45 protein-coding genes (1 of these 45 running past the window's edge) are annotated in these 45,901 nt (G+C 70.5%); 28 read left to right on the top strand and 17 right to left on the bottom strand.

Annotated features, from left to right (window positions below):
- Positions 1 to 138 precede the first annotated feature (138 nt).
- From ACP4J0_RS13130 to ACP4J0_RS13115, 4 genes are all read right to left on the bottom strand, one after another.
- Positions 139 to 714 (bottom strand): TerD family protein, encoded by a 576-nt coding sequence (locus tag ACP4J0_RS13130; RefSeq protein WP_426519499.1) that lies wholly within the window; start codon positions 712 to 714, stop codon positions 139 to 141.
- A gap of 183 nt (positions 715 to 897) precedes the next feature.
- Positions 898 to 1,473, bottom strand: a complete 576-nt coding sequence (locus ACP4J0_RS13125; protein ID WP_426598823.1) for a calcium homeostasis/redox stress adaptation protein — start codon at positions 1,471 to 1,473, stop codon at positions 898 to 900.
- A 189-nt stretch (positions 1,474 to 1,662) separates the two neighbouring features.
- Positions 1,663 to 2,121 (bottom strand): peroxiredoxin, encoded by a 459-nt coding sequence (locus tag ACP4J0_RS13120; RefSeq protein WP_426598822.1) that lies wholly within the window; start codon positions 2,119 to 2,121, stop codon positions 1,663 to 1,665.
- 127 nt (positions 2,122 to 2,248) lie between these two features.
- Positions 2,249 to 2,686: a DUF3052 domain-containing protein gene (locus ACP4J0_RS13115; RefSeq protein WP_279563571.1), complete on the bottom strand. Its 438-nt coding sequence runs from the start codon at positions 2,684 to 2,686 to the stop codon at positions 2,249 to 2,251.
- Between the two features lie 319 nt (positions 2,687 to 3,005).
- Here ACP4J0_RS13115 and aceE point away from each other — a divergent pair, with 319 nt between their 5' ends.
- Positions 3,006 to 5,837, top strand: a complete 2,832-nt coding sequence (gene aceE, locus ACP4J0_RS13110) for a pyruvate dehydrogenase (acetyl-transferring), homodimeric type (protein ID WP_426598821.1) — start codon at positions 3,006 to 3,008, stop codon at positions 5,835 to 5,837.
- A 337-nt stretch (positions 5,838 to 6,174) separates the two neighbouring features.
- Complete coding sequence (locus ACP4J0_RS13105) at positions 6,175 to 6,642, top strand: MarR family transcriptional regulator (protein WP_426598820.1); 468 nt, start codon at positions 6,175 to 6,177, stop codon at positions 6,640 to 6,642.
- A 15-nt stretch (positions 6,643 to 6,657) separates the two neighbouring features.
- Here the strand turns inward: ACP4J0_RS13105 and ACP4J0_RS13100 are convergent, their stop codons facing one another.
- Entirely contained in the window at positions 6,658 to 6,963 is a 306-nt protein-coding gene (locus ACP4J0_RS13100; RefSeq protein WP_426598819.1) for a small hydrophobic protein, read from the bottom strand.
- Positions 6,964 to 7,233: 270 nt separating this feature from the next.
- Positions 7,234 to 8,856, bottom strand: a complete 1,623-nt coding sequence (locus tag ACP4J0_RS13095) for an MFS transporter (protein ID WP_426598818.1) — start codon at positions 8,854 to 8,856, stop codon at positions 7,234 to 7,236.
- 154 nt (positions 8,857 to 9,010) lie between these two features.
- Here ACP4J0_RS13095 and ACP4J0_RS13090 point away from each other — a divergent pair, with 154 nt between their 5' ends.
- The 3 genes from ACP4J0_RS13090 (at position 9,011) to ACP4J0_RS13080 (ending at position 11,914) form a co-directional block, all read left to right on the top strand.
- The gene (locus ACP4J0_RS13090; RefSeq protein ID WP_426598817.1) at positions 9,011 to 9,688 is read left to right on the top strand and encodes a TetR family transcriptional regulator; all 678 of its coding nucleotides are present in this window, start codon (positions 9,011 to 9,013) and stop codon (positions 9,686 to 9,688) included.
- Positions 9,689 to 9,781: 93 nt separating this feature from the next.
- Positions 9,782 to 10,999: an alpha/beta hydrolase family protein gene (locus ACP4J0_RS13085; RefSeq protein ID WP_426598816.1), complete on the top strand. Its 1,218-nt coding sequence runs from the start codon at positions 9,782 to 9,784 to the stop codon at positions 10,997 to 10,999.
- 66 nt (positions 11,000 to 11,065) lie between these two features.
- Positions 11,066 to 11,914 carry a DUF4429 domain-containing protein gene (locus tag ACP4J0_RS13080; RefSeq protein WP_426598815.1) on the top strand — a complete coding sequence of 283 codons (849 nt, stop codon included), beginning with the start codon at positions 11,066 to 11,068 and terminating at the stop codon, positions 11,912 to 11,914.
- A gap of 66 nt (positions 11,915 to 11,980) precedes the next feature.
- On the opposite strand, the gene ACP4J0_RS13075 is transcribed toward ACP4J0_RS13080, so the two are convergent.
- Both ACP4J0_RS13075 and ACP4J0_RS13070 read right to left on the bottom strand, forming a co-directional pair.
- Positions 11,981 to 12,997, bottom strand: a complete 1,017-nt coding sequence (locus tag ACP4J0_RS13075; protein ID WP_426598814.1) for an aldo/keto reductase — start codon at positions 12,995 to 12,997, stop codon at positions 11,981 to 11,983.
- A complete protein-coding gene (locus tag ACP4J0_RS13070) occupies positions 12,994 to 13,503 on the bottom strand; it encodes a MerR family transcriptional regulator (protein ID WP_426598813.1) in 510 nt (169 codons plus the stop codon). The genes ACP4J0_RS13075 and ACP4J0_RS13070 overlap by 4 nt, the downstream gene beginning before the upstream one ends.
- 97 nt (positions 13,504 to 13,600) lie before the next feature.
- On the opposite strand from ACP4J0_RS13070, the gene ACP4J0_RS13065 reads away from it, so the two are divergent.
- Both ACP4J0_RS13065 and ACP4J0_RS13060 read left to right on the top strand, forming a co-directional pair.
- Entirely contained in the window at positions 13,601 to 14,071 is a 471-nt protein-coding gene (locus tag ACP4J0_RS13065) for a GNAT family N-acetyltransferase (protein WP_426598812.1), read from the top strand.
- Positions 14,072 to 14,089: 18 nt separating this feature from the next.
- The gene (locus ACP4J0_RS13060) at positions 14,090 to 14,911 is read left to right on the top strand and encodes a serine hydrolase domain-containing protein (RefSeq protein WP_426598811.1); all 822 of its coding nucleotides are present in this window, start codon (positions 14,090 to 14,092) and stop codon (positions 14,909 to 14,911) included.
- Here the strand turns inward: ACP4J0_RS13060 and ACP4J0_RS13055 are convergent.
- Complete coding sequence (locus ACP4J0_RS13055; protein ID WP_426598810.1) at positions 14,877 to 15,317, bottom strand: ATP-binding protein; 441 nt, start codon at positions 15,315 to 15,317, stop codon at positions 14,877 to 14,879. The two genes, ACP4J0_RS13060 and ACP4J0_RS13055, sit on opposite strands and share 35 nt — an antisense overlap.
- A gap of 93 nt (positions 15,318 to 15,410) precedes the next feature.
- On the opposite strand from ACP4J0_RS13055, the gene ACP4J0_RS13050 reads away from it, so the two are divergent.
- From ACP4J0_RS13050 to ACP4J0_RS13040, 3 genes are all read left to right on the top strand, one after another.
- Positions 15,411 to 16,259, top strand: coding sequence for a helix-turn-helix domain-containing protein (locus ACP4J0_RS13050; protein WP_426598809.1), 849 nt, complete (start codon positions 15,411 to 15,413; stop codon positions 16,257 to 16,259).
- Positions 16,219 to 16,416 carry a DUF397 domain-containing protein gene (locus ACP4J0_RS13045; protein ID WP_426598808.1) on the top strand — a complete coding sequence of 66 codons (198 nt, stop codon included), beginning with the start codon at positions 16,219 to 16,221 and terminating at the stop codon, positions 16,414 to 16,416. The genes ACP4J0_RS13050 and ACP4J0_RS13045 overlap by 41 nt, the downstream gene beginning before the upstream one ends.
- A 139-nt stretch (positions 16,417 to 16,555) precedes the next feature.
- On the top strand, positions 16,556 to 16,966 hold the full coding sequence (locus tag ACP4J0_RS13040) for a hypothetical protein (RefSeq protein ID WP_426598807.1): 411 nt from the start codon (positions 16,556 to 16,558) through the stop codon (positions 16,964 to 16,966).
- Positions 16,967 to 17,421: 455 nt separating this feature from the next.
- On the opposite strand, the gene ACP4J0_RS13035 is transcribed toward ACP4J0_RS13040, so the two are convergent.
- Together ACP4J0_RS13035 and ACP4J0_RS13030 are read right to left on the bottom strand one after the other, a co-directional pair.
- A complete protein-coding gene (locus tag ACP4J0_RS13035; RefSeq protein ID WP_426598806.1) occupies positions 17,422 to 18,897 on the bottom strand; it encodes a hydrolase in 1,476 nt (491 codons plus the stop codon).
- A 138-nt stretch (positions 18,898 to 19,035) separates the two neighbouring features.
- Entirely contained in the window at positions 19,036 to 19,692 is a 657-nt protein-coding gene (locus ACP4J0_RS13030) for a pirin family protein (RefSeq protein ID WP_426598832.1), read from the bottom strand.
- Positions 19,693 to 19,798: 106 nt separating this feature from the next.
- Between ACP4J0_RS13030 and fasR the strand changes: the two genes are divergently transcribed.
- The 5 genes from fasR to ACP4J0_RS13005 all read left to right on the top strand — a co-directional run bounded on the left by fasR (position 19,799) and on the right by ACP4J0_RS13005 (position 24,867).
- Positions 19,799 to 21,004 carry a fatty acid biosynthesis transcriptional regulator FasR gene (fasR, locus tag ACP4J0_RS13025; protein WP_426598805.1) on the top strand — a complete coding sequence of 402 codons (1,206 nt, stop codon included), beginning with the start codon at positions 19,799 to 19,801 and terminating at the stop codon, positions 21,002 to 21,004.
- Positions 21,005 to 21,093: 89 nt separating this feature from the next.
- Complete coding sequence (locus ACP4J0_RS13020) at positions 21,094 to 22,056, top strand: ACP S-malonyltransferase (RefSeq protein ID WP_426598804.1); 963 nt, start codon at positions 21,094 to 21,096, stop codon at positions 22,054 to 22,056.
- A gap of 17 nt (positions 22,057 to 22,073) precedes the next feature.
- A complete protein-coding gene (locus ACP4J0_RS13015) occupies positions 22,074 to 23,105 on the top strand; it encodes a ketoacyl-ACP synthase III (RefSeq protein WP_426598803.1) in 1,032 nt (343 codons plus the stop codon).
- Positions 23,106 to 23,207: 102 nt separating this feature from the next.
- Entirely contained in the window at positions 23,208 to 23,456 is a 249-nt protein-coding gene (locus ACP4J0_RS13010) for an acyl carrier protein (protein WP_052842858.1), read from the top strand.
- A 100-nt stretch (positions 23,457 to 23,556) separates the two neighbouring features.
- A complete protein-coding gene (locus ACP4J0_RS13005) occupies positions 23,557 to 24,867 on the top strand; it encodes a beta-ketoacyl-[acyl-carrier-protein] synthase family protein (protein WP_426598802.1) in 1,311 nt (436 codons plus the stop codon).
- Positions 24,868 to 25,010: 143 nt separating this feature from the next.
- Here the strand turns inward: ACP4J0_RS13005 and ACP4J0_RS13000 are convergent, their stop codons facing one another.
- Positions 25,011 to 25,505: a DUF3145 domain-containing protein gene (locus ACP4J0_RS13000; RefSeq protein WP_426598801.1), complete on the bottom strand. Its 495-nt coding sequence runs from the start codon at positions 25,503 to 25,505 to the stop codon at positions 25,011 to 25,013.
- A gap of 257 nt (positions 25,506 to 25,762) precedes the next feature.
- Between ACP4J0_RS13000 and ACP4J0_RS12995 the strand changes: the two genes are divergently transcribed.
- The 3 genes from ACP4J0_RS12995 (at position 25,763) to ACP4J0_RS12985 (ending at position 29,448) form a co-directional block, all read left to right on the top strand.
- Positions 25,763 to 26,674, top strand: a complete 912-nt coding sequence (locus tag ACP4J0_RS12995; protein WP_426598800.1) for an SGNH/GDSL hydrolase family protein — start codon at positions 25,763 to 25,765, stop codon at positions 26,672 to 26,674.
- 55 nt (positions 26,675 to 26,729) lie between these two features.
- Entirely contained in the window at positions 26,730 to 27,716 is a 987-nt protein-coding gene (locus ACP4J0_RS12990; protein ID WP_426598799.1) for an aldose epimerase family protein, read from the top strand.
- A gap of 439 nt (positions 27,717 to 28,155) precedes the next feature.
- Positions 28,156 to 29,448, top strand: a complete 1,293-nt coding sequence (locus ACP4J0_RS12985; RefSeq protein ID WP_426598831.1) for a pyroglutamyl peptidase — start codon at positions 28,156 to 28,158, stop codon at positions 29,446 to 29,448.
- Here ACP4J0_RS12985 and ACP4J0_RS12980 read toward each other — a convergent pair.
- The 3 genes from ACP4J0_RS12980 to ACP4J0_RS12970 form a co-directional block, all read right to left on the bottom strand.
- Positions 29,411 to 30,244: an EI24 domain-containing protein gene (locus ACP4J0_RS12980; RefSeq protein WP_426598798.1), complete on the bottom strand. Its 834-nt coding sequence runs from the start codon at positions 30,242 to 30,244 to the stop codon at positions 29,411 to 29,413. The two genes, ACP4J0_RS12985 and ACP4J0_RS12980, sit on opposite strands and share 38 nt — an antisense overlap.
- Positions 30,245 to 30,367: 123 nt before the next feature.
- Positions 30,368 to 30,787, bottom strand: a complete 420-nt coding sequence (locus ACP4J0_RS12975) for an organic hydroperoxide resistance protein (RefSeq protein WP_426598797.1) — start codon at positions 30,785 to 30,787, stop codon at positions 30,368 to 30,370.
- A 113-nt stretch (positions 30,788 to 30,900) separates the two neighbouring features.
- Entirely contained in the window at positions 30,901 to 31,923 is a 1,023-nt protein-coding gene (locus ACP4J0_RS12970) for an NADP-dependent oxidoreductase (protein ID WP_426598796.1), read from the bottom strand.
- A 98-nt stretch (positions 31,924 to 32,021) separates the two neighbouring features.
- Between ACP4J0_RS12970 and ACP4J0_RS12965 the strand changes: the two genes are divergently transcribed.
- Positions 32,022 to 32,462, top strand: a complete 441-nt coding sequence (locus ACP4J0_RS12965) for a MarR family winged helix-turn-helix transcriptional regulator (RefSeq protein ID WP_426598795.1) — start codon at positions 32,022 to 32,024, stop codon at positions 32,460 to 32,462.
- A gap of 280 nt (positions 32,463 to 32,742) precedes the next feature.
- Here the strand turns inward: ACP4J0_RS12965 and ACP4J0_RS12960 are convergent, their stop codons facing one another.
- The gene (locus ACP4J0_RS12960; protein WP_426598794.1) at positions 32,743 to 33,459 is read right to left on the bottom strand and encodes an SCO2400 family protein; all 717 of its coding nucleotides are present in this window, start codon (positions 33,457 to 33,459) and stop codon (positions 32,743 to 32,745) included.
- Between the two features lie 214 nt (positions 33,460 to 33,673).
- Between ACP4J0_RS12960 and ACP4J0_RS12955 the strand changes: the two genes are divergently transcribed.
- From ACP4J0_RS12955 to ACP4J0_RS12920, 8 genes are all read left to right on the top strand, one after another.
- Positions 33,674 to 34,840: a mandelate racemase/muconate lactonizing enzyme family protein gene (locus tag ACP4J0_RS12955; RefSeq protein ID WP_398130430.1), complete on the top strand. Its 1,167-nt coding sequence runs from the start codon at positions 33,674 to 33,676 to the stop codon at positions 34,838 to 34,840.
- Complete coding sequence (locus ACP4J0_RS12950) at positions 34,837 to 35,841, top strand: zinc-dependent alcohol dehydrogenase (protein ID WP_426598793.1); 1,005 nt, start codon at positions 34,837 to 34,839, stop codon at positions 35,839 to 35,841. Before ACP4J0_RS12955 ends, ACP4J0_RS12950 begins: the two co-directional genes overlap by 4 nt.
- A gap of 235 nt (positions 35,842 to 36,076) precedes the next feature.
- A complete protein-coding gene (locus tag ACP4J0_RS12945; protein ID WP_426598792.1) occupies positions 36,077 to 37,048 on the top strand; it encodes a hypothetical protein in 972 nt (323 codons plus the stop codon).
- A 138-nt stretch (positions 37,049 to 37,186) separates the two neighbouring features.
- Entirely contained in the window at positions 37,187 to 38,299 is a 1,113-nt protein-coding gene (gene chvE / locus ACP4J0_RS12940) for a multiple monosaccharide ABC transporter substrate-binding protein (RefSeq protein WP_426598791.1), read from the top strand.
- Between the two features lie 32 nt (positions 38,300 to 38,331).
- Positions 38,332 to 39,882, top strand: a complete 1,551-nt coding sequence (gene mmsA / locus ACP4J0_RS12935) for a multiple monosaccharide ABC transporter ATP-binding protein (protein WP_426598790.1) — start codon at positions 38,332 to 38,334, stop codon at positions 39,880 to 39,882.
- A complete protein-coding gene (gene mmsB, locus ACP4J0_RS12930) occupies positions 39,879 to 41,123 on the top strand; it encodes a multiple monosaccharide ABC transporter permease (protein WP_426598789.1) in 1,245 nt (414 codons plus the stop codon). The genes mmsA and mmsB overlap by 4 nt, the downstream gene beginning before the upstream one ends.
- 66 nt (positions 41,124 to 41,189) lie before the next feature.
- The gene (locus tag ACP4J0_RS12925) at positions 41,190 to 42,338 is read left to right on the top strand and encodes an aldose epimerase family protein (protein WP_426598788.1); all 1,149 of its coding nucleotides are present in this window, start codon (positions 41,190 to 41,192) and stop codon (positions 42,336 to 42,338) included.
- Positions 42,339 to 42,448: 110 nt separating this feature from the next.
- On the top strand, positions 42,449 to 44,137 hold the full coding sequence (locus ACP4J0_RS12920) for a pyridoxal phosphate-dependent aminotransferase (RefSeq protein ID WP_426598787.1): 1,689 nt from the start codon (positions 42,449 to 42,451) through the stop codon (positions 44,135 to 44,137).
- A gap of 10 nt (positions 44,138 to 44,147) precedes the next feature.
- Here ACP4J0_RS12920 and ACP4J0_RS12915 read toward each other — a convergent pair whose 3' ends face one another.
- Positions 44,148 to 45,128, bottom strand: coding sequence for an arabinan endo-1,5-alpha-L-arabinosidase (locus ACP4J0_RS12915; RefSeq protein WP_426598786.1), 981 nt, complete (start codon positions 45,126 to 45,128; stop codon positions 44,148 to 44,150).
- A 253-nt stretch (positions 45,129 to 45,381) separates the two neighbouring features.
- On the opposite strand from ACP4J0_RS12915, the gene ACP4J0_RS12910 reads away from it, so the two are divergent.
- On the top strand, positions 45,382 to 45,901 hold the 5' end (the start) of the coding sequence (locus ACP4J0_RS12910) for a substrate-binding domain-containing protein (RefSeq protein WP_426598785.1). The gene runs 1,046 nt beyond the window's last position; 520 of the gene's 1,566 nt are visible here — the first part of the coding sequence; the start codon lies at positions 45,382 to 45,384; its stop codon lies beyond the right edge, outside the window.

The following is a 45,901-nucleotide window of genomic DNA, read 5'->3' as shown; positions in this document are numbered from 1 at the left end:
CCGAAGGCGGTCCACCCCCCGTAGAAGATCGCGGCCACCAGGCCGAGCGCGGTGACCGCGAACGACCACCCGAAGGTTTTCAGAACCACTGGCTACCCAATCGTATGTGTACGGGGCTCCCCCGCGCCGTACGCGGCTTTACGAAACGTTGACTCCGAAGTCTAGAGCGATGCCCCGGAGCCCCGACGCGTACCCCTGTCCCACGGCACGGAACTTCCACTCTCCCTGATAGCGGTAGAGCTCGCCGAAGATCATCGCGGTCTCCGTGGAGGCGTCCTCGCTGAGGTCGTAACGGGCGAGTTCCTGGCCGTCGGCCTGGTTGACGACCCGGATGAAGGCGTTGCTGACCTGGCCGAAGGTCTGGCCGCGTTCGTCGGCCATGTGGATGGAGACCGGGAAGACGATCTTGTCGCAGTGTGCCGGCACCGCGGAGAGGTCGATCAGCACCGACTCGTCGTCACCGTCGCCCTCGCCGGTGAGGTTGTCGCCGGTGTGCTCGATGGAGCCGTCCGGGCTCTTGAGCTGGTTGTAGAAGACGAACCACTCGTCGCCGAGCACCCGGCCACTGCTGCACGCCAGTGCGCTGGCGTCGAGGTCGAAGGGTGCTCCGGTGGTGGAACGCGCGTCCCAGCCGAGCCCGACCAGTACCTGTGTGAGGTTCGGTGCGGCCTTGGACAGGGAGACGTTGCCGCCCTTGGCCAGCGTGACGCCCATGGTGATCCCTCCCCGGGTGATGGTTCTCGGGTTTCCTGCACGTCCGGCGCCGCACGTAAACCGTGCGGCGCCGGACGGTCGAGGCCGTTCCTCGGGCGTGACGGTCGAGGCCGTCGCCTCGGACGTGACGGTCGAGGCCGCCACCTCGGACGTATGGGTACGTCAGACGTTCACGTGGGTGCGTCAGACGTTCACGCCGAAGTCCTGGGCGATGCCGCGCAGGCCGGACGCGTAGCCCTGGCCGATGGCGCGGAACTTCCACTCCGCACCGTGGCGGTAGAGCTCGCCGAAGACCATGGCGGTCTCCGTGGAGGCGTCCTCGCTCAGGTCGTAACGGGCGATCTCGGCGCCGCCGGCCTGGTTGACGACGCGGATGAACGCGTTGCGCACCTGGCCGAAGGACTGCTGGCGGTTCTCGGCGTCGTAGATCGAGACCGGGAAGACGATCTTCTCGATGTCGGCGGGGACTCCGGCGAGGTCGACCTTGATCTGCTCGTCGTCGCCCTCGCCCTCACCGGTGAGGTTGTCGCCGGTGTGCTCGACCGATCCGTCCGGGCTCTTCAGGTTGTTGAAGAAGATGAAGTGCGCGTCGCTGGCGACCTTGCCGCCGCTGTTCAGCAGCATCGCGCTGGCGTCGAGGTCGAAGTCGGTACCGGTCGTGGTGCGGATGTCCCACCCCAGACCGACGATGACCGCGGTCAGGCCGGGGGCCTCCTTGGTCAGCGATACGTTGCCGCCCTTGCTGAGGCTGACTCCCACGAGTCCTCCATTGGTGTCCAGGGGCGGGAAGCCCCGAAGTGCGTTGAATGTCGAGCGTCGGATGTCGACCGTCGGATGTCTTTGCGGATACCGGATCAACGAGTCGATCCTAGTGACGGGTTCCCGTTCGCCGCAGGCCCTGAAGCCGACAAATCACAGGGTGTCGATCACGCGTCGCTCAGGTGCGGGTCACAGGGCGTCGAGCGCCTTCACGTACTCGGCCAGGTCACGGGCGTCCGGCAGGCCGTTGCGGACGGTCCAGCGCACGATCCCCTCCTGGTCGATGATGAAGGTGCCCCGGACGGCGCAGCCCTTGTCCTCGTCGAAGACGCCGTACGCGCGCGAGACGTTGCCGTGCGGCCAGAAGTCGGACAGCAGCGGGTACTCCAGGCCCTCCTGCTCGGCGAAGACGCGGAGGGTGTGGATGGAGTCGTTGGAGACGGCGAGCACCTGGGTGTCCCGGTCGGAGAACTGCGGCAGGTTGTCGCGCACCTCGCACAGCTCGCCGGTGCACACACCGGTGAAGGCGAACGGGTAGAAGAGCAGCACGACGTTCTTCCGGCCATGGAAGTCGGACAGCCGGACGGTCGCGCCGTGGTTGTCCTTGAGTTCGAAGTCGGGGGCCTTGTCGCCGACCTGGAGCGTCATGTCCTGTTCGTCCCTTCGTAGGGTGGTTCGCTGGGAACCACCCTACGCAGGGATCATCGCGGGTCCGCGGACGGGCCGACGGCGGTCGGCCCGTACGAGGTCCGGGTGTGGTGCGGAGCCTGGCCGGCTACCGCTTGGACTTGGCGGCCTTGGGCGTCGCCAGCCGGCTGCCGCTCCAGTCCTTTCCGACGCTGACGCTCTTGGCGGCCGTCAGTCCGGCCGTCGTCGCGGCTTCCGAAATGTCGCTGGCCTCGACGTACCCCGAACGGCCGGTCTTCGGCGTGAGGAGCAGGATCGCCCCGCCCTCTTCGATGTACGTGGTGGCATCCACCAGCGCATCCGTCAGGTCGCCGTCGTCGTCACGGAACCACAGCACGACGGCATCGGCCACGTCCTCGTAGTCCTCGTCCACCAGCTCGCCCTCGACGGCGCCCTCAATGGCCTCGCGGAGCTCCTGGTCGACGTCGTCGTCGTAGCCGATCTCCTGGACCACCTGCCCGGGCTGGAACCCCAGCCTGACGGCAGGGTTCGTCCGCTCCTCCGCGTGGTCCGCGGTCGCGCTCACGGGTTGCCTCCTGATCATGTCTTGGTGAATATCTCAGCCACGCGCGTGCGCGAAGCATTGGCCGTAGTCCACACGGGCGGGGCGGATCGCGCAAGTACCCGGCGACTGGGACCGCCGAAACGGTGACGATCCCGGCCGTGTCGCCGCAACTCCAGCCATGCCATCCCGACCAAAGGTGACGTACACCACACCTATCTGCCCCGTTTGCGTATTTGGGAACCATGTGTGGGTACGAGACTCGAATGAACGTGCCCCCGACTCCCATGGGGGAATCGGTTACCCCACGGTACAGATGACGTTTGGCCCCGCGAGGTACACGATGGGGAATCGGCGGGGAATCGGCGCGACACCCGGCAAACTGGCCCTCCGACAGCGAAGGAACAGCGTGGCTTCCGCATCCGATCGCAGTGATCGCAGTGATCGCAATCCGATCATCATTGGTGGCCTTCCGAGTCAGGTTCCTGACTTCGACCCCGAGGAGACCCAGGAGTGGCTCGACTCCCTCGACGCCGCCGTCGACGAGCGGGGCCGGGAACGGGCCCGCTATCTGATGCTGCGGCTGATCGAGCGGGCCCGCGAGAAGCGCGTGGCCGTGCCCGAGATGCGCAGCACGGACTACGTGAACACCATCCCGACCAAGAGCGAGCCGTTCTTCCCCGGCAACGAGGAGATCGAACGCAAGATCCTCAACGCCACCCGGTGGAACGCCGCTGTGATGGTCTCACGCGCGCAGCGCCCCGGTATCGGCGTCGGCGGTCACATCGCGACCTTCGCCTCCTCGGCCTCCCTGTACGACGTGGGCTTCAACCACTTCTTCCGCGGCAAGGACGAGGGCGACGGCGGCGACCAGGTCTTCTTCCAGGGGCACGCCTCGCCGGGCATCTACGCGCGCGCGTACCTGCTGGACCGGCTCAGCGAGGAGCACCTCGACGGGTTCCGGCAGGAGAAGTCGAAGGCGCCGCACGCCCTGTCGTCGTATCCGCACCCGCGGTCGATGCCGGACTTCTGGGAGTTCCCGACGGTGTCGATGGGCCTCGGTCCGATCGGCGCGATCTACCAGGCGCGGATGAACCGCTACATGCACGCGCGCGGCATCGCGGACACGTCCCGCTCGCACGTGTGGGCCTACCTCGGTGACGGCGAGATGGACGAGCCGGAGTCGCTGGGCCAGCTGTCCATCGCCGCCCGTGAGGGCCTGGACAACCTGACCTTCGTCGTCAACTGCAACCTGCAGCGGCTCGACGGCCCGGTGCGCGGCAACGGCAAGATCATCCAGGAGCTGGAGTCGGTCTTCCGGGGCGCCGGCTGGAACGTCATCAAGCTGGTGTGGGACCGCACCTGGGACCCGCTGCTCGCGCAGGACCGCGACGGCGTGCTGGTCAACCGTATGAACACCACCCCGGACGGCCAGTTCCAGACGTACGCCACGGAGTCCGGCGCCTACATCCGCGAGCACTTCTTCGGCGACGACCACCGGCTGCGCGCGATGGTCGAGAGCATGACCGACGATCAGATCCTGCACCTGGGGCGCGGCGGTCACGACCACCGGAAGATCTACGCGGCGTACAAGGCGGCCCTGGAGCACAGGGGCCAGCCGACGGTCATCCTCGCCAAGACGATCAAGGGCTGGACGCTCGGCCCGAACTTCGAGGGCCGCAACGCCACGCACCAGATGAAGAAGCTGACGGTCGACGACCTCAAGCGCTTCCGCGACCGGCTGCACCTGCCGATCTCCGACAAGGAGCTGGAGTCCGGCCCGCCGCCGTACTACCACCCGGGCCGGGACACCGAGGAGATGCAGTACATGCACGACCGCCGCCTGGGTCTCGGCGGCTACGTCCCGACCCGCGTCGTGCGCTCGAAGCCCCTGGCACTGCCGGACGGCAAGACGTACGCGACCGTGAAGAAGGGGTCGGGTCAGCAGTCCATCGCGACGACGATGGCCTTTGTGCGGCTGCTGAAAGACCTCATGCGGGACAAGGAGATCGGCAAGCGGTTCGTACTGATCGCGCCGGACGAGTACCGCACCTTCGGCATGGACTCGTTCTTCCCGAGCGCGAAGATCTACAACCCGCTCGGGCAGCAGTACGAGTCCGTGGACCGGGATCTGCTGCTCGCCTACAAGGAGGCGCCGACCGGGCAGATGCTGCACGACGGCATCTCCGAGGCCGGCTGCACGGCCTCGCTGATCGCGGCCGGATCGGCGTACGCCACGCACGGCGAGCCACTCATCCCGGTCTACGTCTTCTACTCGATGTTCGGCTTCCAGCGCACCGGTGACCAGTTCTGGCAGATGGGCGACCAGCTGTCGCGAGGTTTCGTACTGGGTGCGACCGCGGGCCGTACGACTCTGACCGGTGAGGGTCTCCAGCACGCGGACGGCCACTCGCAGCTGCTGGCGTCCACCAACCCGGCCTGTGTCGCCTACGACCCGGCCTTCGGCTTCGAGATCGCGCACATCGTCGAGGACGGTCTGCGCCGGATGTACGGCGGGGACGAACAGCACCCGCACGGCGAGGACGTCTTCTACTACCTCACCGTCTACAACGAGCCGATCCAGCATCCGGCCGAGCCCGAGAACGTGGACGTCGAGGGCATCCTCAAGGGCGTGTACCGCTTCAGCGAGGGAACCTCCGGTTCCATTCCGGCGCAGATCATGGCGTCCGGGGTCGCGGTGCCGTGGGCGGTCGAGGCCCAGCGGGTCCTCGCCGACGAGTGGAACGTGCGCGCCGACGTCTGGTCGGCGACCTCCTGGAACGAGCTGCGGCGGGAGGCGGTGGCGTGCGAGGAGCACAACCTGCTGCATCCCGAGGAGGAGCAGCAGGTGCCGTACGTGACACGGAAGCTGGCCGGTGCGCAGGGACCGTTCGTGGCGGTGTCCGACTGGATGAGGTCGGTTCCGGACCAGATCGCGCGGTGGGTGCCGGGGACGTACCAGTCGCTGGGCGCGGACGGGTTCGGCTTCGCGGACACGCGCGGGGCGGCGCGGCGCTTCTTCCACATCGACGCGCAGTCGATCGTGGTGGGGGTGCTGACGGAGCTGGCGCGGGAGGGGAAGGTCGACCGTTCGGTGCTGAAGCAGGCGATCGACCGGTACCGGCTGCTGGATGTCGCGGCGGCGGATCCGGGGGTCGCGGGTGGTGACGCGTAGCGCGTAGCGCGCAGACGGGTGGTGTGAGGGGCGGTGGGGCTGCGGCTCCGCCGCCCCTCACGTCTGTTCCTCGGGGTCCTTGCGGTGCGGGCCGCGGGTGGGGTGGTCGCGGCGAGGAACATCCGGTCGCCGGGTGACGGAGCGAACCGGGCGTTCACGGCGCCGAGCCGGAACCGGACCCGGCCTTGACCTCGACTTCGCTCGAGGTCTTAGCGTGCTCGCATCATCAGCCATTCCGTCAGTCATTCCGTCAGTCATTCCTTCAGTCATTCCATCAGCCATTCCATCAGTCATTACGTCAGTCATTACGTCAGTCACTCCTGAGGGAGCACCACGCATGACGACACCACCCACGACCGACGCCGAACTCGCCGCGCAGCCCGCCGGGTACTGGACCGGAATGGCCTATGAGGCCATCATTTCGTTCATCCGGGACCGGCAGGCCGAACTGGGCTTCACCCAGCCTCAGTTCTGGCTGCTGCGCAACCTGTCGAAGAACGACATCTCCCCCGACGGCCGCGGCATGACCCTCTCCGAACTCCAGCAGGCCATGAGTTCGTACCTCAGGCCCGAGGACGACCTGGGGAAGGAGGCGGAGGTCCTGCTGGAGCGCGGCCGGCTGACCCGCGACGCCGAGGGGCGGCTATGGATCACCGCGGCGGGCGAGGAGGCTCGTACGGGCCTCCAGCAGCACACGCCGGCCATCCGGGACCACATCCACCAGGGCATCGACGACGCCGATTACGTCACGACGCTGAAAGTGCTCCAGCAGATGATCCGGAACACCGGCGGCTCGCCGGTCTAGGGGCTCGCGGGGGTGTCAGAGCATGCCGTGGCCCGGGGTCGTCGCTCCGAGGAGCCGGACGACCGCCAGGACCGTGTCGACGACACCCAGGGCCAGGGCGACCACGGCCGGTGCCGGGCGGGATCCCGCCCGGCTTCGGCCCATGGCGAGCCGGCCGCAGACGACCGCGACGGGGCCGAGGACGATCCCCAGCACGAAGAACCCGGCGATCGCGCAGATGACTCCGACGACTGCGAGCGTCGCGCGGTCCGGCCCGGTCCGTGACCACGTCCGGCCACGTGAGCGGGGGTGCCCGCGCGCTCCCTGTCCGAAGCTCGCCATCGTCAACTCCCTGAACTCTTCGTGGAGTTCGGGTACCCCTCTGCGGCGCCTCATGCCTGCCGCGAACGCGCTGCCTGCGCGCTGCCCCCCTCCAGCAGCGCGCCGCAGCCTCTCGCCCTCCGTGCCCTCCGGAGGACCTGACCCACTGTGACCTGCGAGGTTCGCCGGAGGGGAGGGTTCGCCGACCCTGTCACCCGGATAGGCGAACAGGGCCGGAAAAGGGCGGAGTGCCGGGCCCGGCGGGCCCGGCACTCCGTCGTGCGCTCTCCGTCAGATGTGGCCCACTCCCGCGCCGGCCTCCGCGTTCTCACCGCGCTTGGTGAGGAACGCGACCAGCACGGCCACGGCGGCGACGCCGGCGGCGACGAGCGACGCCAGGCTCATGCCGGACATGAAGGTGTCGTGGGCGACCTCCGTGACCTTCGCGGCCATCTGTTCCGGCATGCCCTCGGCCACCGGCGGCACACCGACCTGGACCGCCTCGGAGGCCTGGCCCAGCTGCTCGGGCGCCAGCTTCGGAAGGCCGGCGTCCGCCCAGTTGCCCTCCAGGTCGCTGTCGACCTTGGAGGCCATCACGGCGCCGAGCACGGCCGTACCCAGGCTGCCGCCGATCTGCATCGCCGCCTGCTGGAGACCACCGGCGACACCGGACAGCTCCATCGGCGCGTTGCCGACGATGACCTCGGTGGCGCCGACCATGACGGGCGCGAGTCCGAGACCGAGCAGGGCGAACCAGAGCGACATGAGGCCGCTGCCGGTGTCCGTCTCCAGGGTCGACATGCCGTACATGGCGAGCGCGGTGAACGCCATGCCGCCCGCGAGCGGGATACGCGGACCGAACTTGGTGATCATCGCGCCGGCCAGCGGGGAGCCGACGATCATCATGCCGGTGAGCGGCAGCAGGTGCAGGCCGGCGTCGATCGGGCCCATACCGTGCACGTTCTGGAGGTAGAACGTCACGAAGAACAGGCCGCCCATGAAGGCGATCGCCATCATGACCATCAGCACCACACCCGCCGACAGCGGCACCGAACGGAACAGCGCCAGCGGGATCAGCGGCTCCTTGACCTTCGTCTCCCAGAAGGCGAAGAGCCCGAAGCCCGCGACGGAGGCGACGAGGAACAGCCACGTCATGCCGTCGCCCCAGCCCCACTCGGGCGCCTTGATGAGCGCCCAGACCAGGCAGAACATCGCGGCGGAGAGCAGCGCGATACCGAGGACGTCGAAGGAGCGCGGCGCGTTCTCCGCACGGTGGTCCAGAAGGATCATGACGCCGAGGACGACGGCGAGAATGCCCACCGGCACGTTGATGAAGAACACGGACTGCCAGTTGACGTGCTCGACCAGCACACCGCCGAGGATCGGGCCGCCCGCGGTGGAGGCACCGATGACCATGCCCCAGATGCCGATGGCCATGTTGAGCTTCTCGGCCGGGAAGGTGGCCCGCAGCAGACCGAGCGCGGCCGGCATCAGCAGGGCGCCGAACAGGCCCTGGAGCACTCGGAAGGCGACGACCAGCGGGATGGTGTCGGACAGCCCGATGGCACCGGACGCGGCGGCGAAGCCGACCACGCCTATGAGGAAGGTCTGCCGGTGTCCGAATCGGTCACCGAGCTTGCCCGCGGTGATCAGGGAGACCGCGAGGGCGAGGAAGTAGGCGTTGGTGATCCACTGGACGTCGGCGAAGCTGGCCTTCAGGTCGTTCTGGATGGCCGGGTTGGCGATGGCCACGATGGTGCCGTCGAGGGCCACCATCATGACCCCTACAGCGACGGTGACGAGGGTGAGCCACGGGTGGCCGCGCAGTCCGCTGGCCGGTGCGGGGCCCGACGGGCCGGACGACGCTCCCCCGCCCCCCGACCCCGTCTTGTCGATGGTGGTCTGACTAGTCATACATTCGAGGCTAGTGACAGTCGCTGACAGTTGACAAACCAATTCATTGGTCAGTAACTGACACGACATCTCCCTATAGCCTGAACTGCGGAAACACTACGAAAAGGCAGCGCGGCAACACGCCGGGGCCGACGCGAGGAGCGACCTTTTGAAGATGGCGGACACAGCACCCTCTCCGGGCCTGCGCGAACGCAAGAAGCAACGCACCCGGGACGCGCTGCTGCGCTCCGCGCTGGAGTTGTTCACCGAGCGGGGTTACGAGGGGACGACGGTCGACGACATCGCCGAGGCGGCCGATGTCTCGCAGCGCACCTTCTTCCGCTACTTCGCCAGCAAGGAGGAGGCGGCCTTCTTCGTGTCGCGGCTCGCGGAGTCGCACTTCGTCGACGCCGTACGCCGCCGCCCGCCCGGCGAGGCACCGCTGGACGCGATGCGCCAGGCCCTCGTGGACAGCTGGGGCAGCATCGGCGAGACCATCGAGCAGCTGGTCCCGCTCGACCTGCACATGCGCTTCTACCGGGTGATCGAGTCGACGCCCGCCCTGCTCGCCGCCCATCTGCGGCGTGCGACGGAGCTGGAGGAGGAGATCGCCCGCGTCATCGCCGTCCGCGAGAACCTCGACGTGGACGTGGACCCCCGGCCCCGCGTGGTCGTGGCCGTCTTCGGGGCGGTGATGCGGGTGACCGAACGGATCTGGTCGGCGCGGGACGACGCCGGCCTCGCGGCGCTGCGCGACCTGACCGCCTCCTACCTCGACCAGGTGGAACCCGCGCTCACCGGCGACTGGCGGAGCCGCCCCGGGTCCGGACGGACGGAACCCTCTGAGGCCTGACGGGCGGGCGCAATCCCGTAACGCATGATCGAAACGTGATCCGTGTCACTGGATTCACGCGAGGCCGTCCCGTTCTCCTAGTGTGTCCTCCCAGTGACTTCCTTCGACACCTCCCCGCAACTGAACGTCTGGCGCGCACTGCTCGCCCTGGCTGTCGTGTTCGTGATGCTGGCGACCACCGGCTGGACCGCCCTGCGCAACCAGCGGGGACCCACGGCCCTCGAAGCGTCGGTCGCGGCCTGGGAGCACGGCCGGATCGACGGGCGCCGGCTGCCGGACGCGCAGGCGGCGCCCGCCCGGCTGGCCCGCTTCTTCGCCTCGCTCACCCAGTGGCAGCGCGCGAGCCTGGCCCGCCGCTACCCCCTCGCCGTCGGCAACATGAACGGCGCCCCCGTCGAACTGCGCTACCTCGCCAACCGCGCGGCGCTCCGCAAGGCGCGCGCCGTGGAGCGACTGCGGATGCACGACAAACGGCTGTCCCTGTCCGGGCAGCGCGAGGCCGGCCGGCGCGCGCACCACTACGAGTCGCTGCTCAGCCCCGAACGCCACATCCTCGCCTTCGACCCGGCGGGCTCGGGCAGGATCGCCGAGGTGTTCGGGAACCTCGACCGCGCCGAGCGCGTGTCCGTCGTCGTGCCCGGCGTCGACACCGAACTGCTCACCTTCCAGCGCACCCGCCGCAAGTACTCGGCACCCGTCGGCATGGCCGAGTCCCTGCTCGCGGCCGAACGCAGGGTGAGCCCCGACACCCGTACGGCCGTGATCGCCTGGGCCGACTACACCTCCCCCAGCGGCCTCGGCATGGAGGCGGCCACCGCGGCCCGCGCCGAACAGGGGGCCGTCCGGCTGAACGCGCTGCTGCGGGCGCTGCCCGGCCGGGCCCCCGTCTCCCTGTTCTGCCACAGCTACGGCTCGGTGGTGTGCGGCCTCGCCGCCGACACGCTGCCCCGCCGGGTGAGCGACATAGCGGTGGCGGGCAGCCCCGGCATGCGCGTCGAGAACGCCGCCCACCTCCGCACCTCCGCCCGTGTGTGGGCGATGCGGGACGCCGACGACTGGATCCAGGACGTGCCGTACCTGGAGGTCGGCGGCCTCGGGCACGGCGCCGATCCGGTGTCCGCGGCGTTCGGGGCGCGGGTACTGTCCGCGCGGGGCGCCGACGGGCACAGCGGCTACTTCGTACCGGGCACGGAGAGCCTGCGGAACTTCGCGGAGATCGGTGTTGGCGCATACCGCACGGTCGCCTGCGCCGCAGAAGACGACACATGCCGGGCGGATTTGTCCCTGGCGACGACGGCCGGACGCGCGTAGAAGACGCAGAAACTCCGGTTTGCACGGGGAGGGACGGAAGAGCTCGTGCCGCATACGATGAGCCGTATGGGTGACGTACTGGCCGGATTTCATGCCGCCTGGGAGTTCGAGTCCGACTCCGTGCTCATCCGCTACGAACGGGGGATTCGAACACCGAAGCTGTTCCAGGCCCTGGGGGAACGCCGTGTCCCCCTGGAGGCGATCGCCGGGGTGACGCTCACGCCCGGCAGGCGGGGCACCGTGGTGCTGCGCGCCGAGCCGCGCCCGGGTGCCGATCCGCTGATGGAGGCGGCGGCCGGGCAGCTGAAGGAGGGCTGTGACCCGTACCGGCTGGTGCTGCCCGCCGAGCGGGGGACGCTCGCGGAGTACTACGCCGACGAGCTGCGGGCGCTGCTGACCGAGTCCGGCGAGACCGAGCGGTACCTGGTGGCGGCGCCCGAGGCGCCGCTGCACTTCAAGGCGTACGACGCAAAGGCGTCCTTCGACGGGACGTCGGTGTCCTTCCGGTGGTTCTGGACGGGCGCGTCGTCGGCGAAGTGGAAGGCCGGCGACCAAAGCTTCCCGGTTGCCGGACTGGGCGGCGTGGAGTGGCGCTCCCCCGAGGTGTTCGAGGGGTATCTGCGGCTGCTGCCGCGGGAGGGGGCGCCGGCCGCTCCGCAGGCCGACCAGGACCCGGCGGCGGTCGTGTTCGGGCTCGGGTACGGGCCCGTGCACGAGTCGCTGCCGTTCGCCGCGGCGGTGCTGGCCGCGGTGCGGGAACGGGGTTCCGCGGTGCCGGTGCCGGTGCCGGCGCCTCGGCGTGATCCCGCGGACATCGCCGAGCGGATCCGGCATCTCGGGGAGCTGCACCAGGCGGGGCTGGTGACGGACGAGGAGTTCTCCTCGAAGAAGGCGGAGTTGCTGGCGGAGCTCTAGCTTCCGCCGGGTGCCGTTCCCTCGCGGGGCGCGGGAACGGCACCCGGGGTCGGGCCGTGGTCGCCGCTATTCCCGGCCCGCCGACGTGAACGACATGTCCGCGTAGCGGGTGCCCGCCACCTTGCCCGCGATGGGGTCCAGGAGGGACAGCTCGTCCTGCGTCAGGACGATCCGCGTCGCCGCCGTGTTCTCCTCCACCCGGCCCGGCTTCCTGGTGCCCGGGATCGGGACGACCGGGAGGTCGTGCACCCGCGCCCGCTGCTGGGTCCAGGCCAGGGCGATCTGGCCGAGGGTGGCGTCGTGGGCGTCGGCGACGGTGCGGACCGGGTCGAGGAGGGCCGCGTTGGCCACCGCGTTGTCGCCGGTGAAGCGGGGCTGCTGGCGGCGGAAGTCATCGGCCGTGAGGTCCTGGTCGGCGTTGGTGAAGGCGCCGGTGAGGAAGCCCCGGCCGAGCGGAGAGTACGGGACGAGGGCCACGCCCAGTTCGCGGGCGGCCGGCACCACGCCCGCTTCGATGTCCCGGCTGAACAGCGACCACTCCGACTGCACGGCGACGATCGGATGCACCGCCTGCGCGGCCCGCAGTTCGCCGCCCGTCACCTCGCTCAGTCCGAGGTGCTTGACCTTGCCCTCGCGGACGAGGTCGGCCATGACGGCGACGGTCTCCTCGATCGGCACGTTCACGTCGCGCCGGTGCATGTAGTAGAGGTCGATGACGTCGACGTCCAGGCGGCGCAGGCTCGCCTCGACGGCCTGGCGGATGTAGGGCGGGTCGTTGCGGATGATCCGCTTCGTCGGTTCGTCCGGCGGGATCGCCAGGGCGAACTTGGTCGCGATGACGACCTCGTCGCGGTGGGCCTTGAAGAACGGCGACAGGAACCGCTCGTTCTCACCGGCGCCGTACGCGTCGGCCGTGTCGTACAGCGTGACGCCGAGTTCCAGGGCCCGTTCCAGGGTCGCCCGTGACGCGTCGGCGTCGACCGGGCCGTAGGCGAAGCTCATGCCCATGCAGCCCAGGCCCTGGACGCCCACCTCGGGGCCGCCGTCGCCGAGCCGTACCGTCGGGATCCTGTGGTCGGTCATCGGGTCCCCTCCGTTTCACCGGCGCGTCCGGCATCTCCGTAGAAGCTGATCTTCCGGTCGAGTACGGCGAGGGTGTCCTGGAGTTCGGCGATCCGCGTCAGCACGTCGCGGCGCGTGGATTCCAGGAGTTCCCGCCGGTCGAGGTAGGTGTTCTCGCCCTCGCGCACCAGCTCCGCGTACCGGACCATGTCGGCGACCGGCATGCCGGTCAGGCGGAGCTTGCCGACGAAGTCGAGCCAGTCCAGGTCGCGGTTGCTGTAGCGGCGCTGCCCGGTGTGCGAGCGGTCGATGTGGGACATCAGGCCGATCCGCTCGTACCAGCGCAGCGTGTGGGCCGTCAGTCCGGTGAAGGCGACGACCTCGCTGATGGTGTAGCGGTCCTGCCCGTCGGGGCGCGGGTGGCGCCGGGGCGGGGCGGAGCAGATGTCCGTCCTGGTCTCTGTCCCGGTCTCTGTTCTGGTGGCGTTCGGCACGATGGTCTCGGCCGTGGTCTGCATCACCGTCATGCCGCACACGCTATGACCTTGGAGTGCACTCGAAGCAAGCACGCGCGGCGGGAGAACGGCGGGATGGCAGGCGTCCCGGCTGATTAGCATGCCCGGCATGACTCTCGTACGCCGCGCGCTGCCCGAGGACGCCGAGGAAGTACTGCGCCTCCGTCAGGTGATGATCGACTCGATGGCGCGGTCCAGCCCCTCCACCGAGTGGCACGCCGAGTCCCTGCCCGTCCTGCGCGGCAGGCTGGCCGAGCCGGACGGCACCTTCGCGGCCTTCGTGGTGGACCATCCGGAGCGGCCGGGGGCCCTCGCGGCGCTGGTGGCCGGCACGCTCGACTACCGCATCGGCGGTGCCCGCAACCCGCTCGGTGTCGACGGCTACGTGTTCAGCGTCGCCACCGACCCGGACGCGCGCCGTCGCGGATACGCGCGGGCCTGCGTGGAGGCGCTGTTGGAGTGGTTCCGCGAGCACGGCGCCCGGCGGGTCCATCTCACCGCGTCCGCACAGGCCGGGCCTCTCTACGCCTCGCTGGGTTTCACGCCCAGGCCGGACCCCTTGCTGGAGCTGATGCTCTGAGCGCTTAGGCTCGGCGGCATGTCCTTGAAGAGCCTCGCGTTGATCGAGAACTGGCCGGTTTCCACCGCCGCGGCGGGTGTCGTGCGCGCCGACGGCACGATCCTGGGAACCCACGGCCCCGCCGGGCAGCCGTTCCCCCTCGCCTCGGTCACCAAGCCGCTCGCGGCGTACGCGGCGCTCGTCGCGTACGAGGAGGGCGCGGTCGAGCTGGACGAGCCCGCCGGGCCGCCCGGGGCGACGGTCCGCCACCTGCTGGCGCACACCTCGGGTCTGGCCTTCGACGAGCACCGGGTGACCGCCCCGCCCGGGGAGCGCCGGCTGTACTCCAACGCCGGTTTCGAGCAGCTCGGCGACCACATCGCGAAGGCGGCGGACATCCCGTTCCCCGAGTACGCGCGGCAGGCGGTGCTGGAGCCGCTGGGCATGACGAACACCACCCTCGACGGCTCTCCCGCGAAGGACGGTGTCTCGACGGTCGAGGACCTGCTGCGTTTCGCCGCCGAGGTGCAGGCGCCGCGCCTGCTGGACCCGCGTACGGTCGCCGAGGCGATGACGGTGCAGTACCCGGGCACGAAGGGCGTACTGCCGGGCTACGGGCACCAGAACCCCAACGACTGGGGCCTCGGCTTCGAGATCCGCGACTCCAAGTCCCCGCACTGGACGGGCACCTCGTCCTCACCGCGCACCTTCGGGCACTTCGGCCAGTCCGGTACGTTCCTGTGGATCGACCCGGATGCCCGGCTCGCCTGCGTCGCGCTCACCGACCGGGACTTCGGACCCTGGGCGGCCGAGGTCTGGCCGGCCTTCACGGACGCGGTGCTGGCGGAACTACGCGGCTGAGGCACTCGAACCACACCGTCTTCCCCGGCCCGCCGGGGTGCGGGGTGACCCCCCACCGGTCGGCCACCGCCGCGACGATCACCAGCCCGCGTCCGCCCTCGTCCAACGCGCCGGCGGCGGCCGGAACCGGCAACTCCGGGCAGTCGTCGGCGACCTCCACCCGCACGCCGCCGGGCTGGAGCAGGAAACACACGCGGCAGCGCCGACCGGGCACATGCCGTACGACGTTGGCGACCAGCTCCGTGAGCGCCAGTTCGGCGGCGTCGGCCACGTCGCGCAGGCCCGAGCGGACGAGGTGGAGCCGCAGGACGCGGCGCAGGTGCCGGGCCGAGTGCGCTCCCATGGCGAACTCGGCGTGGTACTCGCTCTCGGTGTCCGTCACCTGCGGACCAGTTACGTGATTCACACCACAAGGCTGCGACGGACTGCTTACGCTCGACTACACAGAGAAACGAACGCCGCGAGGCGTTGCCGTCCGTAGCCGGAGTGAGGTGCCGCCGTGGCCAACATCCAGTCGCTCGATCCGACCGCCTCCCCACTCGACTACTACGGCTGGGAACTGCGCCGCCAGCGCGAGGCGCACGGCCTCCGGCAGGGTCAGCTCGGCGAGATCATCTTCTGCACGGGCTCACTGATCGGCCAGATCGAGACCACGAAGAAGGTCCCGACGCGGGACTTCTCCGAGCGCGTGGACGCCGCGCTCGGCACGGACGGCCTGTTCTCCCGCCTGATCGGCCTGGTCCTGCGCAGCCAACTCCCCACGTGGTTCCAGCCGTACGCGGAGATGGAGGCGAAGGCGGCGTACATCTCGACGTACCAGGCACAGGTGGTCTACGGGCTGTTGCAGACCGAGGAGTACGCGCGGGCGGTACTCGCCACCGGGATGCCGGACGACCTGGAAGGCTTGGTGGCGGCGCGGGTGGAACGTCAGCGCGTCCTGGAGCGGGAACAGCCCCCGCTGGCCTGGGTGGTGCTGGACGAGGCCGTCCTGCACCGGCCGATCGGCGGCCCCGGCGTCATGCGTAGGCAACTGGCCCGGCTGTTGGAGTTCACGCGTCACCGCTGGATGCATGTGCAGGTGCTGCCGAACGCGGCCGGGGCCCATGCCAGCCTGGACGGGGCGTTCAACCTGCTGCGGTTCGACGACGACCCGGACATCATCTACACGGAAGACCTCATCTCCGGCCACATGACGGCCAGTCCGGAGACCATCAAGGAAGCCGCCCTCCGCTACGCTCGCTTGCAGGCCGCCGCCCTCTCCGTGGAGGATTCGGCGGAACTGATCATCCGCGTGATGGAGGAACGCTATGGACACCGCTCCCAGCACGAGGAACACCCAGTGGCGTAAGTCCAGTTACAGCGGAAGCACCGGAGGCGACTGCGTCGAGGTCGCCGTCGGCCGCCCCGCCGGTTCCGTCCCCGTGCGCGACAGCAAGGACCCGGCCGGTCCCGTCGTGACCGTGAGCGCGGGGGCGTGGAGCGCGTTCGTCGACGGCCTGCGGTAGCCGGGCCACCCACGCGGAAGTGCTCGCGCCGACGGAGGCTCACCCTGGTGAAAAGCGTGAACAATAGGCCACAAACGTCCTCGGGGCGCTCAAATGAGCGGTGCGAGGACAATGAGGTCGAAAGGTTCACGCTTTTCAGGTGAGCTACAGCCTGGGCCTCTACAGGTTCTCAGACGGTGAGTTGACCCGACCCGACATGGACGTGGTCCGGGCGGTTCTCTCGCCCGTGCGTGCCGGGCCTGAGAAGGTGAGCGACGGCGCAACGGAGTACTGGATCCGTGCCGCTGACGGCAGCGAGGCCGAGGTGGGCGTCTTTGGACACTTCATCAGTGTGGAAAGCCCGCAGTCCGGTGACGTATGGAAGATCGTCGTCGAGCTGACGGACCAGCTCGGTGCGGGGATCCTCATTCCCGACGGGACCTTCCTGTGCCGGGAGGACATGCGCGCGCACCTGCCTGGAGGCATGGAGAACGATTCGTTCTTCGCTCCGGCCATCACCCTTGAAGCCCTCGAGAGGACCGCAGGTCCGTTCAGGGACCCACTGACCTGACGTCTCATCGATACGTTCGATCTGCCACCGAAGGCGCCGACCGAAGTCGTCGCCGCGCGCGACAAGCCGGTCGGCGAGGTCTGCCGGGAACTGGCGCGGGCCGGGCTTCCCGTCCATCGGGCCGATCTCGACACCGACGGCCAGGAGGCACCAGGGCTCCAATCCGTCCGGCGCCGCCGCGCTCGCCATGGACGGGCGCGGCGATCGACACGCCGGACGGGCCCGCCCGGGTGGAGACGGCCGTGTTCCCGGTGCGCTGAAACCGGGATGTACCGGCTTCGGCAGGGGCCCGCCACCTGTGTCACCCCGGCGCCGTGTCCCGCACACCGGCCGGTACCCGGCGTCCACTGGTGCTCATCGGCGGGAGGAGCGACGACGGCGCGGCCATGCTCCCGGCTCCGGCATCCGGCTCCGGCACCGGCACCGGCTCCGCTTGAGTGGTCGGGCGGCACGGATCACACCGTGAGTTTGATCGCTTCGATCCACAAGTTGTTGTCGTGGGTACCGACGTAGGTGAACTCCAACCCGGCCCCGGGCTCGTCGCACGCCAGGCCGAGCCAGGTGTCGTTGTGGACGTAGGAGGTGTGGCAGACGGTGCCGGCGCCCCCGTCGACGCTGAGGGCGAACCCCAGCATGTGCGGGGCGTCCTTCTCGGTACTGCCGACGTGGACGTCGATGCCGTCGGCGGCATTCTGCCAGGGATCGCGGTACTGCCCCGCGCCATCGGTCGACGCGGGGTTGTGGATGTAGGCGCCGCTGGACGTGCCCTTGGTTCCGGACGAAGCGGTGTTGACGGCCGTGATCGGCGACCCTCCGCCCACGGAGCCCGCCGTGTCGCCGTCACACGCGACGTCGGACCAGCCCTGGCCCGCGGTGAAGACCCGGTAGCAGATGTGCCGTCCGGTCGGGTCCTTGGCGGCCAGTTGCTGGACGGCGGTCGCCGCGGTCCTCTCCGGTGCCTCGGCCTCCTGCTCCTCGGAGCCACCACCCCCCGCCCCGGCGCCGGATCCCTCTCCGTCGCCGGCCGCGGCACCCGCTCCGGCGCCGGCTCCGTCGGGCTGCTGGGTCCCGGCCGCGGCAGGGGGTGCCGGGATGCCGGCGGACGGGGCCTTCGGCGCCTCGGCGGTCGGTGAGGGAAGGGGCGGCAGGTTGCTGACGCCTGCTTCCTGAAGCTGTTCGGTGGCGGCGCTGCGGACCTGGGGCCTGTAGCCGATCCACAGCATCACGCACGTGATCGCCAACGCCATGGAGACACTGAGGCAGACCGCCAGCCAGCGCGGCAGGAATCCCCGCTGCACGTACGTGCCCTCCACGTCCAGCGGCGTCACCCCCGACCTCTGCACCGCCAGCGTGTAGGGCCGCTGCTCGGCCGACCCGAACCAGATGATCTGCCGCGGCTTGACCGTCGTCTCCACGAACGCCGCACGGCCCGGCTCGATCTGCACATTGCTCGGACGGATCTCGTACGACAACTGGTCACCGTTGTCGCTGCCACTGACCGACGCCGTCACCTTCGTGTTGCCCACGTTGTCCACGGCCAGCTTCGGGCGGCCACGGAAACGGCCCTTCACCGTCGTCGGCACCAACTCCGCCCGCACTTCCGTGAACGGGGTGATGGTGAGGTTCCCCTCCGGAACCGTCGTCGCCTCCGGATGCTCCGTCGGCGTGATCCGCACCGCGTACGGGTTCGGCCCCGCCGTGGCGTCCGGAGTGCGCGGCGGCGCGAACGTCAGCTCCACCGTTCCCGTCGTCCCCGGATACAGCCGCAGCGACTGCGGCTCCACGGTGGTCCAGGGTGCGAGAGAGCCCACCGCCTCGAAGCGGTACTCGTCCACCACGTCACCGGTGTTGCGCAGCCGCAGCCGCACCGTCGTACTGCCACCCGGGTCCACGGTCGCGGAGGCGGGCTCTAGGGAAGTCCAGAGGCTCACTCACGGACGTTAAACGCGGCCATGACACCGAGTCAGCAAGCCACGGGGCACCAGGAGTGCCCGAAGAGGCGGGTTCGGCTGCCCCCGCTCCCAGCGGGCGTCGAGACCGTTCCTGGTAACGGTCCCGTCCGGGTCGGGTCAGCTCCCGGCCATTTCCCAGACCAGCAACTCCGCCCGCGTCGCCGCCACCGCCTCCGCCCCCTCGGCGTCCGTGACGCGCACCGCGTCCCCGGCGCCCAGCGCCTCCCCGCCCAGCGTCACGTCGCCCCGCACCACATGGACGTACACATACGCCCCGTCCGGCACCGCCGTCCGCTCCCCCGCCGCCAGGCGGCGCACGTGGAGCATCGCGCCCGCCTCGGGGACCGCGTACGGGGTGGAGTCGGCGATGCCGCGGACGATCTCGTAGGCGGGCTCGCCACCGGGGTCGCGGGGAGCCAGCCACATCTGGACGAAGGTCAGGGGGGCGGAGCCGTCGTTGCGCTCGACGTGGCGGACGCCGGCCGCCGCGCTGAGGCGCTGTACGTCCCCGGCGCGGACGACCGTCTCGTGGCCCGCGGTGTCGCGGTGGGTGAGCTCGCCCTCCACCACCCACGTGACGATCTCGGTGTGGCTGTGCGGGTGCTCGTCGAAGCCGGCGCCGGGGGCGAGGCGCTCCTCGTTGCAGGCGATCAGCGCCCCGAAGCGGAGGTTGCCGGGGTCGTAGTGGGGTCCGAAGGAGAAGGCGTGCCGCGACTCGATGCCCGCCGCCGCGTCGCCTCCCGGGTAGCGCTCGTCGGCGCGCCGTACGTCCATCACGCCGCCCACCGTAGCCCCGGCACCCGGTGCCCCGGAGCGCGCGGGCCGGCAAGCGCAGCCCCGGCGACACGCCCGCCCGTCCCGATAAGGCAGTCTTGTCCCCGTGCCCGAACCCGAAACCAGCAAGCCCGAGCCCACGGCGCACGCCGTCCACCCGCATACCGCGACCCTGAAGCGGCTGGAGCAGTCCTCCGGATCGCTCGCCGCGCAGGCCATCGCGCGCATGGACGAGACACTGCCGTGGTACCGGGCCATGCCACCGGAGAACCGTTCCTGGATCGGTCTGGTGGCCCAGGCGGGCATCGCGGCCTTCACCGAGTGGTTCCGGCGCCCGGAAGCCCCGCAGGCCATCTCCACCGACGTCTTCGGCACCGCGCCGCGCGAACTGACCCGGGCGATCACCCTGCGGCAGACCGTCGAGATGGTGCGGACGACCATCGAGGTGATGGAGTCCGCGATCGACGAGGTCGCGGCTCCCGGGGACGAGTCCGTGCTCCGCGAGGCACTGCTCGTCTACGCCAGGGAGATCGCCTTCGCGACCGCCCAGGTGTACGCGCAGGCCGCCGAGGCACGCGGTGCCTGGGACGCACGGCTGGAGTCGCTCGTCGTGAACGCCGTGCTCAGCGGGGAGGCCGACGAGGGCGCCGTGTCCCGGGCCGCCGCCCTCGGGTGGAACTCGCCCGAGCACGTGTGTGTCGTGCTGGGCACCGCCCCCGACGGGGACTCCGAACTGACCGTGGAGGCCATCAGGCGTGCCGCCCGGCACGCCAAGCTCCAGGTGCTGACCGGGGTGCTCGGCGACCGGCTGGTGGTGATCGCCGGTGGCAGCGACAACCCGCTGGCGGTCGCCAAGTCGCTGATCGGGCCGTTCGCGCAGGGCGCGGTGGTGGCCGGCCCGGTGGTGCCCGACCTGCAGGCCGCGACGCGGTCCGCGCAGGCCGCCGGCGCCGGGCTGAAGGCCTGTACCGCCTGGCCGGACGCCCCGCGCCCGGTACTGGCGGACGATCTGCTGCCGGAGCGCGCGATCGCCTCCGATCCCTCCGCCCGCGAGCAGTTGGTGGAGGAGATCTACAGACCGCTGGAGGAAGCCGGGGCCGCGCTGCTGGAAACTCTCAGCGTGTATCTCGAACAGGCGAGCAGCCTCGAAGGCGCCGCCCGGATGCTCTTCGTTCATCCGAACACCGTGCGCTACCGGCTCCGACGTGTGACTGACGTCACCGGATGGTCACCCTCTGATGTACGGTCTGCGTTCACACTGCGGATCGCGCTCATCCTGGGGCGTCTGGCCGATGGAGATCCGCAACTCTGAGCTTTTGTCGAGGGTCCACAAAACCCCCTCGTGTTCTTCGTCCCTGTCCTCACGGGCGGTCGCGACCGTCCTCAAGAGAGAGTGTGAGAGTGCTCGTACTCGTCGCTCCCGGCCAGGGCGCCCAGACGCCCGGCTTCCTGACAGACTGGCTCGCCCTTCCCGGTGCCGCGGACCGCGTCGCCGGGTGGTCCGACGCCATTGGACTCGATCTCGCCCACTTCGGCACGAAGGCCGACGCGGACGAGATCCGTGACACGTCCGTCGCCCAGCCGCTGCTCGTCGCCGCCGGACTCCTCTCGGCCGCGGCACTCGGCACGTACGCGTTCGCCGCCGACGCGGCCGGCGCGGAGATCGTGCCGGGCGCGGTCGCGGGCCACAGCGTCGGCGAGATCACCGCCGCCGCGTTCGCGGGGGTCCTCGACGACACCGCCGCGCTGACCCTCGTACGCCGTCGGGGCCTGGCCATGGCCGAGGCCGCCGCGGTGACCGAGACGGGCATGTCGGCGCTGCTCGGCGGCGACCCCGAGGTGAGCGTGGCGCACCTGGAGAAGCTCGGCCTCACCCCGGCGAACGTGAACGGCGCCGGTCAGATCGTGGCGGCCGGCACCGTGGAACAGCTGGCCGCGCTGAACGAGGACAAGCCCGAGGGCGTACGCAAGGTCGTCCCGCTGAAGGTGGCCGGCGCGTTCCACACGCACCACATGGCGCCCGCGGTGGACAAGCTCGCCGAGGCGGCCAAGGCGCTCACGCCGGCCGACCCCAAGGTGACGTACGTCTCCAACAAGGACGGGCGGACCGTGGCCACCGGCGCGGAGGTGCTGGAGCGCCTGGTCGGCCAGGTCGCCAATCCGGTCCGCTGGGACCGGTGCATGGAGACCTTCAAGGAGCTCGGCGTCACCGCGCTGATCGAGGTGTGCCCCGGCGGCACCCTGACCGGCCTGGCCAAGCGCGCGCTGCCCGGTGTGAAGACCCTGGCCCTGAAGACCCCCGCCGACCTCGACGCCGCCCGCGAGCTCGTGGCCGAGCACGCCGGACTCGCCGAGCAGGCCTGACAAGGAGCGCGACAAGCATGTCGAAGATCAAGCCCAGCAAGGGCGCCCCGTACGCGCGCATCCTCGGCGTCGGCGGCTACCGCCCGACCCGGATCGTGCCGAACGAGGTGATCCTCGAGACGATCGACTCGTCGGACGAGTGGATCCGTTCGCGCTCCGGCATCGAGACGCGGCACTGGGCGTCGCCCGAGGAGACCGTCGCGGCGATGTCGATCGAGGCGTCCGGCAAGGCCATCGCGGACGCCGGGATCGACTCCTCGCAGATCGGTGCCGTGGTCGTGTCGACCGTGTCGCACTTCAGCCAGACCCCGGCCATCGCCACCGAGATCGCCGACAAGCTCGGCACGGACAAGGCCGCGGCCTTCGACATCTCGGCGGGATGCGCGGGATTCGGCTACGGTCTGACGCTCGCCAAGGGCATGATCGTCGAGGGCTCGGCGGAGTACGTACTCGTCATCGGCGTGGAACGGCTCTCCGACCTGACCGACCTGGAGGACCGGGCCACGGCCTTCCTCTTCGGCGACGGCGCCGGCGCGGTCGTGGTCGGCCCGTCCCAGGAGCCCGCGATCGGCCCGACCGTCTGGGGCTCGGAGGGCGACAAGTCCGAGACGATCAAGCAGACGGTGCCGTGGGACCGGTTCAGGATCGGCGACGTCTCCGAGCTGCCCCTCGACAGCGAGGGCAACGTCAAGTTTCCTGCGATCACGCAGGAGGGCCAGGCGGTGTTCCGCTGGGCCGTGTTCGAGATGGCGAAGGTCGCCCAGCAGGCGCTGGACGCGGCCGGGATCAGCCCGGACGACCTGGACGTCTTCATCCCGCACCAGGCCAACGTGCGGATCATCGACTCGATGGTGAAGACGCTGAAGCTGCCGGAGCACGTCACGGTCGCCCGTGACATCCGCACCACCGGCAACACCTCGGCCGCCTCGATTCCGCTCGCGATGGAGCGGCTTCTGGCGACCGGCGAGGCGAAGAGCGGCGACACCGCACTCGTGATCGGCTTCGGGGCGGGTCTCGTCTACGCCGCGACGGTCGTTACCCTCCCCTAGGCACTCCGTGCCGGATCATCCGGTCCGGGACGGAGACCAGCAACACCTGCCGCTGACGCGGCGGGCCGCCACACCCTCTGGACAACAAGAAGGAGCGCCACCATGGCCGCCACTCAGGAAGAGATCGTCGCCGGTCTCGCCGAGATCGTGAACGAGATCGCCGGCATCCCGGTTGAGGACGTCCAGCTGGACAAGTCCTTCACCGACGACCTGGACGTCGACTCGCTGTCCATGGTCGAGGTCGTCGTCGCCGCCGAAGAGCGCTTCGACGTCAAGATCCCGGACGAGGACGTCAAGAACCTCAAGACGGTCGGCGACGCGACGAAGTACATCCTCGACCACCAGGCCTGATCCGCCGTTGCTCGGGCGCGCCCCGAGCAACCGGACAGACTGCCCCGCCACCCGGCGGTGGCGCCGTACGAATCCGTATCCCGTTGGAGAAAGAATTCCCGTGAGCTCGACCAATCGCACCGTGGTCGTCACCGGTATCGGCGCAACCACACCGCTGGGTGGCGACGCAGCCTCTACCTGGGAAGGCCTGGTCGCCGGCAAGTCCGGCGTCAAGCCCCTGGAGCAGGAGTGGGCCGCCGACCAGGCGGTCCGCATCGCCGCGCCGGTCGCCGTGGACCCCTCCGAGGTCATTCCGCGGCCCCAGGCCCGCCGGCTGGACCGTTCGGCCCAGTTCGCGCTGATCGCGGCGCAGGAGGCCTGGAAGGACGCCGGTTTCACCGGCAAGGCCGGCGAGCCGGCCGAGGCGGACGACACCGCGTCGTCGGCCGCCGGCGCGAGCAGCGTCGACCCCGACCGGCTCGGCGCGGTCATCGCCTCCGGCATCGGCGGCGTGACGACCCTGCTCGACCAGTACGACGTGCTCAAGGAGAAGGGCGTCCGCCGCGTCTCCCCGCACACCGTCCCCATGCTGATGCCGAACGGCCCGTCGGCCAACGTGGGTCTGGCCGTGGGCGCCCGCGCGGGCGTGCACACGCCGGTCTCCGCCTGCGCGTCCGGCGCCGAGGCCATCGGCTACGCCATCGAGATGATCCGCACCGGCCGCGCCGACATCGTCGTCGCGGGTGGCACGGAAGCGGCCATCCACCCGCTGCCCATCGCCGCGTTCGGCAACATGATGGCGATGTCCAAGAACAACGACGACCCGCAGGGCGCCTCGCGCCCCTTCGACACGGGCCGCGACGGCTTCGTCCTCGGTGAGGGCGCCGGCGTCCTCGTCCTGGAGTCCGCCGAGCACGCCGCGGCACGCGGTGCCCGCGTCTACGCGGAAGCGGTCGGCCAGGGCATCTCCGCCGACAGCCACGACATCGTGCAGCCGGAGCCGGAAGGCCGCGGCATCTCGGCCGCACTGCAGAACCTGCTGGACCGCACCGACCTGGACCCGGCCGAGATCGTGCACGTCAACGCGCACGCCACCTCCACGCCCGCCGGTGACATCGCCGAACTGAAGGCGCTGCGCAAGGTCCTCGGCGACGACGTCGACCACATGGCGGTCTCCGGCACCAAGTCGATGACCGGTCACCTCCTCGGTGGCGCGGGCGGCGTCGAGTCCGTCGCGACCGTGCTCGCCCTGTACCACCGGGTGGCGCCGCCGACCATCAACGTCGAGAACATCGACCCCGAGGCCGAGGCCGCGGCGGACATCGTCCGCGGCGAGGCCCGGAAGCTGCCCGTCGAGGGCCGTATCGCCGCGCTGAACGACTCGTTCGGCTTCGGCGGGCACAACGTGGTGCTGGCGTTCCGGACGGTCTGAGCGACGTCCGCACGCACCCGAACCACCTGAAAGGGGCCCCACCGGTCGGTGGGGCCCCTTTCACACGTCCTCGTACGGGTGTCTACGGCGTCTACGCGGTCTGCGCCTACGGGATCTACGGGATCTACGGGATCTACGGGGTCTCACACCACCTGGTGCAGCCAACGGACCGGGGCGCCCTCGCCCGCGTGGCGGAAGGGCTCCAGTTCGTCGTCCCAGGGCTTGCCGAGGAGCTTGGCGATGTCGGACTCCAGGTCGGTCTCGCCGCGCTGGGAGCGGACCAGGGCGGCCCGCAACCGGTCCTCGGGGATCATGATGTCGCCGTGGATGCCGGTGACGGCGTGGAAGATGCCGAGGTCGGGGGTGCAGCTGTAGCGCTCGCCCTCGGCGTTCGCGGACGGTTCCGCGGTGGCCTCGAAGCGCAGCAGCTGCCAGCCGCGCAGCGCGGAGGCGAGCTTGGAGGCGGTGCCGGCCTGGCCCTGCCAGGAGAACTCCGAGCGCCAGGTGCCCGGCGAGGCGGGCTGCCGGGTCCAGTCCAGGCTGACGCGCGTGCCGAGCACGCCGGCGATGGCCCACTCGACGTGCGGGCAGAGCGCGCGCGGCGCGGAGTGCACGTACAGAACTCCACGTGTCGTCACCGGAACCTCCGGGCTGAGCGGGACATCTCGGAACGGGTGGAACGGCCGTGACCGGGCGGGCCACGTTGATGGCGAGGCTACCGTGCGACGGGGCAAGGAGTGTGACGTACCGTCGGTCCCGCTGCCGACAAACCTCCGTCATTCACCCGGCAGGACGCTTGTGCGGGTGTGAGCCGTCACATCTCCGCCGTCGGGAACCCTCGCGCGGTGTCATGGGTTGAGGACGTTGGAGGCACGAGCCGAGGGGTGGGACCGGTATGGGGCAGGGGACGGGCCAGGGGCCCCGGAGCGGCCGTCGCCGTGCGCGCGCCGCGCTCGCCGTCCTGACCGCCGCCGTCCTGGGCGTGACCGGCTGCGACGTCGTGGGCGGCGACTCCCCCAGCCCGTCCGGTTCGGCGTCGAAGCGGCCGAAGCCGCCCCCGGTCTGGGACACGACCCCGGCGTCGGTCGCCGCCGTGGGCGACTCCATCACCCGCGGTTTCGACGCCTGCATGGTCCTGTCGGACTGCCCCGAGGTGTCGTGGGCGACCGGCAGCAGGGCCGAGGTCGGCAGTCTCGCCGTACGGCTGCTGGGGAAGACCCGGGCGGCCGAGCGGAGCTGGAACTACGCGGTCACCGGGGCCCGGATGGCCGACCTGGCCGGGCAGGTGACCCGGGCGGCGGCACGCGGACCCGAACTGGTGACGGTGATGGTCGGGGCGAACGACGCGTGCCGGGAGACGGCCTCGGCGATGACCCCGGTGGCCGACTTCCGGACCCAGTTCGAGGAGGCCATGGCCACCCTGCGCAGGAGCCTGCCCAAGGCGCAGGTGTACGTGGCGAGCATCCCGGACCTGAAGCGGCTGTGGTCCGAGGGGCGCACCAACCCGCTGGGCAAGCAGGTGTGGAAGCTGGGCATCTGCCCGTCGATGCTGGGCGACGCGGACTCCATGGACTCGGCGGCGAAGCTGCGGCGGAACACCGTGCGGGAGCGCGTGCAGGACTACAACGAGGTTCTGCGGGAGGTCTGCGCGAAGGACCGGCGGTGCCGCACCGACGACGGCGCGGTGCACGAGTTCCGGTTCGGGACCGACCAGTTGAGCCGCTGGGACTGGTTCCACCCGAGCGTGGACGGCCAGGCCCGGCTCGCCGAGATCGCGTACCGCGCCGTCACCGCCGAACAGCACTGACCGGCACTGACCGGTGCCGACCGGCGCTGACCTGGCGTGTCCTAGAGTTCCGCACATGAACGAACTCTTCGGCACACTTTCCGACGGCACCCCCGTCCACCGCTGGACCCTGGAGCGGGCCGGCGTACGGGTACGGGTCCTGTCGTACGGCGGGATCGTGCAGTCGGCCGAGGTCCCGGACCGGGACGGCAACACCGCCGACGTGGTGCTGGGGTTCCCCGACCTGGACGGCTACGTGGCGCACCCGGAGCCCTACTTCGGCGCGCTCGTCGGACGGTACGCCAACCGGATCGCCGGCGGCCGTTTCCCGCTGGACGGGCGGACGTACACGCTGGCGCCGAACAACGGGCCGAACTCGCTGCACGGCGGCGAGCGCGGCTTCGACAAGCGCGTGTGGGACGTGGAGCCCGTCGGGGACGGCGCGCACGCTGTCCGGCTGAGCCGGGTCGGCGCGCACGGCGAGGAGGGCTTCCCGGGCCGGCTGGAGATGTCGGCGACGTACACGCTGGAGGAGTCGGGCGCGCTGCGGATCGCGTACGAGGCGGTCACGGACGCGCCGACCGTGCTGAACCCGACCAACCACAGCTACTTCAACCTGGGCGGGGCGGGAACGGGGCACGCGGGAGGCCACGAACTGCGGCTCGCCGCCTCCCGGATCACGCCGGTCGACGCCGACCTGATCCCGACGGGCGCCCTGGAGGACGTCGCGGGCACGCGCTTCGACTTCCGGCAGGCGCGGAAGGTCGGCACCGGCTACGACCACAACTTCGTCCTCGACAAGGGGGTGACCGACACCGCCGAGGAGGTCGCCGAGCTGTACGACCCGGCGTCGGGGCGCGTGCTCACGGTGGCGACGACCGAGCCCGGCCTCCAGCTGTACACCGCCGACCACCTGGGCGAACCGTTCACGCCCGGTGACGGCATCGCGCTGGAGACCCAGCACTTCCCCGACTCCCCGAACCGGCCGGAGTTCCCGAGCACGGTGCTGCGGCCGGGCGAGGTGTTCCGCTCGGAGACGGTGTACGGCTTCTCGGCGCGGTAGGCGGGGAGCGGCGTACCCGGTACCGGTGCCCGACGCCGGTGCTCGACACCGGCACTCGACACCGGTGCTCGACGCCCGTACTCGACGGGTTACCGAGCCCCGGCCCGGATGTCAGGTCCCGGGCCGGGGCTGTTCGTGGGGGGTGCGTCCCTCGAAGGGCGTTCCTGCTCAGACGTTAACCGCCGTGGTGGTCCCGGGGCCGGTGATCGGGCGTCCGGTCCGGAGTTCGTACCAACCCTTCACAAACGCCCACGAGCCGGTCGCCGCGCTGCGCGGTGCCGCCTCGCCGGCCCGGTGGCCACGAGGCCACGCGCCATGGCGCACGCCCCTTACGTCACGCGATACTGCCGCCGTCCGACGAGCACCCCACGGCGACGGAAGGACCTGGACTCCCTTGACACACACACGCGTTCGGATCGGCGTACTCGGACTGGCCCTGATGGCGGGGCTCGCGGTCCCGGCGACGGCCACGGCGGCGCACCCGGCCGCCGCACCCGCACCCGGGACCGCGCCCGCACCGACCGTCGAAGAGCGGCGGCTCGACGGTGACGTACCCCAGGAGATCCTGCGACGGTCCGGATTCGACGCGGTGGCACCGGGGTTCGCCCGCGGGCTCGGGCGGGCGGACTCCTACCGCGAGGCCCGCCGTGTCGTCGCCCGGGAGGGCTCGGCACTGTGGCGGCGGGCCGTGGACCGGGCGCAGGGGCGCGGACCGGCCCGCGGGGACCTCAGCCGGGACGACGACCGGCCGCTGTACTGGGCGCGGCTCGGGATGACGCGGGAACTGCGCGTCTGGGACCCGGGGTTCCGCCTGACGGAGCGGCAGCGGGCCGCGCTGCTGGGGGACCTGGAGCGCGCCTCGCGCGGCCAGGACGACATCCGCCTGCCGCACACCGGGGCGGGCAAGGACGGCAAGGCCGACAGGGACGGCAGGGACGGCAAGGGCCTGAAGCGGGTCCTGCTCACCGGTTTCGACCCGTTCACCCTGGACCGCGACATCCGGATCTCCAATCCGTCCGGCGCCGCCGCGCTCGCCCTGGACGGCACGGTGATCGACACACCGGTCGGGCCCGCCCGGGTGGAGACGGCGGTGTTCCCGGTGCGCTGGCAGGACTTCGGGGAGGGCGTGGTGGAGCGGGCGCTGCGGCCGTACCTGCCGGAGGTGGATCTGTTCACGACCGTGAGCCAGGGCCGGGTCGGCCGGTTCGACGTGGAGCGGACCAATGGGGCCTGGCGGGGCGGTTTCCCCGACAACGAGAATGTGTCCCGCACGGAGACGGTGCCCGTCGCCGACCCGGCCTCGCAGCCGCAGTGGACGACGACCACGCTGCCGTACGAGGCGATCGCGGCCGCGGACACCGGCCGCTTCCCCGTGTACGACAACACGAGCGTGACCGAGATCCCGGCGGGCGGCACCGAGCCGGTGGTACGGCCGGACGGGCCCACGCCCGGTTCGACGGCTCGCGCGGGGGGCGGCGGGGACTACCTCTCCAACGAGATCGCCTACCGGGCGACCCTGCTGCGGGACCGGCTCGGGCTGCACGGCACGCTGCCGGGCGGGCACGTCCACACGCCGGTGCTGCGGTTCGGGGCCGGGAACACCGATCCGGCCACCGGGACCGTCACCGATCCCGCGTTCGTGCGCAACCGGCTGGACATCGTGGCGCAGGTACGGGCGATCGTGGCCGTGGCGGTCAGTGCGCCGGGGCCGGGCCGGCCGGACCGGAGCTGACCGCCGGGCCGGCGGAGCCGCCGTCGGGCCGGTCGTCGGCGCCGTCACGGGTCTCCTCGCCCAGCAGTTCGCGGGCGAGGAGCGTGGCGCCGGCGACCGCGCCCGGCATCAGGAACACGGCGACGAACGGCACCAGGAAGGCCACGCCCAGCGGGGTGCCGAAGCCCCAGACCAGCATCTTGCGCGAGCGCAGGAGAGCGAGGCGGTCGCGCAGCTCGACCCCGCGGCGCTGGAGGGCTACGGAGGTCAGTTCCTCGGTGAGGAAGAAACCGGTGACGACGAAGCCGATCACCGGGACCACCGTCTGGCCGACGACCGGGATGAGACCGAGGGCGAAGAGCAGTACGCCCCAGACGGCGGCGCGGACGAGGACCCGGAGGCTGTCGCGGCCCGAGATCCACAGCTCGCGCATGAGCGGCAGGTTCGACTCGGGGGCGGTGCCGTCCGGGGAGACGTCGCGGTCGACCCGCTCGGAGAGGCTCTCGTAGAAGGGCTGGCCGACCAGCAGCGTGACCGCGGTGAAGGTGAGGACGGCCAGGAGCAGGGAGAGCGCGAACAGGACGGCGGTGAGCACACCGCGGAAGAGTCCGAGCCAAGGGCTCGACCAGTCGTCGGCGAAGGGGGTCGCCCAGGCGACGAAGTCCGTGCCCCACAGCGCCAGCGCGACCAGCGCCGCCGCGTACAGGACCAGTGTGATCAGGCCCGGGACGAGCCCGAAGCCGTAGCTCTTGCCGTGCCGGGCCACCCAGCGCTGGCCCTTCAGGAGTTGGCCGAATCCCGCCCCAAGATCGCGCATGGGCAGAACTCTACCGGTCGGCAACGGCGCTCCCCCGCCGTGATCCCAGCGGTCGTACCGGGGGGGGTGGCGTGCGGGGCGGCGCCCAGGATGTGAGCGCCGCCCCGCACGGAACCGGGCCGGTCAGACGAGCGTCACGGTGATGTTGCCGCGGGTCGCCTTCGAGTACGGGCAGACCTGGTGGGCCTTCTCCACCAGCGACCGCGCGGTGGCGGCGTCCACCGCCGGGATCTCGGCGGAGATCTCGACGATGATGCCGAACCCGTCGTCGTTCTTGCCGATGCCGACCTTCGCGGTGACGGTCGAACCGGAGATGTCGGCGCCCTCCTGCCGGGCCACGACACCGAGCGCACCCTGGAAACAGGCGCTGTACCCGGCGGCGAACAACTGCTCCGGGTTGGTGCCGGCGCCGTTGCCGCCCATCTCCTTGGGCGGGTTCACGACCACGTCGATCTTGCCGTCATCGGTGGCCACCCGCCCGTCGCGGCCGTTCTCGGCGGTGGCGACGGCGGTGTAGAGGACCTCGGACTGCTGAATGGGCATGCGGTTGTCTTCCTCCTCGGTCCGCCGTGACTCGCGCCCACGATCACGACGGATTTCGGAAAGACGCTACCGCATGGCGGAAACCCGGTGAAGGCCGCTCTGCCCGTACGGCGTCAGAGCTTGACGATCATCTTGCCGGTGTTGTCGCCGCGCAGGACGCCGAGGAAGGCCTCCAGGTTGTTCTCGATGCCCTCGACGACCGTCTCGCGGTACTTCAGCTCGCCGGAGCGGACCCACGGGCCGACCTCCTGGACGAACTGCGGCTGGAGGTCGTAGTGGTCGCCGACCAGGAAGCCCTCGATGCGGCCGCGGGTCTGGATCAGGCGGGCGAGGTTCTTCGGGCCGGGGGCGGGCTCGGTGTTGTTGTAGACGGAGATCATGCCGCAGACGGCGATACGGCCGTCCCGGTTGAGGGAGCCGATGGCGGCCTCCAGGTGGTCGCCGCCCACGTTGTCGAAGTAGACGTCGATGCCGTCCGGGGCGGCGGCGCGCAGCTGCTCGCTCACCGGGCCGTCCTTGTAGTTGAAGGCGGCGTCGAAGCCGTACTCGTCGACGAGGAGCTTGACCTTCTCGTCCGAGCCGGCGGAGCCGATGACCCGGGAGGCGCCCTTGAGCTTCGCGAGCTGCCCCACCTGGCTGCCGACGGCACCTGCGGCGCCGGAGACGAAGACCGCGTCGCCCTCCTTGAAGGAGGCGGTGCGCAGCAGACCGGCGTAGGCGGTGAGCCCGGTCATGCCGAGCACACCCAGGTACGTCGACAGCGGCGCCGCCTGCGCGTCCACCTTCACGGCGTTCCCCGCGTCCACCGCGGCGTACTCGCGCCAGCCGAGGAAGTGCAGGACGTGGTCGCCGACGGCGATGCCCTCGGCGTTGGAGGCGACGACCTCGCCGACCGCGCCGCCCTGCATGGGCTTGCCCAGCTCGTACGGGGCGACGTACGACTTCGCGGCGCTCATGCGGCCGCGCATGTAGGGGTCGACGGAGACGTACAGGTTGCGTACCAGCACCTGGCCGTCGCCCGGGGTCGGGACCTCCGCCTCGACGAGGGTGAAGTCCTCGGGCTTGGGCCAGCCGACCGGACGGCTGACCAGATGCCATTCGCGGTTGACGGTGGGGAGGGCGGGGGAATCGGTCATGGGGGGCACCTTTCCGGGGAGCACAGATGCTTCAGGGTCTGAAACAACCATGCGACTGAACATTTCAGCTTGTCAAACAAATGGGTACCCTGGTTTCCATGGCCACACCACGCGACACGACCCGCCGACCCGACGCACTCACCCTGGAAGTCGTCGAGCTGATCGGTGAGGTCGTGGCCCGCTTCCACGCCGACTACGAGGAGGCGGCCGCGGACCGCGCCCTGACCGGGGCACAGGCCAGGCTGCTCAGCCTGCTGTCGCTGGAACCGCTGCCGATGCGGAAACTGGCGCAGAAGCTGAAGTGCGAGCCGTCGAACGTCACCGGGATCGTGGACCGGCTGGAGGCCCGGGGACTGGTCGAACGGCGCCCCGACCCCGGCGACCGCCGGGTGAAGGTGGCCGCGGCGACGGAGGAGGGGCGACGGGTGGCACGGGGGCTGCGGGAGTCACTGCGGTTCGCGCGGGAGCCGCTCGCGGGGTTGTCGGAGGGAGAGCGGGTGGCCCTGCGGGACGCGTTGCGGAGGATGCTGGGGGACTGAGGCCGGCGGAGCGGGCCGGCGTTCACCCGCGACCGGCGTCGCCCTGAAGGGGACGGGCCCCCGGCCAGGCACGGCACGGCACGGCTCACGGGGGCGCACGCCCGGGATCGCGGGGCTGCGCCCACCACCGACCGCCCAGCTATGTGCACACACCACCGACTGCGGAGGCTACGTGCACGCCCCACCGGCTGCCCAGCTACGTGCACGCCCCACCGACTGCCCAGCTACGCGCACGCCCCACCGACCGCCTAGCTACGCGCACGCCCCACCGACTGCGGAGCTACGTGCACCACCACAGGAAGCGGTCGCACGTTTCGGTCGGGGTCGGGTCCGGCGAGGCCGTCGGAGTGGGGGTCGTCGTCGGGGGCGGGGCGTCCGGGACCGTTGACGGCGAGCCGGGGGCCGGGGACGCCTCCGGCGCCGACGCCGGGGGTGCCGACGGGGTCCCGGCCTCGTCCGCCCCCTTCGACTCCTCCGCGCCCGGGGACGCCGAAGCCGACGCCGACACCGTTGTCGAAGCGGACGCGTCGGGTGACGGTGCGCCCGAGGGGGTGGTCGTCCTCGACGTCCCGTCGGCCGGCACGGCCGAGGACTCCCCCGCCTCACCGGCCTCCCCCACCTCCCGGCTCGCCCCGCCGTCCGTCGTCTCGCCCCCGGCGGCGGCCGGCTTCGCCGGGGAGCCCGGGGCGTCCGCGCCGAGTTCCGCGAGACTCAGTCCGCCGGCCGCCAGGACGAAGCCCGCGGTGACGAAGAGGGTCCGGCGACGGCGTCGGCGGTGTGCCGCGGCTTTGCGGTCCCGGCGGCCGGCCCGCCCGCCGCGGGAGGCGTCGTCGGGCGTCCCGTCGGCCGCGTCCGCCTCTCCGGCCGCCCGCGCCGGGCTCTCCTCGCTCTCCGTCACATACGCGCCGGAGACGCGGAGTTCTTCGGCCGGCGCGCCGCACCCCGGGCAGGCGAGGGCGCCATTGAGGTGCCGTCGGCACGGGTGGCAGTAGTCCATGACGCGGGAAGGTTAAGTTCCGCAACGGCCGCGTTCCTAGAGGCGCCTGTGAAGGTTGTGTGGGGAAGCGGCCGGGCCCGCTCCGCCCGCACTTTCGAAACTGCCGAAACCGTTATGTGTCCGACCCATTGACACCCCGACCGCACCCTCCTTACTGTCACGCCAGCATTTCGAACGAGTGACGAAATATCGAACACAGCGAAGGGCAGCCGCCGTGCGCATCACCGGAATCAGCACACACGTGGTCGGGACGCCGTGGCGCAACCTGACATACGTCCAGGTGCACACCGACGAGGGCATCACCGGAGTCGGCGAGACCCGGATGCTGGGGCACACCGACGCTCTCCTCGGCTATCTGAAGGAGGCCGAGGCCAACCACATTCTCGGCTCCGACCCGTTCGCTGTCGAGGACCTGGTCCGCCGCATGAAGTACGGCGACTACGGCCGCGCCGGCGAGATCGTGATGTCCGGCATCGCCGTCGTCGAGATGGCCTGCTGGGACATCAAGGGCAAGGCCCTCGGCGTCCCGGTCTGGCAGCTGCTGGGCGGCAAGGTCACCGACAAGGTGAAGGCGTACGCCAACGGGTGGTACACGACCGAGCGGACGCCCGAGGCGTACCACAAGGCCGCGCAGGGGGTCATGGAGCGCGGGTACCGGGCGCTGAAGATCGACCCGTTCGGCACCGGGCACTTCGAGCTGGACCAGCAGCAGACGAACTACGCCGTGTCGCTCATCGAGGCCGTGCGGGACGCCATCGGGCCGGACGCCGAGCTGATGCTGGAGATGCACGGCCGGTTCTCGCCCTCCACCGCCGTCCGGCTCGCGCGCGAACTCGCGCCCTTCAAGCCGGCCTGGCTGGAGGAGCCGGTCCCGCCGGAGAACCTCAAGGCGCTGCGGAAGGTCGCCGAGAAGGTCGACATCCCGGTCGCCACCGGTGAGCGCATCCACGACCGGATCGAGTTCCGCGAGCTGTTCGAGGACCAGTCGGTGGACATCATCCAGCCCGACGTCGGCCACATCGGCGGCATCTGGGAGACCCGGAAGCTCGCCGCCACCGCCGAGACCCACTACACGCTCGTGGCGCCGCACAACGTGGGCGGGCCGGTCCTCACCGCCGCCAGCCTCCAGGTCGGCTTCACCTCCCCGAACTTCAAGATCCTGGAGCACTTCAACGACTTCGCGGACGCGGAGATCAAGAAGGTCGTGAAGGGCGCGCCGCAGGTGAACCCGGAGGACGGGTGCTTCCACCTGTCCGACGCGCCCGGCCTCGGCGTCGAGCTGGACACCGACGCGGCGGCCGAGTTCCCGCAGCAGCAGGCGCGGTTCGACCTGTGGGCCGAGGGCTGGGAGCAGCGCAAGCCCAAGGGGACCGGGGCGTGAGCGGCGCGGTCGTCATCGAGGCGCCGGGCGAGCACCGGCTCGTGCCGCACGAGCCGCGTGAGCCCGGCCCCGGCGAGGCGCTGGTGAGGGTGCACGCGGCCGGGATCTGCGGCAGCGACCGCGAGGTCTACCAGGGCAACCGGCCCGAGGGATACGTGCGTTACCCGCTCACCCCCGGGCACGAGTGGTCCGGGACCGTGGAGCGGGTCGGCGCCGGAGTGCCCGCGTCCCTCGTCGGGCGCGGGGTCGTCGGCGAGGGGTTCCGCAACTGCCAGGTCTGCGACCGCTGCCACGCGGGCGAGACGACGCTGTGCACGGCGGGGTACGAGGAGACGGGGTTCACCCAGCCGGGGGCCATGGCGCCCACGCTGACGCTGCCCGCCCGCCTCCTGCACGCCCTGCCCGACGACGCCGACCTCACCGCCGCCGCCCTGCTGGAGCCCGCCGCCTGCATCGCCGCCGCCGCACTCAAGGCGAACGCCCGCCCCGGCGAGCGGGTCGCGGTCGTCGGCACGGGGACGCTCGGCATGTTCGCCGTGCAGTTCCTGCGTGCCGCGTCCCCGGGCGAGCTGCTGGTCGTCGGCACGCGCGGGGACCGGGAGGCGCTCTCGCGGCAGTACGGCGCGACCGACTTCCGGACGAGGGACCAGCGCCTCCCGGACGACTTCGACGTCGTCATCGAGACCGCCGGGTCCGCCGGCGCCGCCCGCACCGCCGCCGGGCTGCTCCGCAGGGGCGGGCGGCTGGTGCTGACCGGCATCCCGGCGCCGGGCGCCGACGGGCTCGACCCGACCGACCTGGTCGTACGGCAGCTGGAGGTGCAGACCGTCTTCGGGGCGGCGCCGGACGCCTGGGCGCACACGGTGCGGGTCTTCGCGGCCGGGCTGCTCGACCCGCGGCCGCTGGTGACGCACGAGCTGCCCCTCACGGAGTTCCAGCAGGCCATCGAACTGGTGGGGTCCGGTGACCCGAAGGTCGGCAAGGTGCTGCTGCGCCCCTGACGCCCACCCCTGAGCCGTACGCCGGTACGGGGGCGACCTGACGGCCTCCGTACCGGCGTACATCCATCCGCACGGGCTTCTTCCGCGGCTCGGCTCCCCTCTCCGGCCTCCGACCCTCTCCGACCTCCGGCCCCCTCTCCGACCTCACGTCCGGCTCCCTCTCCGGTTCCACCGCCGGCTTCTCCTCCCCTGAGCCGCGAACTTCGTCCGACATACCGAACACTAAGGACAGCTTGTGACCGACGCTTCCGCCAAGGCCGCCGCACGCAGGCCCGGTGAGCAGGCGCTCACCGCCCTCGGCCTGGCCGCGCCCGCCCCCGACCCCGCCGACGCCTCGCCGCACTCCTTCCCGGAGGGTGGCCGCTGGCGCACCGAGATCCCCTCCTGCGAAGGGCCGGAGGCGCTGGGAGTGGTGCTGAAGGAGTCCTCGCGGCTGGACGTGCCGATCCACCGGATCAGCCAGGGCAGCGGCGTCTGGATGCTGACCGACGCCGAGATCACCGAGATGGTCGAGGCCACCGCCGAACGCGACATCGAGCTCTGCCTGTTCACCGGCCCGCGCGGCACGTGGGACATCGGCGGCTCCACCCGGACCGACTCGGGCGGCGCGGGTCTGCGCGCCCGCGGCCACGACGCGGTCGCCGGGTGCGTCGAGGACGCCGTGCGGGCGACCGAGCTGGGCGTCAAGTGCCTGCTCGTCGCCGACGAGGGCGTGCTGTGGACGCTGCACCGGGCGCGGACGGCGGGCATCATCCCCGCCGACACCACGCTGAAGCTGTCGGCACTCGTGGGGCCGGTCAACCCGGCCTCGTACGCGGTGTACGAGCGGCTCGGCGCCGACTCCATCAACGTGCCCAGCGACCTGACTCCGGACCACCTGACCGAAATACGGCGGGTTTCGGCCGCGCCCATGGACATGTACATCGAGGCTCCCGACGACCTCGGCGGCTACGTGCGGATGTACGAGGTCGCCGAGCTGGTCCGGCGCGGCGCCCCGCTGTACCTGAAGTTCGGTCTCTCCAAGGCGCCCGGGATCTATCCGTACGGCCACCACCTTCGGGAACTGACGCTGGCCACCGCCAAGGAGCGGGTGCGGCGCGGCCGGCTCGCGCTGGATCTGCTGGCGCGGCACGGGGCGGACGGGGACATGGCTCCGCTCGGCACACGACTGCCGGGCTCGCTCAACCGGTTCGAGATCTCGTCATAACGTTCCGGAAACTCCCTTCACAAAAGAAGACACAGCCGCGCACAATCCCACACACCTGTTCTCGGTCGTTCCACCCTCAGCTTTTCGCGTGCCGGCACCACCAGACCGAGCCCTGCACCCACATCAAGGATGATGACCATGCGCAACCGCAGAGCCGCACTCGCCGCCGTAGCCTCCGCCGCCTCCCTCGCCCTCACCCTGACCGCCTGCGGCCAGAACAGCGAGGGCGGCAGTGAGGAGGACAAGGGCGGTGGCAAGGGCGGCACCATCGGCATCGCGATGCCGACCAAGTCCTCCGAGCGCTGGATCTCCGACGGCGCCAACGTCGAGAAGGAACTGAAGGCCAAGGGGTACGAGACCAAGCTCGTCTACGGCGAGGACGACCCGGACCAGCAGGTCTCCCAGATCGAGAACATGATCACGCAGGGCGTCGACGCCCTGGTCATCGCCGCGATCGACAACAAGTCCCTCAACAACGTGCTCCAGCAGGCCAAGGACGCCGACATCCCGGTCATCTCCTACGACCGGCTGATCCTCGGCACGGAGAACGTCGACTACTACGCCTCGTTCGACAACAGCAAGGTCGGCGAGCTGCAGGGCACGTACATCGTCGAGAAGCTCGGCCTGAAGGACGGCTCCGAGAAGGGCCCCTTCAACATCGAGCTGTTCGCCGGCTCCAACGACGACAACAACACCAAGTACTTCTTCAACGGCGCGATGAGCGTCCTGAAGCCGTACATGGACAAGGGCCAGCTGGTCGTCCGGTCCAAGCAGACCGCCCTCAACCAGGTCACCACCCTGCGCTGGGACGGCGGCACCGCGCAGAAGCGCATGGACGACCTGCTCACCTCCAGCTACCGCAGCGCCCGGGTCGACGCGGTGCTCTCGCCGTACGACGGCATCTCCATCGGCATCCTGTCCGCCCTGAAGTCGGACGGCTACGGCTCCGCGAACAAGCCCATGCCGGTCGTCACCGGCCAGGACGCCGAGGTCGCCTCGGTGAAGTCGATCATCGCGGGTGAGCAGACGCAGACCGTCTTCAAGGACCTCCGCGAGCTCGCCAAGGTCGCCTCGAACATGGTCGAGGCCTCCCTCAACGACAAGGAGCCCGAGGTCAACGACACCAAGTCGTACGACAACGGTGCCAAGGTCGTCCCCGCCTACCTGCTGCAGCCGGTCAGCGTCGACAAGGCCAACTACGAGAAGGTCCTCGTCGAGGGTGGCACCTACTCCGCGGACGACCTCAAGTAACCGGGCCCCCTCAAGGATTGGAAGGCACGACCATGGCGGGACCCGTCCTGGAAATGCGCTCGATCGTCAAGACCTTTCCCGGTGTCAAAGCGCTGTCGGACGTCACACTGACCGTTCGTCAGGGCGAGGTCCACGCCATCTGCGGTGAGAACGGCGCCGGCAAGTCGACCCTGATGAAGGTGCTCTCCGGCGTCCATCCGCACGGCAGCTACGAAGGGGACATCCTCTTCGACGGCGAGACCTGCCGGTTCAAGGACATCCGGGCGAGCGAGCAGCACGGCATCGTGATCATCCACCAGGAGCTGGCGCTGGTGCCGTACCTCTCCATCGCGGAGAACATCTTCCTCGGCAACGAGCACGCCAAGCGCGGACTGATCAACTGGAACGAAACCCTCCGGCACGCCACCGAACTGCTGCGCCAGGTCGGTCTCGACGAGCACCCGGAGACCCGTGTCGCCGACATCGGCGTGGGCAAGCAGCAGCTGGTGGAGATCGCCAAGGCGCTCTCGAAGAAGGTGAAGCTGCTCATCCTCGACGAGCCGACGGCGGCGCTCAACGACGAGGACAGCGGCAAACTCCTCGACCTGATCCTCTCGTTGAAGGACCAGGGCATGACCTCGATCATCATCTCGCACAAGCTGAACGAGATCCGCCGGGTCGCCGACTCGGTCACGATCATCCGCGACGGGCGGTCCATCGAGACGCTCGACGTGAAGGCCGAGGAGACGACCGAGGACCGGATCATCAGCGGGATGGTCGGCCGCGACCTGGAGAACCGCTTCCCGGAGCGGACCCCGCACCAGCCGGAGGAGGGCACCGCACCCGCCCTGGAGATCCGGAACTGGACCGTGCACCACCCCATCGACCAGCAGCGCAAGGTCGTCGACGACGTCTCGGTCGAGGTGCGGCGCGGCGAGATCGTCGGCATCGCCGGGCTGATGGGCGCCGGCCGCACGGAACTCGCGATGAGCGTGTTCGGCCGCACCTACGGCCGGTACGCGGGCGGCACGGTCCTCAAGGACGGCACCGAGATCCGTACGAAGACCGTCCCGGAGGCGGTGGGGCACGGCATCGCGTACGTCACCGAGGACCGCAAGCACTACGGCCTCAACCTCATCGACACCATCAACCGGAACATCTCGCTGACCGCGCTGGGCAAGGTCGCCAAGCGGGGTGTGGTCGACGAGCACGGGGAGCGGCAGGTCGCCGAGGACTTCCGCAAGTCCATGAACATCAAGGCGCCGACCGTCTTCGAGCCGGTGGGCAAGCTGTCCGGCGGCAACCAGCAGAAGGTCGTCCTCAGCAAGTGGATCTTCGCGGGTCCCGAGGTGCTGATCCTGGACGAGCCCACGCGCGGTATCGACGTGGGTGCCAAGTACGAGATCTACACGGTCATCGACCAGCTGGCCGCCCAGGGCAAGGCGGTCGTCTTCATCTCCTCCGAACTGCCGGAGCTGCTCGGCATGTGCGACCGCATCTACACGATGGCCGCGGGGCGGCTGACGGGTGAGTTCTCGCGGGCCGAGGCCTCGCAGGAAGCGCTGATGCGTCAGATGACGAAGGACAAAGAGGTAACCCGATGAGCACGGACCTGACCGCCAAGACCCCGGCCCCCGCGCCGCCCGGCAAGGACGGGGCGGCCTCCGGCGGCGGCCTGCTGCAGCTGATGCTCGACGGCATGCGCCGCAACATGCGCCAGTACGGCATGCTGATGGCCCTCGGCCTGATCGTGGTGCTGTTCGCCGTCTGGTCCGACGGCGACCTGCTGCTGCCGCGCAACGTCTCCAACCTGGTGCTGCAGAACAGTTACATCCTGATCCTCGCGATCGGCATGATGCTCGTCATCATCGCGGGCCACATCGACCTGTCGGTCGGCTCGCTGACGGCGTTCATCGGCGCGATGGCCGCCGTGCTCATGGTCGACAACGACCTGCCCTGGCCGGTCGCGGTGGTGCTCTGCCTGGCCATCGGCGCGGCCGCGGGCGCGGTGCAAGGGTTCTTCATCGCCTATCTGGGCATACCGTCGTTCATCGTGACCCTGGCGGGCATGCTGCTCTTCCGCGGTCTGACGGAGATCTTCCTGAAGGGCCAGACCCTCGGCCCGTTCCCGAAGGACCTGCAGAAGATCGCCAACGGCTTCCTGCCCGAGGTCGGCCCGAACACCAACTACCACAACCTCACCCTGCTGCTGGGCTTCGCCCTGATCGCCTTCGTGGTGTTCCAGGAGGTCCGCGACCGCAAGCGGCAGCAGGAGTTCGCCCTCGAGGTGGTGCCGGTCAAGCTGTTCGCGCTCAAGCTGGTCGCACTGGTCTCCGCCGTCCTCGTCGTCACGCTGCTGCTCGCCAGCTACAAGGGCGCCCCGGTCGTGCTGCTCATCCTGGGCGTGCTGGTCGTCGGGTTCGGCTACCTGATGCGCAACGCGATCATCGGCCGCCACATCTACGCCATCGGCGGCAACCTGCCCGCGGCCAAGCTGTCGGGCGTGAAGGACAAGAAGGTCACCTTCCTGGTCTTCCTGAACATGGGCATGCTCGCGGCCCTGGCGGGTCTGGTCTTCGCCGCCCGCTTCAACGCGGCCTCTCCCAAGGCCGGCCTCAACTTCGAGCTGGAGGCCATCGCCGCCTCGTTCATCGGCGGCGCGTCGATGAGCGGCGGCGTCGGCACGGTCCTCGGCGCGATCATCGGCGGCCTGGTTCTGGGCGTGCTGAACAACGGCATGAACCTCGTCGGCATCGGCACCGACTGGCAGCAGGTCATCAAGGGCGCGGTACTGCTGGCGGCGGTCGGGTTCGACGTGTGGAACAAGCGCAAGGTCGGTTCGTAACGGTCTGGGGCCCCGCCGCTCGAGGCGGGGCCCGCTTCTTTTCACGGAAGTACAGGAGCCGCACACATGGAACTGAGCAGACGCACGGTCATCGCAACGGCGACCGCCGCGGGCATCGCCGCCGCGACCGCCGGCGGCACGGCACACGCCACGGGAGGCAGGAAGCCGGTGAAGGAGCTCTTCGGCAAACTCGCCGACGGCACGAAGGTGTACCGCTGGTCGCTGGAGAACGGCGGCACGCGGATGAAGGTGCTGTCGTACGGCGGCGTCGTCCAGTCCCTGGAGATCCCCGACCGCCGGGGCCGCCACGAGAACGTCTCCCTGGGCTTCGACAACCTCGACGACTACGTGGCCCGCAGCCCGCACTTCGGCGCCCTGATCGGGCGGTACGGCAACCGCATCGCCAAGGGACGCTTCACCCTGGACGGCAAGGAGTACCAGCTCTCCGTCAACGACGGCGAGAACTCCCTGCACGGCGGCGCCCTCGGCTTCGACTACCGGGTGTGGGACGTCGAGCCGTTCACCGAGGGCTCCGACGTCGGCCTGGTCCTGCACTACACCAGCGTCGACGGCGAGATGGGCTACCCGGGCACGCTCAGGGCGAAGGTGACGTACACCCTCACCCGGCGCGGCGAGTGGCGCATCGACTACGAGGCCACCACCGACAAGGCCACCATCGTCAACCTCACCAGCCACGTCTACTGGAACCTGGCCGGCGAGGGCAGCGGCACCATCGAGGACCACGAGCTGTCGATCGCCGCGTCCCGCTACACGCCCACCGACGCGGGCCTCATCCCGACGGGCGAGCTGGCGAAGGTCTCCGGCACGCCCTTCGACTTCCGCCGGGCCAAGCCGATCGGCAGGGACATCCGCGACGCCCACCCGCAGCTGGTCACCGCCAAGGGCTTCGACCACAACTGGGTGCTGGACAAGGGCATCACGGAGCGCCCCGAGCACATCGCCACCCTGCGCGACCGCGCCTCGGGCCGCACCCTGCGCATCGCCACCGACCAGCCCGGCCTGCAGTTCTACTCGGGCAACTTCCTCGACGGCACCCTGACCGGCACCGGCGGCTCCCTCTACCGGCAGGGCGACGCCCTGTGCCTGGAGACGCAGCACTTCCCGGACTCGCCGAACCAGCCGTCGTTCCCGTCGACCGTGCTGCGGCCCGGCGAGACCTACCGGACGACGACGGTGCACTCGTTCGACGCGTGAGGGTGTGAGGGCACACTTTCTTCACACGCGTTGAACGGTGTCTCATCCCCCTTCGTATGTATGGGCGGTCCGCGCTCCCCGGCGCGGGCCGCCCACCTACGGAGGTCCACTTGTCCGGGAACGTCACCTCGCTGTTCCGCGGCACCGCGGCGCACAGCCCGTCGATGGCGGCGCTGACGCGGGAGAGCGGCGAGGCGGCGGGCGCCGGCCCGGTGGACTTCTGCATCCCCTGCAACCCGTACTTCCCCACCCCGGCGATGTTCGACGAGCTGGCCGGCCGGCTGCGCGACATCATCACGTACTACCCGAGCGGCGCCGACACCATCACCGCCGAACTGTGCGGCCTGCTCCAGCTCCCCCCGCAGTGCGTGGCGATGGGCAACGGCTCCACGGAGCTCATCACCTGGATCGACCACCTGCTGGTCCGGGAGTCCCTCGCCGTCCCCGTCCCCACCTTCGGCCGCTGGACCGACCAGCCCGCGGAGACCGGCAAACGGGTCGACATGTTCCCGCTCCAGGAGGCCGGCGGCTTCGCCCTCGACCTCGCGCGGTACGCCGAGTTCGTCCGGGCCAGGGGGACGCGGACGGTGGTGGTCTGCAACCCCAACAACCCCGACGGCGGCTACCTGCACAAGGAGGCGCTCGTACGGTTCATGGACGCGATGGCCGACCGGGACCTGGTCGTGGTCGACGAGTCCTTCCTGGAGTTCGCCGACGCGGAGGCCGAGCCCAGCGTCGTCCACGAGGCGATGCTGCGCCCCAACGTCGTCGTCCTGCGCAGCCTCGGCAAGAACTTCGGGCTGCACGGCATCCGCTTCGGCTACCTGGTCGCCGGCCCGGCGCTGGCGGGCCGGGTGCGCGCCATGCTGCCGAAGTGGAACCTCAACTCCTTCGCGGAACACGTGGTGTTCATGCTGCGCGACCACGGCCCCGAGTACGCGCGGAGCCTGCACCAGGTCCGCCGCGACCGCCTGGAGATGGCCGGTGAGCTGTCCGCGCTGCCCGGCCTGACCGTCTACCCCTCCCAGGGCAACTTCCTCTTCGTGCGCCTCCCCGTGGGCGCGGAGGGCACCGTCGTGCGGGACCGCATGCTCACCGAGCACCGGGTCCTGGTCCGTGAATGCGGCAACAAGATCGGTTCGTCCAGCCGCTTCCTGCGTCTCGTGGTGCGCCCCCGGATGGACGTGCGCCGCCTGGTGTCCGGCCTGGAACAGGTGCTCTACGGGGCCGGGAGGGGAGCCGCCGTACCCGAGCCCGCCACCGGGCCCGTGACCGCCACCGAGCCCGCCACCGGGACCGGCTACAGCTCGGGCACGGCGGCGGTGGACCGCCTGGTGAGCGAGACCAACGGGTCCGGCCTGCGAGGGCTCGCCCCCGCGCCGGCCGCCGGAAGCGGCATGCCGCTCCCCGCCGCGGTGCCGATCGCCGCGCCGGCGGCGGCAGCCGTCGGCCCGATGTCGCTGCCGCTGCCGCTGCCGGTGCCGACGGCACCGCAGCCGGTCCCGCAGGCGGTGCCGGTCCCCCACCCGGCGCCGTATCCCGGACCGGTGCCGGTCCCCCACCCGGCACCGGTCCCACCACCCGCGGCCGCCCCGGCGCCGTATCCCGGGGCGGCCCCGGCTGCCACGGCCGCCCCGTACGCCGTGACCACCGGCCCCACCCCGCCCGGCGTACCGGCCCGCGGTGGCCTCACGGCCGCTCAGGTCAGGGGCACCGACGGCCTGGAGTCGGTCCCGGCGACGGGCCGGCCCGGGCCGGCCCACTGGCCGGACGCGGCGGGCGTGGGCCGGACGGGGTGACCCCCGCCGCTCAGTAGGCGACGGGCCAGCCGCTGCTCCAGTCCAGGAGGTTGATGCCGAGCTTGGGGGTGCCGTTGTCGTTGCCGTCGTAGTAGTGGTAGACGATCAGGTCGCCGTCGACGTCGTTCATGATCGACTGGCCGCCGGGGCCGATGACGCTGCCGTGCGACTCGAGCACGGGCGTGCCGCCGTTGTTCATCATCGAGACGCCGTTGCGGTCGTAGTACGGCCCGGTGACGCTGGTCGCCCGGCCGACCTTGACCTTGTAGGTGGAGCTGGTGCCGGCGCAGCAGGTGTCGTACGAGGCGAAGAGGTAGTAGTACCCGTTCCGCTTGACGATGTACGGGGCCTCGACGGCCTTGGTGCCGCTCGGGCGGGAGGCGAGGGAGCGGCGGGCGGTGTCGGAGGCGAGCTGCTTGCCGGTGGACGGGTCGATGCGGATCATCTTGATGCCGGTCCACCAGCTGCCGAAGGACAGCCACCACTTGCCGTCGTCGTCGACGAAGAGGTTGGGGTCGATGGCGTTGTAGTCGCTGGACGTGTTCGACGTGTAGACGATGCCGTAGTCGGTCCAGCTGCCCGGCTGTCCGGTGGTGGAGCCGGCCAGCCCGATGGCCGAGGTGTTCTCGCCGAACTTGGAGACGGAGTAGTACATCAGGTACTTGCCGCCGTGGTAGGAGATGTCGGGCGCCCAGGCCTCCGGGACGGAGGAGTAGCGCGACCACCAGCCGGGCCGGGAACGGAAGGCGTCCGCGCCGGTGGAGAAGGCGGTGCGGTCGGAGGACGCCTTGCTGCTGATGCCTCCGCCGGTGGCGTAGAGCAGGTACTGGCCGGAGGACGTCCGGATCATGGTCGGATCGTGCGTGACGACGGACCCGGTGACTCGACCCGGGTTCGGGTACGCCGACGCCGTGGTGGGGACGAGCGCGAGGAGTGCGGCGGTGGGGAGAGCGAGGAGTGCGGTTCGCCTGCGACGCGTGGTGGGTCTCATGGACAACGCTCCTGTTCTGGATTTCGAACATCGATCGTGTCTTCGGACGGAACGTAGGGACGAACCCCATGCGCGTCAATGGCCCGCGCAGCAACGGCAACCAACTCGCGGAGAACACCACGGTTCACAGGTGACGAACCGGTGAATACCTGACGGATGGTCAGCACCACTTCGGTCGGTCCCCCGCCTGTCCGGACAACATGGCCTCCCCATCCCCGTGCGCGCGTCCTGAGTCGGAAGTCGGGAGTCGGTCATGAACGGTTTTCCGTGGGAGTCCGTGATCGCCGTGCTCGGCCTCGCCGTGCCCGTGATCGCCGCCCTGTGGGAGTTCTTCCTCGCGGGCCGCAAACGGCTCGGCTACCGCGTGCAGATGGACACCAGCGCCCGGGACTCGGCCACGTCCTCCGGACCGGAGGCCGGGGTGCTCCAGAGCATGCAGTGGGACGGCGTCGACCTGAGGGACCCGTCGGTCGCCCTGCTGCGCATCGAGAACGTCGGCTGGACCCCGATAGTCGAGGAGGACTACGTGGCCCCCGCCAACGACACGGTGGGCATACGCGTGAAGTTTCCGGGCCGCCGCGTGGTCGGCATGGTCGTGACGGAGTGCAGCCACACCGTGCTGCGCGACTTCTTCACACCGGGGACGCCGGGCTTCGGGGCCTCGGACGGTGTCATCAGACTGCCCAAGGTGAAGCTCAACCGCCGGGCCCACTACAAGGTGCTGGCGGTCCTGGACCGCGTCCCGACGTTCACCGAGACCGACTTCCCCGACC

The sequence above is a fragment of the Streptomyces sp. WG7 genome (assembly GCF_049975785.1).
Lineage (GTDB): Bacteria > Actinomycetota > Actinomycetes > Streptomycetales > Streptomycetaceae > Streptomyces.
This window is presented reverse-complemented; position numbering and strand designations above follow the sequence as displayed.

Excerpts from the sequence above, each read along its gene's own strand:
- ACP4J0_RS12960 (WP_426598794.1), bottom strand. The coding sequence starts at position 33,459 with ATGGACTACTGCCACCCGTGCCGACGGCACCTCAATGGCGCCCTCGCC.
- ACP4J0_RS13065 (WP_426598812.1), top strand. The coding sequence starts at position 13,601 with ATGACTCTCGTACGCCGCGCGCTGCCCGAGGACGCCGAGGAAGTACTG.
- ACP4J0_RS12990 (WP_426598799.1), top strand. The coding sequence starts at position 26,730 with ATGAACGAACTCTTCGGCACACTTTCCGACGGCACCCCCGTCCACCGC.
- ACP4J0_RS13100 (WP_426598819.1), bottom strand. The coding sequence starts at position 6,963 with ATGGCGAGCTTCGGACAGGGAGCGCGCGGGCACCCCCGCTCACGTGGC.
- ACP4J0_RS13105 (WP_426598820.1), top strand. The coding sequence starts at position 6,175 with ATGACGACACCACCCACGACCGACGCCGAACTCGCCGCGCAGCCCGCC.
- ACP4J0_RS12925 (WP_426598788.1), top strand. The coding sequence starts at position 41,190 with ATGGAACTGAGCAGACGCACGGTCATCGCAACGGCGACCGCCGCGGGC.
- mmsB (WP_426598789.1), top strand. The coding sequence starts at position 39,879 with ATGAGCACGGACCTGACCGCCAAGACCCCGGCCCCCGCGCCGCCCGGC.
- chvE (WP_426598791.1), top strand. The coding sequence starts at position 37,187 with ATGCGCAACCGCAGAGCCGCACTCGCCGCCGTAGCCTCCGCCGCCTCC.
- ACP4J0_RS12975 (WP_426598797.1), bottom strand. The coding sequence starts at position 30,787 with ATGCCCATTCAGCAGTCCGAGGTCCTCTACACCGCCGTCGCCACCGCC.
- ACP4J0_RS13030 (WP_426598832.1), bottom strand. The coding sequence starts at position 19,692 with ATGGACGTACGGCGCGCCGACGAGCGCTACCCGGGAGGCGACGCGGCG.
- ACP4J0_RS12985 (WP_426598831.1), top strand. The coding sequence starts at position 28,156 with ATGGCGGGGCTCGCGGTCCCGGCGACGGCCACGGCGGCGCACCCGGCC.
- ACP4J0_RS12995 (WP_426598800.1), top strand. The coding sequence starts at position 25,763 with ATGGGGCAGGGGACGGGCCAGGGGCCCCGGAGCGGCCGTCGCCGTGCG.
- ACP4J0_RS13090 (WP_426598817.1), top strand. The coding sequence starts at position 9,011 with ATGGCGGACACAGCACCCTCTCCGGGCCTGCGCGAACGCAAGAAGCAA.
- ACP4J0_RS13070 (WP_426598813.1), bottom strand. The coding sequence starts at position 13,503 with ATGACGGTGATGCAGACCACGGCCGAGACCATCGTGCCGAACGCCACC.
- ACP4J0_RS13130 (WP_426519499.1), bottom strand. The coding sequence starts at position 714 with ATGGGCGTCACGCTGGCCAAGGGCGGCAACGTCTCCCTGTCCAAGGCC.
- ACP4J0_RS13080 (WP_426598815.1), top strand. The coding sequence starts at position 11,066 with ATGGGTGACGTACTGGCCGGATTTCATGCCGCCTGGGAGTTCGAGTCC.
- ACP4J0_RS12980 (WP_426598798.1), bottom strand. The coding sequence starts at position 30,244 with ATGCGCGATCTTGGGGCGGGATTCGGCCAACTCCTGAAGGGCCAGCGC.
- ACP4J0_RS13120 (WP_426598822.1), bottom strand. The coding sequence starts at position 2,121 with ATGACGCTCCAGGTCGGCGACAAGGCCCCCGACTTCGAACTCAAGGAC.
- aceE (WP_426598821.1), top strand. The coding sequence starts at position 3,006 with ATGGGGAATCGGCGGGGAATCGGCGCGACACCCGGCAAACTGGCCCTC.
- ACP4J0_RS13015 (WP_426598803.1), top strand. The coding sequence starts at position 22,074 with ATGTCGAAGATCAAGCCCAGCAAGGGCGCCCCGTACGCGCGCATCCTC.
- ACP4J0_RS13060 (WP_426598811.1), top strand. The coding sequence starts at position 14,090 with ATGTCCTTGAAGAGCCTCGCGTTGATCGAGAACTGGCCGGTTTCCACC.
- ACP4J0_RS13095 (WP_426598818.1), bottom strand. The coding sequence starts at position 8,856 with ATGACTAGTCAGACCACCATCGACAAGACGGGGTCGGGGGGCGGGGGA.
- mmsA (WP_426598790.1), top strand. The coding sequence starts at position 38,332 with ATGGCGGGACCCGTCCTGGAAATGCGCTCGATCGTCAAGACCTTTCCC.
- ACP4J0_RS12970 (WP_426598796.1), bottom strand. The coding sequence starts at position 31,923 with ATGACCGATTCCCCCGCCCTCCCCACCGTCAACCGCGAATGGCATCTG.
- ACP4J0_RS13075 (WP_426598814.1), bottom strand. The coding sequence starts at position 12,997 with ATGACCGACCACAGGATCCCGACGGTACGGCTCGGCGACGGCGGCCCC.
- ACP4J0_RS13010 (WP_052842858.1), top strand. The coding sequence starts at position 23,208 with ATGGCCGCCACTCAGGAAGAGATCGTCGCCGGTCTCGCCGAGATCGTG.
- ACP4J0_RS13045 (WP_426598808.1), top strand. The coding sequence starts at position 16,219 with ATGGACACCGCTCCCAGCACGAGGAACACCCAGTGGCGTAAGTCCAGT.
- ACP4J0_RS12915 (WP_426598786.1), bottom strand. The coding sequence starts at position 45,128 with ATGAGACCCACCACGCGTCGCAGGCGAACCGCACTCCTCGCTCTCCCC.
- ACP4J0_RS12965 (WP_426598795.1), top strand. The coding sequence starts at position 32,022 with ATGGCCACACCACGCGACACGACCCGCCGACCCGACGCACTCACCCTG.